Source organism: Amycolatopsis plumensis (genome assembly GCF_042652605.1).
Lineage (GTDB): Bacteria > Actinomycetota > Actinomycetes > Mycobacteriales > Pseudonocardiaceae > Amycolatopsis > Amycolatopsis plumensis.
On record NZ_JBHSJY010000001.1, the window covers coordinates 7,870,569 to 7,925,495 of the forward strand.

General features: G+C 72.0%; 56 protein-coding genes and 1 riboswitch (2 of these 57 running past the window's edge). Of the genes, 21 read left to right on the forward strand and 35 right to left on the reverse strand.

Annotated features, from left to right (window positions below; translation table 11 throughout):
- Window positions 1–467, reverse strand: the 5' portion of a protein-coding gene (locus ACFPLC_RS37945; RefSeq protein WP_378199222.1) for a ferrochelatase. 577 nt of this gene lie to the left of the window's left edge; only the first 467 of its 1,044 coding nucleotides appear in the window; its start codon is at window positions 465–467; its stop codon lies off the left edge, out of view.
- Window positions 468–554: 87 nt separating this feature from the next.
- Between ACFPLC_RS37945 and ACFPLC_RS37950 the strand changes: the two genes are divergently transcribed.
- The gene (locus ACFPLC_RS37950; RefSeq protein WP_378199224.1) at window positions 555–1,136 is read left to right on the forward strand and encodes a TetR/AcrR family transcriptional regulator; all 582 of its coding nucleotides are present in this window, start codon (window positions 555–557) and stop codon (window positions 1,134–1,136) included.
- A 68-nt stretch (window positions 1,137–1,204) separates the two neighbouring features.
- Window positions 1,205–2,365 (forward strand): Cmx/CmrA family chloramphenicol efflux MFS transporter, encoded by a 1,161-nt coding sequence (locus ACFPLC_RS37955; RefSeq protein WP_378199227.1) that lies wholly within the window; start codon window positions 1,205–1,207, stop codon window positions 2,363–2,365.
- Window positions 2,366–2,368: 3 nt separating this feature from the next.
- Here ACFPLC_RS37955 and fabI read toward each other — a convergent pair whose 3' ends face one another.
- Window positions 2,369–3,136: an enoyl-ACP reductase FabI gene (gene fabI, locus ACFPLC_RS37960; RefSeq protein WP_378199230.1), complete on the reverse strand. Its 768-nt coding sequence runs from the start codon at window positions 3,134–3,136 to the stop codon at window positions 2,369–2,371.
- A gap of 35 nt (window positions 3,137–3,171) precedes the next feature.
- Entirely contained in the window at window positions 3,172–3,876 is a 705-nt protein-coding gene (gene fabG, locus ACFPLC_RS37965) for a beta-ketoacyl-ACP reductase (RefSeq protein WP_191306235.1), read from the reverse strand.
- A 180-nt stretch (window positions 3,877–4,056) separates the two neighbouring features.
- Between fabG and ACFPLC_RS37970 the strand changes: the two genes are divergently transcribed.
- Genes ACFPLC_RS37970 through ACFPLC_RS38000 form a run of 7 tightly spaced genes read left to right on the forward strand, consistent with a single transcriptional unit; the run spans window position 4,057 to window position 9,819 of the window.
- Window positions 4,057–5,367 carry an MFS transporter gene (locus tag ACFPLC_RS37970; protein WP_378199233.1) on the forward strand — a complete coding sequence of 437 codons (1,311 nt, stop codon included), beginning with the start codon at window positions 4,057–4,059 and terminating at the stop codon, window positions 5,365–5,367.
- A gap of 7 nt (window positions 5,368–5,374) precedes the next feature.
- A complete protein-coding gene (locus ACFPLC_RS37975) occupies window positions 5,375–6,043 on the forward strand; it encodes a response regulator transcription factor (RefSeq protein ID WP_378199236.1) in 669 nt (222 codons plus the stop codon).
- Between the two features lie 4 nt (window positions 6,044–6,047).
- Window positions 6,048–7,442: a sensor histidine kinase gene (locus ACFPLC_RS37980; protein ID WP_378199239.1), complete on the forward strand. Its 1,395-nt coding sequence runs from the start codon at window positions 6,048–6,050 to the stop codon at window positions 7,440–7,442.
- Complete coding sequence (locus tag ACFPLC_RS37985) at window positions 7,439–8,383, forward strand: TAXI family TRAP transporter solute-binding subunit (protein WP_378199242.1); 945 nt, start codon at window positions 7,439–7,441, stop codon at window positions 8,381–8,383. Before ACFPLC_RS37980 ends, ACFPLC_RS37985 begins: the two co-directional genes overlap by 4 nt.
- A gap of 14 nt (window positions 8,384–8,397) precedes the next feature.
- On the forward strand, window positions 8,398–8,820 hold the full coding sequence (locus ACFPLC_RS37990; protein WP_378199245.1) for an acyl-CoA thioesterase: 423 nt from the start codon (window positions 8,398–8,400) through the stop codon (window positions 8,818–8,820).
- Window positions 8,821–8,824: 4 nt separating this feature from the next.
- A complete protein-coding gene (locus ACFPLC_RS37995; RefSeq protein WP_378199248.1) occupies window positions 8,825–9,286 on the forward strand; it encodes a tRNA (cytidine(34)-2'-O)-methyltransferase in 462 nt (153 codons plus the stop codon).
- A gap of 23 nt (window positions 9,287–9,309) precedes the next feature.
- Window positions 9,310–9,819, forward strand: a complete 510-nt coding sequence (locus ACFPLC_RS38000; RefSeq protein ID WP_378199250.1) for a hypothetical protein — start codon at window positions 9,310–9,312, stop codon at window positions 9,817–9,819.
- 40 nt (window positions 9,820–9,859) lie between these two features.
- Here the strand turns inward: ACFPLC_RS38000 and ACFPLC_RS38005 are convergent, their stop codons facing one another.
- From ACFPLC_RS38005 to ACFPLC_RS38030, 6 genes are all read right to left on the reverse strand, one after another.
- Complete coding sequence (locus tag ACFPLC_RS38005) at window positions 9,860–10,840, reverse strand: VWA domain-containing protein (protein ID WP_191306243.1); 981 nt, start codon at window positions 10,838–10,840, stop codon at window positions 9,860–9,862.
- On the reverse strand, window positions 10,837–11,781 hold the full coding sequence (locus ACFPLC_RS38010; RefSeq protein WP_191306244.1) for a DUF58 domain-containing protein: 945 nt from the start codon (window positions 11,779–11,781) through the stop codon (window positions 10,837–10,839). Before ACFPLC_RS38010 ends, ACFPLC_RS38005 begins: the two co-directional genes overlap by 4 nt.
- Before the next feature lie 7 nt (window positions 11,782–11,788).
- Entirely contained in the window at window positions 11,789–12,859 is a 1,071-nt protein-coding gene (locus tag ACFPLC_RS38015; protein WP_378199253.1) for an AAA family ATPase, read from the reverse strand.
- Window positions 12,860–13,085: 226 nt separating this feature from the next.
- Window positions 13,086–13,631 carry a molybdenum cofactor guanylyltransferase gene (gene mobA / locus ACFPLC_RS38020; RefSeq protein ID WP_191306246.1) on the reverse strand — a complete coding sequence of 182 codons (546 nt, stop codon included), beginning with the start codon at window positions 13,629–13,631 and terminating at the stop codon, window positions 13,086–13,088.
- Between the two features lie 9 nt (window positions 13,632–13,640).
- Window positions 13,641–14,351, reverse strand: coding sequence for an SAM-dependent methyltransferase (locus ACFPLC_RS38025; protein WP_378199256.1), 711 nt, complete (start codon window positions 14,349–14,351; stop codon window positions 13,641–13,643).
- 46 nt (window positions 14,352–14,397) lie between these two features.
- Window positions 14,398–15,723 carry an NlpC/P60 family protein gene (locus ACFPLC_RS38030; RefSeq protein WP_378199259.1) on the reverse strand — a complete coding sequence of 442 codons (1,326 nt, stop codon included), beginning with the start codon at window positions 15,721–15,723 and terminating at the stop codon, window positions 14,398–14,400.
- A gap of 343 nt (window positions 15,724–16,066) precedes the next feature.
- Here ACFPLC_RS38030 and ACFPLC_RS38035 point away from each other — a divergent pair, with 343 nt between their 5' ends.
- Window positions 16,067–18,880, forward strand: a complete 2,814-nt coding sequence (locus tag ACFPLC_RS38035; RefSeq protein WP_378199261.1) for an aconitate hydratase — start codon at window positions 16,067–16,069, stop codon at window positions 18,878–18,880.
- 59 nt (window positions 18,881–18,939) lie between these two features.
- Here the strand turns inward: ACFPLC_RS38035 and ACFPLC_RS38040 are convergent, their stop codons facing one another.
- The 9 genes from ACFPLC_RS38040 to ACFPLC_RS38080 form a co-directional block, all read right to left on the reverse strand.
- Window positions 18,940–19,488 (reverse strand): hypothetical protein, encoded by a 549-nt coding sequence (locus ACFPLC_RS38040; protein WP_378199264.1) that lies wholly within the window; start codon window positions 19,486–19,488, stop codon window positions 18,940–18,942.
- Between the two features lie 91 nt (window positions 19,489–19,579).
- A complete protein-coding gene (locus ACFPLC_RS38045; protein WP_378199267.1) occupies window positions 19,580–20,284 on the reverse strand; it encodes an MgtC/SapB family protein in 705 nt (234 codons plus the stop codon).
- Window positions 20,285–20,495: 211 nt separating this feature from the next.
- The gene (locus tag ACFPLC_RS38050; protein WP_378199269.1) at window positions 20,496–22,091 is read right to left on the reverse strand and encodes an alpha/beta hydrolase; all 1,596 of its coding nucleotides are present in this window, start codon (window positions 22,089–22,091) and stop codon (window positions 20,496–20,498) included.
- 141 nt (window positions 22,092–22,232) lie between these two features.
- Window positions 22,233–22,655, reverse strand: a complete 423-nt coding sequence (locus tag ACFPLC_RS38055; protein ID WP_378199520.1) for a nitroreductase family deazaflavin-dependent oxidoreductase — start codon at window positions 22,653–22,655, stop codon at window positions 22,233–22,235.
- 46 nt (window positions 22,656–22,701) lie between these two features.
- A complete protein-coding gene (egtD, locus tag ACFPLC_RS38060) occupies window positions 22,702–23,679 on the reverse strand; it encodes an L-histidine N(alpha)-methyltransferase (RefSeq protein ID WP_378199272.1) in 978 nt (325 codons plus the stop codon).
- Window positions 23,676–24,551, reverse strand: a complete 876-nt coding sequence (locus tag ACFPLC_RS38065) for a class II glutamine amidotransferase (protein ID WP_378199275.1) — start codon at window positions 24,549–24,551, stop codon at window positions 23,676–23,678. Before ACFPLC_RS38065 ends, egtD begins: the two co-directional genes overlap by 4 nt.
- A gap of 4 nt (window positions 24,552–24,555) precedes the next feature.
- Window positions 24,556–25,893: an ergothioneine biosynthesis protein EgtB gene (egtB, locus tag ACFPLC_RS38070; protein ID WP_378199278.1), complete on the reverse strand. Its 1,338-nt coding sequence runs from the start codon at window positions 25,891–25,893 to the stop codon at window positions 24,556–24,558.
- Window positions 25,890–27,152 carry a glutamate-cysteine ligase family protein gene (locus ACFPLC_RS38075; protein WP_378199281.1) on the reverse strand — a complete coding sequence of 421 codons (1,263 nt, stop codon included), beginning with the start codon at window positions 27,150–27,152 and terminating at the stop codon, window positions 25,890–25,892. The genes egtB and ACFPLC_RS38075 overlap by 4 nt, the downstream gene beginning before the upstream one ends.
- 128 nt (window positions 27,153–27,280) lie before the next feature.
- The gene (locus ACFPLC_RS38080) at window positions 27,281–28,207 is read right to left on the reverse strand and encodes a LysR family transcriptional regulator (RefSeq protein ID WP_378199283.1); all 927 of its coding nucleotides are present in this window, start codon (window positions 28,205–28,207) and stop codon (window positions 27,281–27,283) included.
- A 119-nt stretch (window positions 28,208–28,326) separates the two neighbouring features.
- Here ACFPLC_RS38080 and ACFPLC_RS38085 point away from each other — a divergent pair, with 119 nt between their 5' ends.
- Window positions 28,327–29,526 (forward strand): Glu/Leu/Phe/Val dehydrogenase dimerization domain-containing protein, encoded by a 1,200-nt coding sequence (locus tag ACFPLC_RS38085; RefSeq protein ID WP_378199286.1) that lies wholly within the window; start codon window positions 28,327–28,329, stop codon window positions 29,524–29,526.
- Here ACFPLC_RS38085 and pip read toward each other — a convergent pair.
- The 5 genes from pip to ACFPLC_RS38110 all read right to left on the reverse strand — a co-directional run bounded on the left by pip (window position 29,516) and on the right by ACFPLC_RS38110 (window position 33,702).
- Window positions 29,516–30,460, reverse strand: a complete 945-nt coding sequence (gene pip, locus ACFPLC_RS38090) for a prolyl aminopeptidase (protein ID WP_378199289.1) — start codon at window positions 30,458–30,460, stop codon at window positions 29,516–29,518. The two genes, ACFPLC_RS38085 and pip, sit on opposite strands and share 11 nt — an antisense overlap.
- A gap of 77 nt (window positions 30,461–30,537) precedes the next feature.
- Window positions 30,538–31,266 carry an ESX secretion-associated protein EspG gene (locus tag ACFPLC_RS38095; RefSeq protein ID WP_378199523.1) on the reverse strand — a complete coding sequence of 243 codons (729 nt, stop codon included), beginning with the start codon at window positions 31,264–31,266 and terminating at the stop codon, window positions 30,538–30,540.
- Window positions 31,267–31,291: 25 nt separating this feature from the next.
- Window positions 31,292–32,650, reverse strand: coding sequence for a WXG100 family type VII secretion target (locus tag ACFPLC_RS38100; RefSeq protein WP_378199292.1), 1,359 nt, complete (start codon window positions 32,648–32,650; stop codon window positions 31,292–31,294).
- A gap of 3 nt (window positions 32,651–32,653) precedes the next feature.
- Window positions 32,654–33,295, reverse strand: coding sequence for a DUF3558 domain-containing protein (locus ACFPLC_RS38105; RefSeq protein ID WP_378199295.1), 642 nt, complete (start codon window positions 33,293–33,295; stop codon window positions 32,654–32,656).
- Window positions 33,296–33,306: 11 nt separating this feature from the next.
- Window positions 33,307–33,702: a hypothetical protein gene (locus ACFPLC_RS38110; protein WP_378199298.1), complete on the reverse strand. Its 396-nt coding sequence runs from the start codon at window positions 33,700–33,702 to the stop codon at window positions 33,307–33,309.
- 184 nt (window positions 33,703–33,886) lie between these two features.
- Between ACFPLC_RS38110 and ACFPLC_RS38115 the strand changes: the two genes are divergently transcribed.
- The 5 genes from ACFPLC_RS38115 to ACFPLC_RS38135 all read left to right on the forward strand — a co-directional run bounded on the left by ACFPLC_RS38115 (window position 33,887) and on the right by ACFPLC_RS38135 (window position 39,816).
- Window positions 33,887–34,468 (forward strand): TetR/AcrR family transcriptional regulator, encoded by a 582-nt coding sequence (locus ACFPLC_RS38115; RefSeq protein WP_043784004.1) that lies wholly within the window; start codon window positions 33,887–33,889, stop codon window positions 34,466–34,468.
- A 200-nt stretch (window positions 34,469–34,668) separates the two neighbouring features.
- Window positions 34,669–36,018: a hemolysin family protein gene (locus ACFPLC_RS38120; protein ID WP_378199302.1), complete on the forward strand. Its 1,350-nt coding sequence runs from the start codon at window positions 34,669–34,671 to the stop codon at window positions 36,016–36,018.
- Entirely contained in the window at window positions 36,015–37,058 is a 1,044-nt protein-coding gene (locus tag ACFPLC_RS38125; RefSeq protein ID WP_378199305.1) for a hemolysin family protein, read from the forward strand. Before ACFPLC_RS38120 ends, ACFPLC_RS38125 begins: the two co-directional genes overlap by 4 nt.
- Window positions 37,055–37,936 (forward strand): 3-methyladenine DNA glycosylase, encoded by an 882-nt coding sequence (locus ACFPLC_RS38130; protein WP_378199308.1) that lies wholly within the window; start codon window positions 37,055–37,057, stop codon window positions 37,934–37,936. Before ACFPLC_RS38125 ends, ACFPLC_RS38130 begins: the two co-directional genes overlap by 4 nt.
- A 116-nt stretch (window positions 37,937–38,052) precedes the next feature.
- Window positions 38,053–39,816, forward strand: a complete 1,764-nt coding sequence (locus ACFPLC_RS38135) for a hypothetical protein (protein ID WP_378199311.1) — start codon at window positions 38,053–38,055, stop codon at window positions 39,814–39,816.
- Between the two features lie 57 nt (window positions 39,817–39,873).
- On the opposite strand, the gene ACFPLC_RS38140 is transcribed toward ACFPLC_RS38135, so the two are convergent.
- Window positions 39,874–40,653 (reverse strand): aldo/keto reductase, encoded by a 780-nt coding sequence (locus tag ACFPLC_RS38140; RefSeq protein WP_378199314.1) that lies wholly within the window; start codon window positions 40,651–40,653, stop codon window positions 39,874–39,876.
- Window positions 40,654–40,693: 40 nt separating this feature from the next.
- Entirely contained in the window at window positions 40,694–41,488 is a 795-nt protein-coding gene (locus ACFPLC_RS38145; RefSeq protein WP_378199526.1) for a helix-turn-helix domain-containing protein, read from the reverse strand.
- Window positions 41,489–41,657: 169 nt separating this feature from the next.
- On the opposite strand from ACFPLC_RS38145, the gene ACFPLC_RS38150 reads away from it, so the two are divergent.
- Window positions 41,658–42,017 (forward strand): nuclear transport factor 2 family protein, encoded by a 360-nt coding sequence (locus tag ACFPLC_RS38150; RefSeq protein WP_378199317.1) that lies wholly within the window; start codon window positions 41,658–41,660, stop codon window positions 42,015–42,017.
- A 70-nt stretch (window positions 42,018–42,087) separates the two neighbouring features.
- On the opposite strand, the gene ACFPLC_RS38155 is transcribed toward ACFPLC_RS38150, so the two are convergent.
- A complete protein-coding gene (locus ACFPLC_RS38155) occupies window positions 42,088–43,242 on the reverse strand; it encodes an NAD-dependent epimerase/dehydratase family protein (protein WP_378199320.1) in 1,155 nt (384 codons plus the stop codon).
- A 139-nt stretch (window positions 43,243–43,381) separates the two neighbouring features.
- On the opposite strand from ACFPLC_RS38155, the gene ACFPLC_RS38160 reads away from it, so the two are divergent.
- Window positions 43,382–43,879 carry a GtrA family protein gene (locus ACFPLC_RS38160; protein ID WP_378199323.1) on the forward strand — a complete coding sequence of 166 codons (498 nt, stop codon included), beginning with the start codon at window positions 43,382–43,384 and terminating at the stop codon, window positions 43,877–43,879.
- Here the strand turns inward: ACFPLC_RS38160 and ACFPLC_RS38165 are convergent.
- Window positions 43,803–45,983, reverse strand: coding sequence for a glycosyltransferase family 2 protein (locus ACFPLC_RS38165; RefSeq protein ID WP_378199325.1), 2,181 nt, complete (start codon window positions 45,981–45,983; stop codon window positions 43,803–43,805). The two genes, ACFPLC_RS38160 and ACFPLC_RS38165, sit on opposite strands and share 77 nt — an antisense overlap.
- The gene (locus ACFPLC_RS38170) at window positions 45,980–46,915 is read right to left on the reverse strand and encodes an NAD-dependent epimerase/dehydratase family protein (RefSeq protein WP_378199328.1); all 936 of its coding nucleotides are present in this window, start codon (window positions 46,913–46,915) and stop codon (window positions 45,980–45,982) included. The genes ACFPLC_RS38165 and ACFPLC_RS38170 overlap by 4 nt, the downstream gene beginning before the upstream one ends.
- 123 nt (window positions 46,916–47,038) lie before the next feature.
- On the opposite strand from ACFPLC_RS38170, the gene ACFPLC_RS38175 reads away from it, so the two are divergent.
- Together ACFPLC_RS38175 and ACFPLC_RS38180 are read left to right on the forward strand one after the other, a co-directional pair.
- A complete protein-coding gene (locus ACFPLC_RS38175; protein WP_378199331.1) occupies window positions 47,039–47,566 on the forward strand; it encodes a hypothetical protein in 528 nt (175 codons plus the stop codon).
- Window positions 47,567–47,634: 68 nt separating this feature from the next.
- Window positions 47,635–48,363 (forward strand): helix-turn-helix transcriptional regulator, encoded by a 729-nt coding sequence (locus ACFPLC_RS38180; RefSeq protein ID WP_378199334.1) that lies wholly within the window; start codon window positions 47,635–47,637, stop codon window positions 48,361–48,363.
- Here ACFPLC_RS38180 and gcvP read toward each other — a convergent pair.
- A complete protein-coding gene (gcvP, locus tag ACFPLC_RS38185; protein ID WP_378236071.1) occupies window positions 48,352–51,237 on the reverse strand; it encodes an aminomethyl-transferring glycine dehydrogenase in 2,886 nt (961 codons plus the stop codon). The two genes, ACFPLC_RS38180 and gcvP, sit on opposite strands and share 12 nt — an antisense overlap.
- A 169-nt stretch (window positions 51,238–51,406) precedes the next feature.
- Window positions 51,407–51,505, reverse strand: a riboswitch (glycine riboswitch).
- A gap of 42 nt (window positions 51,506–51,547) precedes the next feature.
- The gene (locus ACFPLC_RS38190) at window positions 51,548–52,126 is read right to left on the reverse strand and encodes a MerR family transcriptional regulator (protein WP_033260631.1); all 579 of its coding nucleotides are present in this window, start codon (window positions 52,124–52,126) and stop codon (window positions 51,548–51,550) included.
- A gap of 279 nt (window positions 52,127–52,405) precedes the next feature.
- Between ACFPLC_RS38190 and ACFPLC_RS38195 the strand changes: the two genes are divergently transcribed.
- Window positions 52,406–53,038 (forward strand): TetR/AcrR family transcriptional regulator, encoded by a 633-nt coding sequence (locus ACFPLC_RS38195; protein ID WP_378199340.1) that lies wholly within the window; start codon window positions 52,406–52,408, stop codon window positions 53,036–53,038.
- Here ACFPLC_RS38195 and trxA read toward each other — a convergent pair.
- The 5 genes from trxA to ftsR all read right to left on the reverse strand — a co-directional run.
- Complete coding sequence (gene trxA, locus ACFPLC_RS38200; RefSeq protein ID WP_378199343.1) at window positions 53,019–53,354, reverse strand: thioredoxin; 336 nt, start codon at window positions 53,352–53,354, stop codon at window positions 53,019–53,021. The two genes, ACFPLC_RS38195 and trxA, sit on opposite strands and share 20 nt — an antisense overlap.
- A 10-nt stretch (window positions 53,355–53,364) precedes the next feature.
- Window positions 53,365–53,760: a MerR family transcriptional regulator gene (locus ACFPLC_RS38205; protein WP_378199345.1), complete on the reverse strand. Its 396-nt coding sequence runs from the start codon at window positions 53,758–53,760 to the stop codon at window positions 53,365–53,367.
- 42 nt (window positions 53,761–53,802) lie between these two features.
- Window positions 53,803–54,201 carry a VOC family protein gene (locus ACFPLC_RS38210; RefSeq protein ID WP_378199348.1) on the reverse strand — a complete coding sequence of 133 codons (399 nt, stop codon included), beginning with the start codon at window positions 54,199–54,201 and terminating at the stop codon, window positions 53,803–53,805.
- Window positions 54,202–54,215: 14 nt separating this feature from the next.
- Entirely contained in the window at window positions 54,216–54,689 is a 474-nt protein-coding gene (locus ACFPLC_RS38215; RefSeq protein ID WP_004559569.1) for a bifunctional nuclease family protein, read from the reverse strand.
- A 216-nt stretch (window positions 54,690–54,905) separates the two neighbouring features.
- Window positions 54,906–54,927: the final stretch of a transcriptional regulator FtsR gene (gene ftsR, locus ACFPLC_RS38220; RefSeq protein WP_378199351.1), read on the reverse strand. Its footprint extends 725 nt past the window's final position; only the last 22 of its 747 coding nucleotides appear in the window; the start codon falls outside the window, past its right edge; it ends in the stop codon at window positions 54,906–54,908.

Below are 54,927 nucleotides of genomic sequence, written 5' to 3' on the forward strand. Positions count from 1 at the left end.
GCGACCGCCGAGACGAACAGCGGGTGGTCGAAGAACTGGCGGATCTTCACCAGTTCGGGGGCGCCGGCCCCGACGGACGCGCGGGCGCGCTCGATGTCCTCGTCGTACTGGCGGCACGCCGAGTAGCCGCCGTACGCGCTCGTGGGGAACACCAGCACCCGCTTCGCGCCTTCCGCCGTCAGGGAAGCGAGGGTCTCTTCGACCATCGGGTGCCAGTTGCGGTTGCCGAAGTGCACCGGCAGGTCCATGCCGGCCGCCGCGAGCTGCTTCCCGACGGCGGCCATCGCGTCGCGGTTCAGCTTGTTGATCGGCGAAACCCCGCCGAAGTGCTGGTAGTGCTCGGCGACCTCCAGCAGCCGCTCGCGCGGCACCCCGCGGCCCCTGGTCACGTTCTCGAGGAACGGCATGACGTCGTCGGGCCCTTCCGGACCGCCGAACGAGAGCCACAGCAACGCGTCGTATCCCACCCCGTCATCTTGCCGATGTGGCGGCCCGCACGCCGACTCGGGCCCATTATGAATCGATCAGTCTAAAACTCTGGTACAGTCTCCCCCATGGCCAGGCCACGGGAGTTCGACGAGACCGCCGCCGTCGAGAAGGCGATGCACGCCTTCTGGGAACGCGGCTACGAAGCGACGTCGACCCAGGACCTGTGCGACGCCACCGGACTCGGCCGCAGCAGCGTCTACAACACCTTCACCAGCAAGCGAGCGCTCTTCGGGCGCTCGCTGGCGCACTACACCAGCACCCAGCTCGACAAGCGCCAGGCGATCCTCGACGGGCCGGGCACCGCGGCCGAGCGGCTCGACGCGGTCCTGCGCGGCGCCATCGAAGACGACCTCGAAGAGCACCGCCGCGGCTGCCTGGTGGTCAACACCCTGGCCGAACTCGGGGTGCCCGACGACGAAGTGGGCGCCGCGCTGCGGGCCGACACCCACCGGAACCTGACCATGTTCGCCGAGTGCGTCCGCGAAGGCGTGCTCGACGGGAGCCTCCGGGACGGCTTGGACCCCGCCGAGGTGGCGGAGTACCTGCTCAGCACCACTTCGGGCCTGCGCGTGATGGCCCGACGCGGTTCGAGCCGCGACAGCATGCACGCGGTCGCCGATCTCGCCCTTTCGGCCCTCACGCGCTGAGCGCCGCAGGACAGGGACCGCCCGCGCCCTGATTTTGGACCGATCGATACACAACAGGAGGAGAACCCATGCCCCTGGCCGTCTTCGTCCTCGGGCTCAGCGTGTTCGCGCTGGGCACGTCCGAGTTCATGATCACCGGCCTGCTCCCCGGCATGGCCGCCGACCTGCACGTGAGCATCCCCGACGCCGGCCTGCTGATCTCGGCGTTCGCCATCGGCATGGTCGTCGGCGCGCCGCTGCTGGCGATCGGGACACTGCGGCTCCCCCGCCGCCGCACGCTGCTGGCCCTGCTCGGCGTGTTCGCCGTCGCGCACGTCGTCGGCGCCCTCGCCGAGGGGTACGCCCTCCTGTTCGCGACCCGCGTGATCGCGGCGTTCGCCTGCGCCGGGTTCTGGGCCGTCGCGCTCGCGACGACGATCGCGCTCGTCCCCGCCGAACGGCGCGGGCGCGGGATGGCGGTGCTGGTCGGCGGCCTGACCGTGGCCAACATCGCCGGGGTGCCCGCCGGCACGTTCCTCGGCCAGCACGCGGGCTGGCGGACGGCGTTCTGGGCGGTGACGGCGGTGACGCTGGTGGCGGTCGCCGGAGTGGCGCTGCTGGTGCCGGAGACGACCGGCGGCCCGCTGAGCCTGCGTGGTGAGCTGCGGCTGTACCGGCGGGGCCGGGTCTGGCTCGCCCTCGGGGTGATCGCCCTGTGCCAGGCCATGATCTTCGCCGCGTTCAGCTACCTGGCGCCGTTGCTGACCGAGACCGACGGCCTGCCCGGCGAGTGGGTGCCGGGAGTGCTCGCGCTGTTCGGCGTCGGCGCGCTGATCGGGATCAGCGCGGGCGGGCGGCTGGCCGACCGGCGGCCGTTCGCCACGCTCTACGGCTGCCTCGCGCTCGCGCTGGCCGCGTTGCTCGTGCTCGCCCTGACCACCGACGCGCTCGTGGCCGTCGCGGCCGTGCTCGTGTTCGGCGTGGCCGCGTTCGGCGCCAACCCGGCGCTGAACCTGCGCGCCTTCCAGGCCGCCGGCGACGCGCCGACGCTGGTCGGGGCCAGCACGACGTCGGCGTTCAACGTCGGCAACACCGCCGGGCCGTGGCTGGGCGGCGTCGCGATCGACGCCGGCTTCGGCTTCCCGAGCGTGGCGTGGACCGGCATCGCCCTCGGCGTGGCCACGCTGGCCGCGCTCACGGTCGCCGCCGTGGTACAGCGCGGCGACGACCGTGAGCTGGTGACCGTGTGAGGCTCAGACGCCGAGGAAGTGCACCCCGCCGTCGACCATGATCATCGAGCCGGTGGTAGCGGGGAGCCAGTCCGAAAGGACCGCGCAGACGCTCTTCGCCACCGGGTCCGGGTCCGTGCTGTCCCAGCCGAGCGGCGCGCGCTCGCCCCAGCCGTCCTCCAGGTCGACGAAGCCCGGGATGGACTTCGCGGCCATGGTCTTCATCGGGCCCGCGCTGACCAGGTTCACCCGGATGCCCTGCGGCCCCAGCTCCTTGGCCAGGTACCGGTTGACCGACTCGAGCCCGGCCTTCGCGACGCCCATCCAGTTGTAGACCGGCCACGCGACCCGCGCGTCGAAGTCCATGCCGACGTAGGACGCGCCCCGGCCGAGCAGCGGCAGGCACGCCTTCGCCAGCGACATGTACGAGTACGTCGAGATCTCGATCGCGGTCTTGACGTCTTCGGCTGGCGCGTCCATGAACGGCGCGCCGAGGCAGGTCTGCGGGGCGAAGCCGATCGAGTGCAGCACGCCGTCGAGGCCGTCGACGTGTTCGCGGACCTTGTCGGCGAGGCCGTCGAGGTGCTCGGAGTTGGTGACGTCCAGCTCGATCACCGGCGCCTCTTCGGGCAGCCGCTTCGCGATGCGCTCGACGAGCGACATCCGGCCGAAGCCGGTGAGCACGACCTTGGCGCCTTCCTGCTGCGCGATCTTGGCCGCGTGAAAGGCGAGCGAAGCGTCGGTGATGATGCCGGTGATCAGCAGGCGCTTGCCTTCGAGCAGTCCGGGCACGGGTCCTCCAAGTGTCGTTCTGGGTGAGGGAAAGATCAGTGGCCGAGGCCGAGGCCGCCGTCGACGGGCAGCACCGCGCCGTTGACGTAGCCGGCTTCCTCCGAGGCCAGGTACCGCACGGCGGCGGCGATCTCCGACGGCTCGGCGTACCGGCCGGAGGGCACCTGCGCGAGGATCTCCTTCTTGCGGTTCTCGGGCAGCTCGTCGGTCATGTCGGTGTGGACGAACCCGGGTGCGACCACGTTCGAGGTGATGTTGCGCGACCCGAGCTCGCGGGCCAGCGACCGGGCGAAGCCGACGAGGCCGGCCTTCGACGCCGCGTAGTTGGCCTGGCCGGCCGAGCCGGAGAGCCCCACGACCGAGGAGATGAAGACGAACCGGCCCCACTTGCCGCGCAGCATGCCGCGCGAGGCGCGCTTGGCGACCCGGTAGGCACCGGTGAGGTTCGCGTCGATCACGCGCTCGAACTGCTCGTCGCTCATCCGCATCAGCAGCGTGTCATCGGTCAGCCCGGCGTTGGACACGAGCACCTCGACCGGCCCCTGGTGCTCCTCGACGAGCTTGAACGCGGCGTCGACCTGCTCGGTGTCGGTGACGTCCGCCTGGACGCCGAACAGGCCGTCGGGCGCGCCCGAACCACGGTGCGTGACGGCGACCCGGTGCCCCTGCTCGGCGAGGTCCCGGGCGATCGCCAGACCGATGCCCCGGTTGCCCCCGGTGACCAGAACCGACCGTCCCACTGTGCTCTCCACTCTTCGTCTGCGCGGCTGACGCGCACGAGGTTATCGGCAGTGCCCGCGGGTCGCGCACCCGCGCCCGGGCTCGCCGCGACCGTCCTAAGCCCGTGTTAGGAACCGCCTCCCGACCTTGCTGGTTACCCGCTGGTTGGTCACCGTGAGTCGCAACACAGGAGGTCGACGATGACAACCCGGCTCACCCCCACCGCCGCGCCCGCGGTCGGCGAAAAGCGCGTGATCGGCAATGTGCTGCGCGGCTCGATCGGCAACTTGGTCGAGTGGTACGACTGGTACGCCTACGCCGCGTTCACCACCTACTTCGCCAAGTCCTTCTTCCCGACGACGGACACGACCGCCGCCTTCCTCGGGTCCGCGGCCGTGTTCGCCGTGGGGTTCCTCATGCGGCCGCTGGGCGGGTGGATGCTCGGCCGGTTCGCCGACCGGTTCGGCCGCCGCAGCGCGCTCGTGCTCTCGGTGACGCTGATGGCGGGCGGCTCGCTGCTCATCGCCGTCACGCCGAACTACCACACGATCGGGATCGCCGCGCCGATCCTGCTGCTGACCGCCCGGCTGATCCAGGGCCTTTCGGTCGGTGGCGAGTACTCCACCTCGGCGACGTACCTGTCCGAAGTGGCCACGCCCGGCAAGCGCGGCTTCTACTCGAGCTTCCAGTACGTGACGCTCTACGGCGGCCAGCTGCTCGCCCTGGGCCTCCAGCTGATCCTGCAGGCCCTGCTCACCGAGCAGCAGCTGACGTCGTGGGGCTGGCGGATCGCGTTCGGCGTCGGCACGGTCGCCGCGCTCACCGTCATGTGGCTGCGGCGCGGAATGGACGAATCGGAGAGCTTCCGGCGCCACGCCGAGGAAGGCAAGGGCGACCGCGGCACCCTGCGCGCGCTCGCGAAGTACCCCAAGGAGATCGCCCTCGTCGTCGGCCTGACCCTCGGCGGCACGGTCGGCTTCTACACCTTCGCCACCTACAGCCAGAAGTTCCTCGAGAACACCGCGCACATCCCGCGGCGGCAGGTCACCATCGTGCTGTTCTGCGCGATCCTCGTCGCCGCGTTCCTGCAGCCGGTGTTCGGGCGCCTGTCCGACCGGATCGGCCGCCGTCCGCTGCTGCTGTTCTTCGGCATCGGCGGCACGCTGCTCACCGTCCCGCTGATGACGGTGATGGGCTCGACCCGCAACCCCGTCGGCGCGTTCTTCCTCGTGCTGGCCGGGCTCGTCATCGTCGCCGGGTACACCTCGATCAACGCCATCGTGAAGGCCGAGCTGTTCCCGACGAAGATCCGCGCCATCGGCGTCGGGCTGCCCTACGCGCTGACCGTGGCGATCTTCGGGGGCACCGCCGAGCTCATCGCGCAGGCGCTGAAGAGCGCCGGGCACGAGCAGGTCTTCTTCTGGTACGTCGCCGGGACCGTCCTGGTCTCCCTGATCGTCTACGGCACAATGCGGGAAACCTCGAAGACCTCCGAGCTCGAAGAGCGCTGACAAGGGGATGGCCGTGCGTGTGCTCCTCGTCGAAGACGACGCCGGTGTCGCCGGCGCGCTCGCCGAGTCGTTGCACGCGCGCGGTCATCCCGTCACCAGCGTCGCCCGCGGGGCCGACGCCCTGCACCACCACCGCACGGCCGACCTCGTCCTGCTGGACCTGCACCTACCCGATCTGGACGGCCTCGACGTGCTGCGCAAGATCCGGGCCGTCTCGCCGGTGCCGGTGATCGTGCTGACCGCCCGCGGCGACGAACGCTCGGTGGTGCGCGGGCTGCGGCTCGGCGCCGACGACTACCTGACGAAGCCGGTCCGGCTGGCCGAGCTGCTGGCCCGGATGGACGCGGTCGTGCGCCGGGCGGTGGCCCGCGCCACCCCGGCCGGGGACGTCGTGCGGATCGAAGACGTCGAGATCGACCTCGGCGCCCGCCGGGTGCTCGTCGCCGGGCACGACGTCGGGCTCACCACCAAGGAGTTCGAGATCCTGGCCGTGCTCGCCGTGCGTCCCGGCACCGCGGTCAGCCGCCAGCAGCTGATGGACGAGGTCTGGGGCGACGCCTACCTCGCGGTGTCGCGCTCGCTCGACGTCCACCTGACCGGGCTGCGCGCCAAGCTGGACCGGCCGGGCCTGCTCACCACCATCCGCGGCTTCGGCTACCGGCTCGGCCGGGACTGACCCCGTGCGCGCCCGCCTGCTGGTGGTCCTGGTCGCTCTCGCCCTCGCGGTGGTCGCCGCGTTCGCCGTGCCGCTGCTGACCGCCACCGCCGAGCAGCGCACCCAGCAGCTGGTCATCTCCCGCACCGCCGACGTCGACCGGTTCGTCGTGCTCGCCCAGCAGGCCGTCGACACCGACGACCCCGCGGCCCTCGCGGCCGACGCGGAACGCTACGCCGAGCTGTACGGCGAAGGCGTCCTCATCGTCGACGCCCGGCGCCTCCCGCTGGTCCAGGCGGGCGGGTTGACCGCGGGCGACCCGGCGGTGCGCGCGCTGGTGGAAGCGACCATGCGCAACGAACCGGCGCCGCGGGTGGACCGGCTCGACCCGTGGTCGGCCGCACCGGCCTACTTCGCCCGCCCGGTCGGCACCGGCACCCGCGTGTCCGGGGTGGTCGTGCTGCGCGCGTCGGTGACGGCGGCGGCCGCGGACGTCGCCACCCGGTGGGGCACCATCGGCGCCGGCGCGGTGCTGGTCGCGATGGTGTTCGTGCTGCTCGCGGTGCTGCTGGCCCGGTGGATGGTGCGACCGCTGCACGAGCTCGAGACCGGGGTGCTGGCCGTGGCAGGCGGGCACCGCGCGCACGTCCCGGAGCGCACCGGGCCGCGCGAGCTGCGGTCACTGGCCGCCGAGGTCAACCGGATGTCCGAGGCCGTGCTCGAAGCCGCCGAGCAGCAGCACCGGCTGGTCGCCGACGCCTCGCACCAGCTCCGCAACCCGATGGCCGCGCTACGCCTGCGCGTCGACGCCCTGGCCGGGCGCATCGACGGCGACGACCGGACCTACCGGGCGACCGTCGCCGAGGTCGAACGCCTGGAGAAGCTCCTCGACGGCCTGCTCGCGCTCGCGCTGGCCGAGAGCACGGCGACCAGGGTCGCGGCCGGCGGGGCCGACGAGGCGTGCGACCTGGCGTCCGTGCTCGCCGAACGCGTCGACGCCTGGCGCCCGGCCGCCGAGGACGCCGGTTCGACGCTGGTCCCGCCGCCGGGGCACGACCGGCCGGTGACCGTGCGCTGCCCGGAAGGCGAGCTCGCGCAGATCCTCGACGTGCTGCTGGACAACGCCGTCCACTACGCCGGCCGCGGCGCGAAAATCACGACCGACTGGGAAAGCGGCGCGTCGACGGCCACGCTCGTGGTCGCCGACGACGGGCCGGGACTGTCCGAAGAGGACAGGACGCGGGCGACCGAACGGTTCTGGCGCGCGGGTGGCGAAGGCGCCCCGCGCGGCACCGGGCTCGGCCTGGCCATCGCGCAGCAGCAGGTGCGCACCCGCGGCGGCGTCCTGGACCTGCGGCAGGCGGACCCGCACGGCCTCGAAGTCCGCGTCACGCTGCCGCTGCGGGAGGTGCCGGAATGACGCTCACCCGCCGCACGGCCCTGCTCGGCGGCCTCGGCCTCGCGGTGGCCGGGTGCTCGACGGCGGGCTACCGCGGCCCGGAACGCCCGCTCACCATCGCGGCCGGCGAGCGCGGCGGGTTCTACCTGGCCTTCGCCAAGCTCCTCGCCGCCGAGCTGAACCGCGCGGAACCGCTGCTGCACGCCACCGCCCTGCCGACCGAGGCGAGCGTGGCCAACGTCGGCCTGGTGCAGCGGGGCCAGGCCGACCTGGGGCTGGTGCTCGCCGACATCGCCCAGACCGCGCTCGCCGGCGGCCCTCCGTTCGCCGGGAAGGTCCCGCTGTTCGCGCTCGGCCGCGTCTACGAGAACTACCTGCAGCTCGTCGTGCGGGCGGACGGGCCGGTGCGCCGGCTCGCCGACCTCGCCGGGCGGCCGGTATCCCTGGGCGCGAGCGGCTCCGGAGCGGCACAGCTGGGCGAGCGCCTGTTCGCCAAGGCGGGAGTCGCGGTGGACGCCCGGCACCTGCCGTTCGAAGACGCGGTCCAAGCGCTTGCACACCGCCGCGTCGACGCCATGCTGTGGTCCGGCGGCGTCCCCACGCCGAGGCTGGCCGAGCTCACCCTCACGACCCCGATCGCGCTGCTTCCCCTGGATTCGGTGGTGCCCGCCCTGCGCGCGGCGTACGGCCCGGTCTACGACCAGGTCCACGTCCCCGACGGCGCGTACCGCGGGGTGGGCGCGCTGAGCACGATCGGCGTGGCCAACCTGCTGGTGTGCGCGCCGTCCCTGCCCGACGACGTCGCCGCGGCGGTGGTCCGGCTGCTCGTCGAACGCGCCACGGCGCTGGTGCCCGCCGAAGCCGTCGGAACGCAGTTCCTCGACGTCCGGCCGCTGATCGGCACCCAGCCGGTGCCCCTGCAGCCGGGCGCGGCGGCCGCTTATCGGGCCCTCCACGGCTGAACTAGATTGACCGGGTGACCGCACCTCGCCGCCCGATCGCCGAGATGCCGCTGCGCGTGCGCTACCACGAGTGCGACGGCCAGGGCATCGTCTTCAACGCCCACTACCTGGCCTATGTGGACATGTGCTCCTTCGAGGCGGAGAAGGCGCTGTTCGGCTCGCACGACGCGTTCCTCGCCCACGGCGCCGACGTCGTGGTCGCCGAAGCCAACCTCAAGTTCCGCTCCCCCGCCCGCTACGACGACGACCTGGTCGTCTCGCAGTACCTGAACCACCTCGGCACGACATCGTTGATCTTCGACTTCGAAATCCACCGCGGCGAGACCCTGATCGCCGCGGCGACCATCCGGTACGTGTTCATCGACCCGGCCACGCTGCGCCCGCAAGCGCCGCCGGAAGCCGTCCGCAAGGTCTACGCGACCCTGCTCGGGGACTGAGCCCGTGTTCCGCGTTCTCTTCTACCACCCCGAAATCCCGCCCAACACCGGCAACGCGATCCGGCTGGCCGCCAACACCGGCTGCGAACTCCACCTCGTCGAACCGCTCGGGTTCACCCTGGAGGACAAGCAGCTGCGCCGGGCCGGGCTCGACTACCACGACCTGGCCCGCGTCCACGTCCACGCCGCCCTCGAGGCGGCCTGGGAAGTGCTGCTGCCCTCGAAGGTCTACGCGTTCACCGCGTCGGCGACCCGGCTGTACACCGACGTTTCCTACGCCCCGGGCGACGTGCTGATGTTCGGGCCGGAGTCCGTCGGCCTGCCCGCCGAGGTCCAGGAGGCACCCGAGGTCACCGAGCGCGTGCGCCTCCCGATGCGGCCGTCGAACCGGTCGCTCAACCTCGCCAACACCGCGGCGATCACGGTCTACGAAGCCTGGCGCCAGAACGGCTTCGCGGGAGCATGATCGGCCTCCGGTAGGTTCGCCGGATGCGACAGCAGTTCCTGGGGGCGCTCATCGGCGCCGCGTTCGGCACCGTCTTCGTCCTGGTCAACTCCGGTGACCCGCTCCCCGCCGCGCTCGGCTGGGTCCTGCGCGCCCTCGCCGTGCTCGCCCTGGCCGCCGTGGTGGTCCTCGGCGTCCGCGCGGGCGGACGGCCGACCCTGGAGGGCCGGCCGATGTTCGGCCCGAGCTACCGGTTCATCGTGCTCGGCGAGGTGGTCCTGCTGATCGCCGGCTTCTTCGTGCTGCGGCTGCTGGACGCGCCGGTCCAGGCCAACGTCGCCTGGATCGCGACCGTCGTCGGCCTGCACTTCGCCGCGCTCGCGTCGGCGTGGAAGACCCGGTCGATCCTGGTGGTCGGCGTGGTGCTGACCGCACTCGGCGTTGTCGGCCTCGCCCTGCTCGGCACCGCCGCGGAGTGGGTGCCGTTCCTCAGCGGCGTGCTGTCGGGGGTGACCCTGCTCGGCGGCAGCTTCTACGGCGTCCGCCGAGCCTGACCGCGGGCGTCACTTTCGTAGGGAAAGTGACGCATCGGCGCTACGGGAGCCTCTGCCCGAAGAACAGGCTCGCCGCGGCACCCAGCATGAGGATCAGGGTGCCCACCACGACCCACGGTTTGCTCGCGTCGGCGTCCTTGAGCTCGTAGCCGATCTGCTCGCCGAGGTCGGCGTAGACCTTCTTCAGCTCCTCGGCGCTGGCCGCCTTGTAGAAGTCCCCACCGGAGAGCCGGGCGATCTCGCGCAGGGACTCGTCGTCCACGCTGACCGGCTGCTGCTTGTCGTCGATGGTGACCGAGCCGTGGGTGGTGCCGAACGAGATCGACGAGATCGGCACGCCGGCCTGCTTCGCCGCCTGCGCCGCGGTGTACCCGCCGCGCGCCGCGTACAGGTCCTCCGGGACCGTCTGCTTCCCGTCGGACATCAGCACGATCCGCGCCGGCGGCGGCCCGTCGGCACCGCCGACGACGCTCGAGAAGCTCTCCACCGACTGCAGCGCCGCGAAGATGCCTTCGCCGGTCGCCGTCGACTGGGCCAGCTTCAGGTTCTCGATCGCCTTGATGACGCCGTTGCGGTCGGTGGTCGGGTTGACCAGCACCGTCGCCGTGCCCGCGAACGAGATCAGGCCCAGGTTGATGCCCGGCGTCATGTTCCGCGCGAAGCTCGTCGCCGCTTCCTGGGCCGCCTGCAGCCGCGTCGGGAGGACGTCGGTGGCTTCCATCGACAGCGAAACGTCGATCACCAGCATCACGGTCGCCCGGTTGCGCGGCACCTTCTGCTCGGCGGTCGGCCCCGCGAGCGCCACCGTGAGCAGCAGCAGCGACAGCACGATCAGCACGGCCGGCAGGTGCCGGATCCAGCCCTGGCTCTTCGGCGCGACCTTCTCGAGGAGGTCCAGGTTCGCGAACCGCATGGTCCGCTTCCGCCGCGCCCGCTGGGCCAGGACGTACCCGACGGCGACCGCGGCCACCGCGATCAGCAGCAGGAACCACCACGGCGACGCAAACCCGGTCAGACTCACGCCACACCTCCCGACCAGCGGCGCTTGCGGGCGACGACGAACCGCACCATGTCGGCGATCCAGTCGGCGTCCGTGCGCAGCGTCAGGTGGGCCGCGCCGGCGCGCCGCAGGCCGGCCGCCACGCGCTGGCGGTGGGCGTGGGCCGCGGCCCCGAACTCCTTGCGCAGCAAGGCCGAAGCGTGCACTTCGCGCTGTTTCCCTGTCTCCGGGTCGGCCAGCACGACGGTGCCCACCTCGGGCAGGTCGACGTCGCGCGGGTCGAGGACTTCGATCGCGATCAGTTCGTGGCGCCCGCCCAGCGCGCGCAGCGGCCGCTCCCAGGACTCGTCGCCCAGGAAGTCGGAGATCACCACGGCCAGGCCGCGGCGGCGCGGCGGACGGCGCAGCGCTTCCAGGGCCTGGGCGAAGTCGCCCCGGGTGCCCTCGGCCGCGCGCGGGGTCTCGGCGAGCTTGCGCACCAGCCCGCGGGCGTGCGCCAGGCCGCCGCGGGCCGGGATGCGCGTGGTGTCGGCGCCGGTGGAGATCAGCGCGCCGATCCGGTTGCCGCCGCCTCCGGTGAGGTGGGCGACCGCCGCGACGGCGCAGACCACCAGGTCGCGCTTCTCGCACAGCGCGGTGCCGAAGTCGAGGCTGGCCGAAAGGTCGGCGACGACCCACGTTTCCAGCTCGCGGTCGGCCACGGTCTCGCGGATGTGCGGGGTCGTGGTGCGGGCGGTGACCGCCCAGTCCATCCGGCGGACGTCGTCACCGGGCTGGTACGGGCGGGCCTCGCCGGGCTCGGACCCGGGCCCCGGCACGAGGCCGAGGTGGTTGCCCTGCAGCAGGCCGTCGAGCCGGCGGCGGACGTCGAGCTCGAGCGTGCGGAGCCCGGCTTCCATCCGGTCGCCGCGCAGGATCGGCGGCGCCCACGAAGGGCGGACGCCCTTCTCGTTCTTCGCCATCGCCGGGTTACCTGACCGGCGCGCCCGCCGGGACCGGACCGCCCTGGCCGGCCCCGCCCTGCGGCCGGGCCGAGACCTGCGGCAGCGGCACGGTCTGCAGCACGCGCGTGATGATGTGGTCGATCGGCACGCCGTCGGCCAGCGCGTCGTAGGACAGCACGAGCCGGTGGCGCAGGACGTCGGGAACGACGTCGACGACGTCCTGGGGCAGCACGTAGTCGCGGCCGCGGACCAGGGCCAGCGCCCGCGCGGCGGCGATGATGCCCAGGCTCGCGCGCGGGGAAGCGCCGTAGGAGACCCAGCCGGCGACGTCGGCGAGGCCGTGGTCGTTCGGCGTGCGGGTGGTCAGCACCAGCCGGACCACGTAGTCGACCAGCGCGTGGTGCACGAACACCTGCGACGCGACGCCCTGGAGCCGGACCAGCTCGCCCGGGCTGAGCACCTCGTGCGGGGTGGGCGGGGTGACGCCCATCCGGTAGATGATCTCGCGCTCCTCCTCGGCGGAGGGGTACTCGACGACGATCTTGAACAGGAACCGGTCGCGCTGGGCTTCCGGCAGCGGGTAGACGCCCTCGTTCTCGATCGGGTTCTGGGTGGCGAGCACGAGGAACGGGTCGGGCATCGGGAACGTCTGGCCGCCGATCGACACGTGCCGCTCGGCCATCACCTCGAGCATCGCCGACTGGACCTTGGCTGGCGCACGGTTGATCTCGTCGGCGAGCACGAAGTTCGCCACGACCGGGCCGAGCTCGACGTCGAAGCGCTCGGCGCCCTGGCGGTAGATCCGGGTGCCGAGGATGTCGGCGGGCACCAGGTCCGGGGTGAACTGCACGCGGGAGAAGGAGCCGCCGACGACCCGGGCGAACGTCTCGACGGCCAGGGTCTTCGCCACGCCGGGCACGCCTTCGAGCAGCAGGTGGCCCTTGGCCAGCAGGCCGACCAGCATCCGCTCGACCAGGCGGTCCTGGCCGACGATGATCCGCTTGACCTCGAACACGGTCCGCTCCAGCAGCTGGGCGTCCCGCGCCGGTGTCGCCTGCTGGCCGTTCCCGCCCTCGGCGTAGCCGGGCTCGGTCACACTGCCTCCTCGAAATCTCGTGCGCCGCCCCCGCGACGGTGATCACGCGGTGCGACCGTACTGCGCCCCCGGCCGTGCGTCGCATCCGGCACGCGGACGGGCTGGCCCGGGATCAGCCAACACGGTCCCCGGTATGGCACCTGTGAAGCCCGGTTCGGCAGGACAGCGCGCTCGCCGAGCTGGTCGTCACCCTCTCGCCGGTGGCCGACCTCGGCATGGGCGCGGCTCAGCGGTGGCGCTCGAGGTCCTCGGGCGTGTCGATGTCGTCCGCTTCGCCCCGTTCCGCCGGGACCTCCGCGACCACCAGCCCGCCCAGGACGCGGCGCAGGGCCGCGTTCTCCGCCTGCTCCGGCACCGCCGCCCGCAGCGCCGCGAGCCGCCAGGCGCCGAGGAGCCACTGGCGCTTCCCGGCCGCGTCGACCAGGACCGCGCCGTCTCCTTCGCCGATGGCCGCCGTGAGCCTGTCCACTGTGGACCTGCGGACGCCGGGGAGGTCCGCGGCCAGCACCACGACCGCCTCCACCTCGTCGGGCACGAAGACCAGGCCCGCCGCCAGCGCCGCCACCGGGCCGGTGCCCGGGACCGGTTCGCGCGTCCACACGACGTCGAAGCCCGGCCGCCGCGGGCCGACCGCGATCACCCGCTCCGCGCCGTCGAGGGCGTGGATCGCGCGGGCCAGCAACGGTTTCCCGCCCACCGACAGCGCCGGCTTGTCCACACCGGACAGCCGGCGGGCCGCCCCACCGGCCACCACGATCCCCGCGTAGCGCACCGGGGCACCCTAGCGGCCCAGCACGAGGTAGGTGAAGCCCAGCACGCCCCGGTACTCCCGGACGTACTCCCGCAACCGCCGGTCGAGCCACTCGCGCACCCCGGGAGCCCGCGGGTCGGCCGGGTGCGCCGTCAGCCACTCCGCCCAGCCGGCGCGCGAGGTCGACTCGAAGTCGTCCCATTCGAGCTGGTCGGCGGTGCTCAGGTGGAGCACGCGCCAGCCGGCGCCGTCCGCCGCGTCGAGCAGGTCCGGCAAGGTCAGCAGGTCCGGGCCGAAGATCTCGCGGGCCGCCGGGCCGGGCGGAGCCGCCCAGAAGCCGTCGCCGTAGAGCAGCCGTCCGGACGGCACCACGCGCGCGAGACGCTCGAGCGCCGCCTTCGTCGAGCCGAAGACGTGGGCCGAGCCGACGCAGAAGGCCCGCTCGGCGGGGACGTCCCAGCCGGCGGCGTCCGCCTGGCGGAACTCCACCGCCAGGCCCCGCGACGCGGCCGCCGCCCGGCCTCGCGCCAGCCCCGTCTCGTCCGTGTCGACGCCGGTTCCGCGCAGGCCCGGCGCCCGGGCGAGGGCCCGCAGCAGCAGCTCACCCCAGCCGCAGCCGAGGTCGACGAGGTGCCCGCCGTCCAGGGCCATCCGGTCGAGCAGCAGCTCCGCGTGCGGCTCCGACAGGGGCGTGTTCCAGCGCATCCGGGTGCGCCGCAGCGCGTTCAGCTCGTCGTCCACCCGGCCGATCCTGACGGCGCACGGGCCCGGACGTCGAGCGGGTTTTTCAGCCGACCAGCCGGGTCGCGTACGGCATGATCCCGCCGTAGCGCACCGGGGCGATCCGGACGCGCAGACCGGACTGCGGCGCCTCGACCATCTGCCCGCCGCCGAGGTACAGCGCGACGTGGTGGATGCCGCCGGGGCCGCCCCAGAACAGCAGGTCGCCGCGGCGCATCTGGGACAGCGGCACCTGACGGCCCGACGAGTACTGGTAGCCGCTGTAGTGCGGCAGCGAGCGCACCCCGGCGAAGGCGTAGATCATCAGGCCGGAGCAGTCGAAGCCGATCTTGTTGTAGTCGCCGTAGCGGTCGGCGACGCCGCCGTCGCGGATGCCGCGGGTCGGACCGCTCGCGTTGCCGCCGCCCCACGCGTACGGCATCCCCAGCTTGGACAGCGCCCGCGCGATCACCGCCTCGATCGACGACCCGGCCGGGCCCGACGGCGCCGGGCCGCCCGCGGGACGCCCACCGCCCCCGGCCGCGGCCGCCGCCGCGGCGAGCGCGGCCTGCCGCGCGCGCTCCTCGTCCTCGCGCTGCTTCTGGGCGAGCCAGTCCTGGTAGCGCTGCCGCTGCCCCTGCAGGCCGCTGACCTTGGCCTGGGCGTCGTAGAGCTGCTGCTCGACGTCGGCCTTGTTCTTCTCGAGCTGGAAGGTCTGGGCGGCTTGGCTGTCCTGGGCGCGCTCGGCGGTCGTCTGCGCGGCGTCGGCGCTGGTCTTCGCCCGGCGGGCCGCGTCCTGCTTCTGCTCGGCGATCTCGGCGGCCTTGCGGGCGGCGGCGTCCTTGTTGGACTTCTCGGTCTGCGCCTGCTGGAGCCGGTCGAGGGCGTTGAGCCGGTCGCCGCCGACGGCGTCGAGCAGCTGCGCGCGGGCCAGCATGTCCTTCGGGCTGTCCGCGCTCAGGTACGCCGAGAGCGAGCCGACCGTGCTGCCCTGCTGGAAGCTCGCGGCGGCGAACGTCTTGAGGTCCGCCCTGGCCTTCTCGATGGCCGCCGACGCCGCGTCCGCCTCGGTGCGCGCGGCCTTCGCGTCGTTCTCCGCCCGCGCCGCGTCGTCCTGCGCGGCCTGCAGGTCGACCAGGGCCTTGTTGGCCTGCTCCTGCTTGAGCTCGACGTCGTCCTGCAGCTGCGTCAGCTTCTGCTCGGCCTGGGCCAGCTGGTTGGTCAGCCTGCCGACCTCACCGGCCTTCGCGTCGGCTTGGGCCTTGCCGGCCTGGATCTCGGAATCGCTGGGGTTGGGCGGCGGCGGGGGCGCCGCGAGGCCCGTGCCGCCGGCGCCGAACAAGATCACCAGCGTGAGCGTGCTCACGCTGAGTCCCCGGCGGACGCGCGGCACCCTCGGACCCCGGCACCGTCCTAACAAGACTGCCACCTCCGTTCACCAGCGCACATACCGTCACTGCAGTCACACCACTATCACAAGCCCCAGCGGAAACTTACACAACGTAGGCACCAATTCCCCTCATTGAGGGACCTGAGGTTTCGGATGGCGCAGCCCACACCGCGTGTCGCCTTGTCCGTTAAACAGGACACGCGTACTGTTTGAGGCACCGCGAGGTGTGCCATCCCGCATCCGGTCCTACGGTGGGGGTGCGCAAGACTCGCCCCACCGAACCGACCGAACTGACCCGGGACTCCCCTGCCGCGACGGCGCGGCGTCCCCGCCACTGGAGTTAGACGTGACCTCACCCGCCAGCAAGGACAGCTTCGGCGCCAAAGACACGCTGAAGGTCGGCGACGCCTCGTACGAGGTGTTCCGCCTGAACAAGGTCGAGGGCGCCGAGCGCCTGCCGTACAGCCTGAAGATCCTGCTCGAGAACCTGCTGCGCACCGAGGACGGCGCGAACATCACCGCCGACCACATCCGCGCGCTCGGCTCCTGGGACCCCAACGCCGACCCGTCGATCGAGATCCAGTTCACGCCGGCTCGCGTGATCATGCAGGACTTCACCGGCGTGCCGTGCGTGGTCGACCTCGCCACCATGCGCGAAGCGGTCACCGACCTGGGCGGCGACCCGGACAAGGTCAACCCGCTCGCCCCGGCCGAGCTGGTCATCGACCACTCGGTGATCATCGACGTCTTCGGCCGTCCCGACGCCTTCGAGCGCAACGTCGAGATCGAGTACGAGCGCAACCGCGAGCGCTACCAGTTCCTGCGCTGGGGCCAGGGCGCCTTCGACGAGTTCAAGGTCGTCCCGCCGGGCACCGGCATCGTCCACCAGGTCAACATCGAGCACCTCGCGCGCACGGTGATGAGCCGCAACGGCCAGGCCTACCCCGACTCCTGCGTCGGCACCGACTCGCACACCACCATGGTCAACGGCCTGGGCGTGCTGGGCTGGGGCGTCGGCGGCATCGAGGCCGAGGCGGCCATGCTGGGCCAGCCGGTGTCGATGCTCATCCCGCGCGTCGTCGGCTTCAAGCTGACCGGCGAGATCCCGGCCGGCGTCACCGCCACCGACGTCGTGCTGACGATCACCGAGATGCTGCGCCGCCACGGCGTGGTCGGCAAGTTCGTCGAGTTCTACGGCGAGAGCGTGTCCGCGGTGCCGCTGGCCAACCGCGCCACCATCGGCAACATGAGCCCCGAGTTCGGCTCCACCGCCGCGATCTTCCCGATCGACGAGGAGACCGTCCGCTACCTCAAGCTGACCGGCCGCTCGGCCGAGCAGGTCGCGCTGGTCGAGGCCTACGCCAAGGAGCAGGGCCTCTGGCACGACCCGTCGCGCGAGGCCTCCTACTCCGAGTACCTCGAGCTGGACCTCTCGACGGTTGTCCCGTCGATCGCCGGCCCGAAGCGCCCGCAGGACCGCATCGAGCTGTCGGACGCGAAGTCGTCGTTCCGCAAGTCGATCCACGACTACGTGGAGGGCGAGGACGGCACGCCGCACACCAAGATGGACGAGGCTTCGGAGGAGTCCTTCCCGGCCAGCGACGCCCCGTCGCTGTCCTTCGCCGAGGACGACGCCCCGCCGGTCACCTCCTCCGCCGCGAACGGCGCGCAGGGCCGTCCGAGCAAGCCGGTCAAGGTCTCGACGCCGGACCGCGGCGAGTTCGTCCTCGACCACGGCGCCGTGGTGATCGCCTCGATCACCTCGTGCACCAACACCTCGAACCCGTCGGTCATGCTCGGCGCCGCGCTGCTCGCGCGCAACGCCGTGGACAAGGGCCTCGCGGTCAAGCCGTGGGTGAAGACGTCGATGGCGCCGGGCTCGCAGGTCGTCACCGACTACTACACCAAGGCCAACCTGTGGCCGTACCTGGAGAAGCTGGGCTACCACCTGGTCGGCTACGGCTGCACCACCTGCATCGGCAACTCGGGCCCGCTCTCGGACGAGATCTCCGCGGCCATCCAGGAGAACGACCTCACCGCGGTCTCGGTGCTTTCGGGCAACCGGAACTTCGAAGGCCGGATCAACCCCGACGTGAAGATGAACTACCTCGCGTCGCCGCCGCTGGTCATCGCCTACGCGCTGGCCGGCACGATGGACTTCGACTTCGCGACCCAGCCGCTGGGCCAGGACGCGCAGGGCAACGACGTGTTCCTCAAGGACATCTGGCCGACCGCGCAGGAGATCCAGGAGACCATCGACTCCGCGATCACCCAGGAGATGTTCAGCAAGGACTACGCCGACGTCTTCGACGGCGGCGAGCGCTGGAAGTCGCTGCCCACCCCGGAGGGCAAGACCTTCGAGTGGGACCTCGAGTCCACCTACGTGCGGAAGCCCCCGTACTTCGAGGGCATGACGCCGGAGCCGGCGCCGGTCACCGACATCACCGGCGCGCGCGTGCTGGCGAAGCTGGGCGACTCGGTCACCACCGACCACATCTCCCCCGCCGGCGCGATCAAGCCGGGCACCCCGGCCGCGCAGTACCTCACCGAGCACGGCGTGGAGAAGAAGGACTTCAACTCCTACGGCTCCCGGCGCGGCAACCACGAGGTGATGATCCGCGGCACGTTCGCGAACATCCGGCTGCGCAACCAGCTCCTCGACGACGTGCAGGGCGGCTACACCCGCGACTTCACGCAGGAGGGCGCGCCCCAGGCGTTCATCTACGACGCGGCCCAGAACTACGCGGCGGCGGGCACCCCGCTGGTCGTGCTGGGCGGCAAGGAATACGGCTCGGGTTCGTCGCGTGACTGGGCGGCCAAGGGCACGTCGCTGCTGGGCGTGCGCGCGGTGATCACCGAGTCGTTCGAGCGCATCCACCGGTCCAACCTGATCGGCATGGGCGTGATCCCGCTGCAGTTCCCGGCGGGCGAGTCGGCCTCGTCGCTCGGCCTCGACGGCACCGAGACGTTCGACATCACCGGCATCACGAAGCTGAACGAGGGTGCGACCCCGCGCACGGTGCACGTCACGGCCACCAAGGCCGACGGCACCAAGGTCGAGTTCGAGGCGGACGTCCGCATCGACACCCCGGGTGAGGCGGACTACTACCGCAACGGCGGCATCCTGCAGTACGTGCTGCGGAAGATGACGCAGGCGTAAGGGTTTCCGCGAGGGGGCCGTCCGGAGTTCGCTCCGGACGGCCCCGGTCGTTTCGCGGGTCAGGGCCAGCAGGTGAAGACGAAGTCGTCGATCCGCACCCACTCGCCGTCGAACCCGCGGCCGCTGTCGGTGAGCAGGAAGCGGACGTACACCGACTTGTACCCCGCCAGGTCGAACTCCAGCGAGATCTCCTGGTAGCCCGGGTAGGCGAGGTACCGCAGGCCGGAGTTGGTGATCCCGGTCGCCGACTCCCGCGCCTCGATCACGATCTCCTGGCTCCGGTCGTTCAGCGGGTTGACCTGGGCCTGGACCCGGCAGTGGCTGATCCCGCCGTTGCCCATGTACGCCCAGAGGCCCATCGCGGCCGCCGCGCTCGAGGTGTAGCCCGAGTGCAGCCAGCCGTTGCCGCGGCCGGTGCGCTGCGTGCCGTTGTCGTAGTCGAAGCCGCCCTGCCCGCTGCCGAGCGTCTCGATGTGCCACAACGCGCCGGGGTTCGACTCGAACCCGTCCGCGATCTGGCCGAAGCGGGCTTCGGCGATTCCCGTTCCGGCCAGCAGCAGGGTCAGCGCGCCGCCCAGTGCCGCCAGCGTCCGTCCGATTTTGGTCATGCTCTCCCCTTTCCCGGACATCCAGGACACCGCGTGGGAACGCGGCGGTCGAGGTCCGTCGGGGCGCCTCATCGGACGTGCCTGCGTGCGGCTAGGCGGGCACGGCTTCCCAGCGGACGCTCGACACCGACGGCTCCAGCGACAGCCGCGACACCGCCGCCTCCATCTGGGCGTCGTCGCGCTGGTCGCCGATCAGCTCCGCGCGGACCTCGACCGTGCGGTTCTCGCGGTCGGTGCTCAGCACCGACAGGAGCCGGAAGTCCGTGCGGGTCAGCGCCTGCACCAGCAGCGCCCGCACGTGCGCCTCGGCTTCGTCGCGGGTCACCGCCTGGAACGCGTACTTCGCCGGGGTCTCCTCACCCGCGTCCGGGCGGCGGTCGACGACGCGGCCGAGCGGCCGCAGCAGCACGTTCACCCCGACCACGACGGCGGTCCCGGCCACCGCGACCGGGTACAGGCCCGCCCCGGCGAGAGCGCCGACGGCGGCCGAGCACCACAGCGTCGCGGCGGTGTTGAGGCCGCGGACGTTGAGGCCGTCGCGCAGGATGACTCCGGCGCCGAGGAACCCGATGCCCGACACGATCTGGGCGGCCACCCGGGTCGGGTCGGCGTCGCCGCTGGAGGCCAGGCCGCCGAAACCGTGGGCGGACAGCAGCACGAACAGCGTGGCGCCGGCCGCGACGAGGGCGTTGGTGCGCAACCCGGCCATCCGGGCGCGGAACTGGCGCTCGACCCCGATGACGGCACCCAGGCCGACGCCGGCCCCGACGCGCAGCAGCATTTCGAAAGTGGTCATTTCCGGCTCTTTTCCGGCGTGCGCGCACTGCCGGACAGGGGGCGGCCGGACTCAGCCCCGCCGGAAACCTCCGGTGAGCGCGCGCCCGGCCGTCCGAGGACTGTCCGCTGGCATGTGCCGCTCACCTCGCTTCCCGTGTTCGTCGATGATCAACCCGTCCAGCGTAGCCGGTCCCGCGGCCCGGGGAAGGGCCGCGGGACCGGGTTCACACTCAGAACGGCTGGACGTTCGGCTGGAACACCTGCCCGTTCGCCGGCACCTTCAGGTCGGTCAGGTAGTCGGCCACGGCCTGGTCGACGCCGAGGGCGTCGCCGAGGATGCAGTGGCCGAACGCGTCGACCGACAGCAGCCGGGTGTTGCCGAGCTCGGCCGCCATCCGCTGGGCGAACTTGTACTGCGTGGCCGGGTCGTAGTAGTTGCCGACCACGACCACCGGGACGTCGGTCTTCGCGCGCCACGGCCCGCGGTAGGCATCCGGCTTCTTCGCCGGCCACACCGGACAGCCCGCCGTGTCGGCGAACGCCTGGTAGCGGCCGAAGGTGCGCGACTCGCGCTCCCACTTCGCGGCGATGTCCGGCACCTGCTCCTGCCGGATCCGGAACGGCTTGTCCGAGCAGTTGACGGCGAAGTAGGAGTCGTCGCTGGTGTACGGGCTGTCCGGGTTCTGGTCGGCCAGGCCCTGCCGGCCCGAGCCGACCACGGTGAGCTTCGCGGCCTGCAGCGCCTGCGCCTGCGCCCCGGCCGGGTGGATCGCGGTGTAGAGCGCCTGCAGGTCGGCCGCCAGGCCGGCGAACCTCGCGGGCGAATACAGCGCGCTGGACACCCCGCCGGTGAACCGGCTGATGTCCAGCGGGTCGGCGCCGGGGAGGGTGATCGGCTGCTTGCGCAGGTACTCCCGCAGCTCGTCGAACTTCGCCCGCGGGTTGCCGTCGCTGAACGCGCACTTCGCGCCGGCCTGGTCACAGCGCTCGAGGAACGCGTCGAGCGCGATTTCGAAGCCCTGCGCGCGTTCCCGGTCGTACTGCACGCCGTCGCTGGTGCGCAGCGCCGGGTCGACGTTGCCGTCGATCACGATCGCCCGCGACTGCTTCGGGAACATCGAGGTGTACGTCGAGCCGATCAGCGTGCCGTACGAGAAGCCGACGAAGGACAGCTTCTGGTCGCCCACGGCCGCGCGCAGGGTGTCGAGGTCGCGCACGACGTCCTTGGTGGACATGTGGTTGAGCAGCGCACCCGCGTTGTTCTTGCAGAACCGGCCGTAGTCGCGGTAACTGGCCAGGGTGCTCGAGATTTCGGCGCGCGACAGCGGCACGCCGACCTGGGCGCCGAAGACCTCGTCCGCGTCCTCCTGGGTGGTGAAGCAGCGCAGCGGGTTGCTGTCGCCGACCCCGCGCGGGTCGAAGCCGATGAGGTCGAAGCGGTCGAGGACCTGCGGCTGGAAGTAGTACTGGCCGCCGATCGGCATGGTCAGGCCCGAGCCGCCGGGGCCACCGGGGTTGAGGAACAGCGACCCGACGCGCCGGCCGGGTGTGCGGGCGGCGCGCTTGAGCAGGGCGATGTCGATCGTGCCCACGGAGGCGTTGTCGTGGTCGATCGGCACGCGGTAGCGCGCGCAGCTGTAGAGCCCGAGCTGGTCGGCGGGCACTCCGGCGAGCAGCTCGCTCGGGCAGGTGCCCCAGGCGACGGCCGGGGTCGCGCCGACGGCGGCGGGCTTGACCGCGGCGTCTTCGGCCGCGGCGGCGGTGCCGGCCGGCCCGGCCAGCCCGACGCCGGCCACGAGCGCCCCCACCAGTGCGAACGAACGCATCTGGCCCTGTGTGGATCTCGGCAAGACGTCCCTCCCTAGATCACGCGCTCCGCCGCGCGGTCACGGCGTCACGGCGCGTTACCCGGGTGAGACTGGCACAAACCGGTGATTACCGGCACCGGCCGAACGGATGGTCAGCACCTACCGGGCCACCCGGGTCAGGACGAAAACCGGCAACGGCCGGGCGGCCTCGCGCTGCTCCATCGCGTACCCCGGCCAGAAGGCCAGCAGCTCGGCCCACATCCGCTCGTACTCCTCGCCGTGCAGCTCCCTGGCGAGCACGTCCAGCGGCTTTCCGGCCAGCGCGACCTGGCACTTCGGGTTCGCCCGCAGGTTCAGCGCCCAGGCCGGGTCGTGCGGACGGCCCCAGTTGGACGCCGTGAGCACGAAGCCGTCGCCCCGCGGGTAGTAGAGCAGGTTGGTGCTGCGCGGCAGCCCGCTCTTGCGGCCGGTCGTGGTGAGGCGCAGCGACGGCAGCCCGGCGAGCGCCACGAGGCTCACCCGGCCGCCGAACGCCTTGTGCAGTTTGGTGTCCGCCCAGACGACGAACCGGGCCGTGCGCATCAGCCAGGGTTTCGTGCCGGCGGCCCGGGCGAGGGCCCGGAGAGGATTAGCCACGCACGGATTTTGCCAGGCTCACCCCGAACCGCTGCTGGGAGTCGGTCCACCAGTGCGCGAGGGCGAACCCGGCCGCGGCCAGCTCGGCCTCGACGCCGCGCGGGCGGAACTTGGCGGAGATCTCCGTCCGGATGTGCTCGCCCTCGGCGAAGCTCACCGTGAGGTCCGCGCCGGGGATCTCGACGGTCAGCTCGCGGCGGGCTCGCAGGCGCATCTCGATCCATTCGTTCTCCGCGTCCCAGTACGAGACGTGGTCGAACTCGTCGACGTCGAAGTTGGCGCCGAGCCGGGCGTTGATCACCCGCAGGACGTTCTTGTCGAACTCCGCCGTCACACCGGCCGCGTCGTCATAGGCGCGTTCGAGGATCCGGGGGTCCTTGACCAGGTCGGTGCCGAGCAGCAGCCACTCCCCCTCGTCGAGGACCTCCCGGACCGAGCGGAGGAAGACCGCGCGCTCGGCGGGCAGGAAGTTGCCGATCGTGCCGCCGAGGAAGGCCACCACCCGCGGCCGGCCTCCGGGGATCAAACCGAGGTGCTGGGTGAAGTCGCCGACGACCCCGCGGACGGCGAGGCCCGGGTAGTCCTTCGAAATCGCTTCGGCGGCCTCGGCCAGCGCGGATTCGGACACGTCCAGGGGGACGAACGCCTCGAGGGTGCCGTGGGCGGTGAGGGCGTCGAGCAGGAGCCGGGTCTTCTCGCTCGACCCCGAGCCGAGTTCGACGAGCGTGTGCGCATCGGTCAGCTTCGCGACGTCGGCGGCGTGCGCGGCCAGCACCTCGCGCTCGCTGCGGGTCGGGTAGTACTCCGGCAGCTGGGTGATCTTCTCGAACAGCTCGCTGCCGTCGGCGTCGTAGAACCACTTGGGCGGCAGCCACTTCCGCGCCGCGGTGAGCCCGGCGACGACGTCGGCGCGCAGTTCCGCGGTGACGGCGTCGCCGGAGCGGTGGTGGTCGAGGTCGACTTCGGTCATGAGAGCTCCTGGGTCAGGGGAAGCAGTTCGACGCCGGCCGCGGTGGCGCGCACGGCGTGGTGGTCGGGGACGGGCCGCCAGCGCGGGTCGCCGTCGAAGGGTTCGGACGCCAGCCACACGTTGCTTCCGGGGGTTCCGGGTGGCGGAGCCCCCGGCCCGGGGCGAAGCCCCGGCACAACACTGCTTCCGGGGGTTCCGGGTGGCGGAGCCCCCGGCCCGGGGCGAAGCTCCGGCACAACACTGCCTGGGGTCTCCAGCACGGACAGCGCGTGCGTCCAGGTGGTGCCGATCAGCGTGGCGCCGTCGGTGAGCAGGAAGTTCAGCCGCGAGCCGGGCGCGGCCGCTTCGACGGCGAGGGTCAGCCCCGCCACCGCCGTCAGCGGGTCCTCGCCCGTGGCGAGCCGGGCACGCAGCAGGGCCCAGAGCACTACCGAATCCGTCGGCGCCTCCAGGGTCAGCAGCTCGGTGACCGGCAGGGTCTTGGCCAGTTCGGCCAGCGAGTGCGGGTAGCCGCGGACGACACCGTTGTGGCTGAACAGCCAGGGCCCGGCGGTGAACGGCGCCGCGGCCGCTTCGGTCACCGGCAGGCCGGTGGTGCCGTTGCGGACCGCGGCGACGAACGCGCCCGAGGTCACCGCCGCGGCCAGCGGCGGCAGCGTCTCGTCCGTCCACAGTGGAGTCGACCGGCGGTGGCGCAGGGGCGGCGAGCCCGGGCCGGGGTACCATCCCAGCCCGAACCCGTCGGCGTTCACCGAGCCGCCGCCGCGCATGTCGGCCGGCGCGTACGACTGCACCAGCAGGGAATGCGGGGCGCGGAAGAGCGCCTCGGCGGGCGATGCCGGCTCGCCGAGGTAGCCGATGTGGCGGCACATGCGCCTACCCCACCTCGCCGGGGGCCGCGTCGCGGGCGGTGCGGAAGCCGGCGAAGATCTGCCGCCGGATCGGGTAGTCCCAGTTGCGGAACGTGCCCCGGATCGCCGCCGAGTCGGTACCGAACGAGCCGCCGCGCAGCACCTTGTACTCGGGTCCGAAGAAGACTTCCGAGTACTCCCGGTACGGGAAGGGCGCGAAACCCGGGTACCCGTGGAAATCGGTGGAGGTCCACTCCCAGACGTCGCCGATCAGCTGGTGCACGCCGGTCGGCGACGCGCCGGCCGGGTACGCCCCCGCGGGCGCCGGGCGCAGGTGCCGCTGGCCGAGGTTGGCGTGCTCGGCCGACGGTTCCTCGTCGCCCCAGGGGAACCGGCGCGACCGGCCGGTGGCCGGGTCGAACCGGGCCGCCTTCTCCCACTCCGCCTCGGTCGGCAGCCGACGCCCGGCCCAGGCCGCGTACGCCTCGGCTTCGAAGTAGGAGACGTGCACGACCGGCTCGCCGGCGGGAATCCGCTCGTACACGCCGAACCGGGTCCGCCACCAGCCGTCCTGCTCCCGCTTCCAGAACCGCGGCGCGGTGATGGAGTTTTCGGTCCGGTAGGCCCACCCGGCCGGGCTCCACCACTGCTCGTCGTCGTAGCCGCCGCCGTCGAGGAATTCGACGTAGGCGCCGCACGTCACCGGGACGGTGTCCATCCAGAACGCCTCGACGGCGATCTCGTGCGCGGGCCGCTCGTTGTCCAGGGCCCACGGCTCGGCCGACGTGCCCATCGTGAAGGCACCGCCCGGCACCAGCACCTCGGCGGGCAGCGTGCCCGAACGCGCGGGCGGCGGCTCCGGCGCGTGCAGCACCGGATCGCCCTTGCGGAGCTGGTGGGTGGCCAGCATCGTCTCGTCGTGCTGCTGCTCGTGCTGGGTGATCATGCCGAACGCGAAAGCCTGCTCGGTCAGCCGCCTGCCTTCCATCGGCGCGTGTTCCAGCACGTCGAAGGCCTTCTCGCGGACCTGCTTGACGTACGCGCGTGCCTCGGCCGGCCCGAGCAGCGGCAGCTCCGGCCGGTCCGCGCGGGCGTGCTGGAAGGCGTCGTAGATGTCGTCGATGTCCGGGCGCAGCGGTTCCCGGCCGCCGACGTCGCGGACCAGCCACAGCTCCTCCTGGACGCCGATGTGCGCCAGGTCCCAGACCAGCGGCGACATCAGCTTCGAGTGCTGGCGGACCAGGTCTTCGTCGTCCACGGCGTCGGTCAGCGCCACGCTGCGCGCCCGGGCCCGGGTCAGTGCTTCGGCCGCCCGGGCGCGCAGGTCCTGCGCGCTCAGGTCGTGCAGTGCTTCCGTGCTCATGCTTCGCTCCTCGATCGGTACGCGCGCCCCAGCACGCTCTCGCTGATCTCGGTGATCGACTCCTCCGCCAGCCCGGTCGCACCCAGCTCGGTGCAGCCGAGGTCGGCCAGTGCCGCCGCCACGGCCGCCAGTTCCGGGTCGGCCAGGCCGCGCCGCGCCGCCGTGGTCCACCGGTCCGCGACCGGTGCGCAGAGCTCGCGCACCTTCTCGACGGTGGCCGGGCGGGCGAGCAGCGCGGACACGAGCGCCACCGGCGCCAGCCACTCGCCCGGCGGTTGCGCGTCGAGGTACCGGATCTCCAGGTACCCCTGCGGCCGGACCGGCGTGAACATGGTCGTGAGGTGGTAGTCGAGATCTTCGACGGTGGGCCGCGGCAGCAGCGCCGCCGCGCCCCGGCCCTCGATCCAGTCGGCGAACGTCAGCCCGTCGGGCGCGTCCCACGGCCGGTCGCCGCGGGGCAGCACCATCAGGGGAACGTCCATCAGGCGCCCGGCCCACGCCCCGGCCGGGTCGTCGCCCGTCACGGCGAGCGTGCGCGTGCGCACCGCTTCCGTGTCGTGCACCGCCAGCCAGCGGGCGGAGGCGTGGCCGGTGTCCCGGCCGGCGTGGACCCGGGAGTTGGCGAAGAGGGCGAGCAGCGGCGGGCCCATCGCGTGCGCGGCCGCCCACCGCGCGGCGTAGTGCTCGGGCTCCCCCGCGTCGACGCAGATCTGCAGGCCGGCGGTGCTGCACATCATCGTGAGGCCGCCGGGACCGATCGGCGCGAACCGGCGCTCCATCGCCGCGTAGCGCGGGGTGTGCAGGAGCCGGCGGGGCGCGCGGTGGGCGTCGATGCCCGTTTCGCCCAGGACGAGGTGGTGCCGGGCGAGGCGTTCACGCAGGTGGTGGAGGTCGGCCGTGACGACTGCGTCGAGCTCGCGCAGGGAGGCCTGGGGAAGAGCGGAGATCTCCACCTGGCACCCGGGTTCGAGGCTCACGGGTGAGCCGGCCGGGAGCGGGGTGGCGGGGCTGCCGGGGCGGAGCGTCCGCGGGGTGTGCGGACCCAGCGCCGCCGCGAGGACGTCGGGATCGAGGGGTCTGGCCGGGTCGTCGGCATGGTGCACGGTGAACTCCAGTTCCACGCCGGTCAGGCGGGGCGGGCCGTGCTTGAAACACACCGATGCGACGTACGCTTCGCCGGCCGCGCGGTCCGCCAGGACCCGCGCGGTGCGGTTCGACGCACTACCCGACTTCTCGGGGAAATCGTGCACCGCTTGCATGTGGTGTTCCTGTTCCTGTTCCTGTTGTGGGGAACTTCTCGTCTTCGGACGCTACACGCGGGGTACGACAAATTCAGGGCGGTTCCTGCGCTGCGGGAGGTGTTCACCACCCTGTAAGAAGCCCCGGATCAGGGCAAAGCCGGCTCGGTACCCAATCCGAGCTCGGCCGCGGACGCCCGCACGGCGTCGATGACCAGGTGCAGCGCGGGGCGCCGGAACGCGGTGCGCCGGTAGGCGATCGACACCGTCCGCAGCAGCGGCGTCGTGAGCGTGACGACGTCGATCCCGGGCGGCCGCAGCAAGCGCAGGCCCAGGTCGGAGACGAGGGTGACGCCCAGCCCGGCGCCGACCATCGCCATCGCCGTCGACTGCTCTTCGACCTCGTGGTTGATCTTCGGCGCGAAGCCGTGCCGGCGGCAGGCGGTGCGCATCGCGCGGCCGAAGTGCGACTTGGCGCCGGCCAGGATCCACGGGTGCTCGGCGAGGTCGTCCAGCGACGCCGACCCCGACGGCACGGCACCGCGCGGCACCGCCGCGTGCAGCCGCTCCACGGCGACGACCGCCCGCTCCAGCCCGGAATCCCACGGCGTCGGCGCGTCGGAGTAGTCGATCACGAACGACAGGTCGAGGCTGCCGTCGCGGACCGCCTCGGCGGTGTCCTCCGGCGCCAGCTCGCGGGTGCGGACCTCGATGCCCGGGTGCTCGCCGGCCAGCGCGGTCAGCGCGGTCGGCAGCAGGCCGGAGGCCACCGACGCCCACACCCCGGCGGTCAGCCGGACCGTGCGGGCCTCCTGGGCCTCCTCCAGGGCGAGGGTGGCCCGCTCGACCGAGCCGAGGATCTCTTCGGCGTGCTCGGTGAGCAGGGTGCCGAGCTCGGTCAGCTGGACGCGCCGGCCGAGCCGTTCGAACAGCTTCGCGCCCACGTCCCGTTCGAGCTGCGCAAGCTGCTGCGACACCGCCGAAGCGGTGTAGTGCAGCGCCGCGGCCGCCGCCGTCACGGTGCCCCGGCGGTGCAGCTCGCGCAGCATCCGCAAGCGGTGCAACGAAAGCTCCATGCACAAAACTTAAACGAGATCGTGCAGCAGCGTTAAATGGACGGGCGGGCCACCCGGGGCGCACGCTCGTGATGGCGGTCACGAGGCCGCCCCGGACTTCCCTGGAGGTGAGTGGCCGAATGACCCCGCGCAACGCCGAGCCGCTGATGCGGCTCACGTGGACCGATCCCGTCACCGGTGCGCACGGCTACCTGGTCGTGCACAGCCTGGTCTCCGGCGTCGCCACCGGTGGCACCCGGATGCGGGCCGGCTGCACGATGACCGAGGTGGAGGACCTCGCCCGGGGCATGGCCAACAAGACGGCGACGTTCAACCTCCCGGTCGGCGGGGCCAAGGGCGGCATCGACTTCGACCCGAAGGACCCCCGCGCGTTCGACGTACTGAAGCGGTTCTGCGCGTTCCTGCGGCCGTGGCTGGACGCGCACTGGGTGACCGCCGAGGACCTGGGCGTGCCCCAGCTCCTGATCGACTCGGTGTTCGCCGAGCTCGGCCTGGAGCAGTCGTACCACGCGGCGATCCGCCGTTCGGTCGACCCGGCGCGCACCCTGCGCCGGGTGCAGGCGGGCCTCAACGCGCCGGTCCCCGGCGGGCTGCTGCTCGGCGACGTCGTCGGCGGCTACGGCGTGGCGCAGGCGTGCCTGGGGGTCGCGGCGGCCTGGGACTGGGACGTCCGCGAAACGACGGTGGCCATCCAGGGCATCGGCACCATGGGCGGCGGAGCGGCCTGGTACCTGCACGAGGCCGGGGTCAAGGTGGTCGCGGTGGCCGACGCGGCGGGCACGCTGTACGACCCCGCCGGCCTCGACGTCCCGGCGCTGCTCGACCTGCGCGACCGCTTCGGCGAGGTGGACCGGTCCCGGCTGCCCGCCGGGGTCCGTTCGCTGCCGCGCGAGACGATCGTCGGGATCGACGCGGACATCTTCGTGCCGGCCGCGATCTCCTACGCGCTGCGGCCGGACAACGAAAGCGCGGTGCGGGCCAAGGTCGTCGTCGAAGCGGCCAACGCGGCGACGACGCCGGAAGCGGAAGCCGCGCTGTCGGCCCGCGGGATCGCGGTGGTCCCTGACTTCGTCGCCAACGCCGGCGCGGCGGCCTGGGCGTGGTGGCTGCTGCTGGGCGAGGTCGGCGCGGACCCGGCCGATTCGTTCCTGCGGCTGCGCACCGAGATGCAGGCGAAGATCGCCCTGCTGCTGGCGGAGTGGAACCTGGACCGGCTGCCGCTGCGCGTCACCGGGCTCCGGCTGGCCGAGGCCAACCGCGCCCGCCGCGCCGAGGCCGAGCTCGCCCCGGAAGGCGAGCCGGCGCTCGTCATCCCCTGAGCGCGAACCGGTCGGTCGCGCCGATCAGGACCTCCTGCATCGACGCGGCCGACACGGTGTGCCCGACGTCGTCCAGCATCACCAGTTCGCTGCCCGGCCAGGCGTGGTGCAGCAGCCAGGGCGTGCCGACGAGGTTGCTCGTGTCCAGCACGCCCTGTGCCAGCACCGCCGGGATGCCCGCGAGCCTGCCCACCTCGCGCAGGATCTCGCCGTCCGGGAGGAACGCCCGGTTGCTGAAGTAGTGCGTGACGAGCCGGGCGAAACACAGCCGGTAGGCCGGGTCTTCGAAGTCGTCGTGGGGCGGGACGCCGGGGAGCATCGCGTCCTCCCAGGCGCACCAGTTCTTCGCGGCCTGGTGGTGGACGGCGGGGTCCGGGTCCATCAGCAGCCGGTGGTAGGCCGCCGAAAGGTCGCCGTCGCGCTCGCTTTCCGGCACGCCGTCGCGGAATTTCGCGAAGCCGTCCGGGAAGTAGGCGCCGAGGCCGCGGATGAGCAGCTCGATCTCGATGAAGCGGTCGGTCGCCAAGCCCATCAGGACGATCTCGCTCACGCGCTCGGTGTGGCGCAGCGCGTAGGCCAGGCTGAGCACCGAGCCCCAGGAACCGCCGAACAGCAACCACTTCTCGATGCCGAGGTGTTCGCGGAGGCGCTCGAAGTCGGCCACCAGGTGCTCGGTGGTGTTGGCGGACAGGTCGGCGACCGGGGCGCCGGCGTGCGGGGTGCTGCGGCCGCAGCCGCGCTGGTCGGCCAGGACGATCCGGTAGCGCGCCGGGTCGAAGAAGCGGCGGACGTTCGCCGAGCAGCCGGAACCGGGGCCGCCGTGCACCACGAGCGCGGGCTTGCCGTCGGGGTTCCCGCAGGTCTCCCAGTAGATCTGGTGCCCATCGCCGACGTCGAGCATGCCGTGGTCGTACGGTTCGATTGCGGGGTACATCGGCGCGTCCTCCCAGCCGGATACAACAGCGCTGTCACATTATCCGCTGGAGGCGCCGCCGCGCACCGCCTTTTCGTTCAGTTCAGCGTGCCGGCCAGCTCGGTGAGCGTGTCGGCCAGCTCCTGCGGGCCCGCCGGCCCGATGTGGATGACCGCGTCCTCGCCCGAGCCGGACGTGTAGCTGAGGTACCGGCCCCAGTCGGTGTCGGCGTAGTGCAGGGGCTGCTGCAGGCAGGTGTGCCGCCCGACGTCGTCACGCCGTCCGACGTAGAGCTCCCCGCTGCCCGAGACCGGCCGCTGCACCAGGCTGACGATGTCGGCGACGGCCGGGTCGAGCGGGTGGGCGGCCGGCCCGCGGCGGGCCGCCTCGGTCAGGTCCGCCACCCGCACGGTCCGCCGCCGTCCCCCGCCGGGACCGACCGGCGGCAGCTGCTCGACGAGCGACTCGGCCAGCCGGTTCCGGTCGATCTCCTGCACGCCGACGTGGGTCCCGTCGGAGACGGCGAGGACCGCCTGCAATCCCTTGGCCGCGGCGAGCACGCCGTAGGTCTGCCCGCCGGTGCCGACCCAGCCGTAGCACTCCCGCGCCGGGCTGACCAGCAGCGGGAGCCAGTCGAGGAAGTCGACGGTGGCCCGGCCCCTGGCATCGACCAGCCCGGCCTCGGCGAGCGCGGCGTCGATCCGCTTGCCGGCCTCCTCGCGCTCTTCGTCCGAGAGCCACAGCGGCTCGGGACGCAGGGTGAGGTGGAGCTGGCCGACCTGCTCGCGTTCGGCGAGCGCGGCCAGCGCCTCGACCGGAACATCCACCCGGCCTGTTGCCACGTCCACCTGCCTATTCGCCGATGACCGGCGGGCTGGTCCGCTGGTCGGTGCCGAAGATCGCGTCCGGATCCGCTTCGATCAGGTAGTCCGGCCGCTGGTGCTCATCGTCGTCTTCGCCCTCACCGCGACGGCCACCGGGCCCCATCGGCCCCATCTGCCCGGCCCGCGAGCCAGCGGCCCGCGCGGCGGCGGCTTCCGCTGCAGCGGCGTTGCCGAGGCTGCCCATGCCGGAGCCGCGGCCGCTGCCGAGCCCGCGTTCGCCGGCCCCGCTGCCGGTGCCTGATCCGGTGCCGCTGCCGGTTCCTGTTCCAGTTCCGGTTCCGGTTCCGCCGCGGCCGGTCGGGTCGAGGAGCCGTCCGCCGGCGTTGCCGCTGGTGGGGCCGCGGCCGCCGGGGGTGGCGTTGGGGTCGTTGGGGTTCAGGTAGTTCTGGCCGTAGTTCTGGCCTGTGCTGGTGGGATAGAAGTCGATCCCGCCGGTGCCGGGCGGGGTTTTGCCGGGCTGGTCGGTCGATTGGCCCGGGCGCGTCGGCAGGGTTGGGCGGCCGGTGCCGGTGGTGTGGGTGTCGTCGGTGCCGGTGCCTCCGGTGCCACCCGTTCCTCCGGTGCCGCCGGTTCCTCCCGTGCCTCCGGTTCCCCCGGTGCCTCCCGTGCCGCCGGTCCCTCCGGTTCCGCCGTTCCCGCCGGGCTTGTCGCCGCCGCCGGTCTGCCCGGGGTCGAAGCCGGTGGTGGAGGTGCGGTCGTCATCGCCATGCCCGATGTTCCGCGGCGGCGTCTCCGGCGGAATGTAGGGCGGCGGCTGGATCCGGCCAGGACCGACGGGGGTGTTCACCGAGATGGCGGCACCGTCGGCCTCGAGCACGCCGTAGTCGGTGGGCAGAGCGGCACGGGTGCTGTTGGTGGCGTTGCTGTACTGGTCCATCACGCGGACGTTGGTCTCGTTCGCGGCGTTGTACCGCGCCATGCCCTCTTGATAGTTGTCGATGTCGTCCTTGGCCATGAACGGCCCGGCGATCGGGATGGCGGCCTTGAGGCCGGTGGTCCAGGGATTGGGCTTGTCCGGCTTCGGCGGCACCTCGACGACGGTGTTGCTCGAATCCTCGAAGACGGCAGCCTGGGTCTTGACGGACGCGGAGGTCACGTCCAGCGGCGCCGAACTGTCGTGGAAGGCACGTTCCATCGGCCCCGCGCCCGAGTTCGCGGCGTCAGCGGCGTCACCGCTCCACGATTCGACCATGCGTGCCTGGAGCGCCTTGATGCTCGCGCCCCGTTCCATGTAGGCGTCGGACAGTTCCTGCACGGTCTGCGCCATCTGCTGCAGCCCGGAGGTGTCGCCCTGTCTGAAGTTGTCGTAGATCTGCTTGCCGTCCACTCGTCATGCCCCCTTGAGTGTCTTGATGACGCTCGACGCCACCTGGTTGGCCGCCCCGCAGGAGTCGTCGGCTCCCTGGTAGCCCTGCGCATACACGTCGAAGGTGAGGTCGTCGGCGATGCCCACACCGATCCCGCAGGATCCCATCGGCCGTTCGTCCAGCGGTCCCCAGTAGACGGCCGGGTAACCGTCGACGTCCGGGGCGTGCTCCAGGAAGCGAATCACGGTCTTGGCCCGGTAGGCGGCGTAAAGGCCCGCCAGCCCACCGGATCCCGCGTCCCGGCTACCGGTGCCCAGCGACACCAGCACGCCGATGCCCTGGCCGCTGATCTTCCACGCACACGTCGGGCCCGCCTTGGTGAACAGCGTGTCACCCTTCGGCTGAAACGTGCCGGCCTCGGGCATCCCCAGCGACGCCAGCACGTCCTTCGGCACCAGAGCGCACGTGTCGGTGACGTATTTGCTCGCGTCCAGGGGCGCGGAGACCTTCGGAACTTCGGGATCAGCCGACGGCGAGCCGGACACCGCCGACGACGAGGCCGTCGACGGGGACGCCGTGCCTCCGGTCGTCGTGGTGCACGCGGTCGTGAGCCCTGCGGACACGGTCACGACGACCGCCAGGACACCCAGTTTGCTTCGGAACAAGTTCGGCTCGCCTATGCCTTGAAGGTGTCGGACAGGTCCTGGTCGGTGACCACGGTCTTCGACTGCGCTGCTTTGAGCTTCTTGATGTAGTCCTGCGCGTACTTGCGCATGGAGTCGTTCTGGGTGAGCAGGGCGATGATCGAATCGGAGCTGGTCGAGGCGAAGTTCCCGCTGGCCGGGTCCTTGCCGGGCGCCACGGTGCTCAGTGCCGCCAGCTCGCGGATCTTCTGCCCGTCCTCGACGATCTTGTCGACCAGGTCTTCCCACTGGCCGATCACCGCGGAGAGCTCTTCGGGGTCCATCTTGAACTGGCCGCCCTTGCCCCCACCGCCATAGACCCGGCCCGGGGTGTCGAAGACGTCACCCCAGAGAGCCTGCGCCGCCGCTCCGGCCTCACCGATGATCACGACCGCACCTTCCCCTCAGCTCACCCACCGTGATGGGGCAAACCTTAGCCAACCGTCTCACTTCGTGTCAGCGAATCGCCGCAACGTTCGGACGGTGGGGGTCGGCCGTCGGTTCCCTGCACTCCCGGTCACAGTACGTACGTACGGATTGCGAGATCCCCGTCCGCGGTGCCAGGATTTCAGGATGCCACGCGTAAGCCAGGATCACCTCGACGCACGCCGGCGCCAGATCCTCGACGGCTCGCGCGTCTGCTTCGCGCGCTACGGCTACGAAGGTGCCACAGTCCGGCGCCTCGAGGAAGCCACCGGCCTGTCGCGCGGGGCCATCTTCCACCACTTCCGGGACAAGGAGTCGCTCTTCCTCGCCCTCGCCGAGGACGATGCCCTCCGGATGGCCGACGTCGTCGCCGAACAGGGCCTCGTCCAGGTCATGCGGGACCTGCTCGCCGGGGGTGACCACCCCGCCGACTGGCTCGGGACGCGCCTGGAAGTGTCCCGGCGCCTGCGCACCGACCCCGAGTTCCGCGGGCGGTGGGCCGAACGGTCCGAGCAGCTCACCACCGCCACCCGGCTGCGGCTGCTGCGGCAGCGCGAGGCCGGGAACCTGCGGGACGACGTCGACGTCGACGTCCTCACCGCCTTCCTGGAACTCGTCCTCGAAGGACTCGTCTCGCACCTGGCCATGGGCCTGCCCGCCGCCGGGCTGGGGCCGGTGCTCGACCTCGTCGAAGAAACCGTGCGCCGGCACCGGCCGAGCCGCGGATGAGCGCTCCGACACACCCGGTACGCGAGCGGCGAGCGCGAAAGACACGTTAAGATTGTCCGCAATAACCGCAGTACACACCGATTTATCGCTAGGAGTGACCGTTTCGTGCGCGCAGCGCAGTCACCCGGTGACAGTACCGGGCCGGGTGACCGACCCGGCTGTCCGATAGGTTCATCCCCCGCCACCGAGGCGGGTGCGGAATGATCCAGATCCTGCTCGCCGTCGCCGGCGTCCTCCTCTTCGTCCTGCTGACCATCGGCACCGGGCTCGCCGTCGCGGCCGAGTTCTCGCTGACCGCGCTGGAACGCAGCACCGTCGAGGCCAACGTCCGCCAGGTCGGCGACCGCCGGGCGGTCACCGTCCAGAAGGCGCACCGGACGCTCTCCTTCCAGCTCTCCGGCGCCCAGGTCGCGATCACGCTGACCACGCTGGTCACCGGGTACCTGGCCGAGCCGCTGATCGGCGAGCTCGTCCGGCCGCTGCTCACCGGCCTGGGGCTCCCGGCCGGGTTCTCCGGCGGCGCGTCGATCGTCATCGCGCTGGTCCTGGCCACGTCGCTGTCGATGATCCTCGGCGAAATGGTGCCGAAGAACCTCGCGATCGCCCGGCCGCTGCCGACCGCGCGCGCGGTCGCCGGCTACCACTCGCGGTTCTCCGCGCTGTTCCGCTGGCTGATCACGCTGATGAACAACAGCGCGAACTTCCTGGTGCGCAAGTTCGGCGTCGAGCCGCAGGAAGAGCTGCGGTCCGCGCGGTCGCCGCAGGAACTCGGCTCGATCGTGCGGTCCAGCGCCGAAAGCGGCACGCTCGACACGTCCACCGCCGAGTTGCTCGACCGCTCGCTGCGGTTCGGCGAGCGGACCGCGGAAGAGCTGATGACCCCGCGGGTGCAGCTCGAGTCCCTCGCCATCGACGACACCGTGGAAGACCTCATCGAGATCTCCCGCCGCACCGGGTTCTCGCGGTTCCCGGTGCACGCCGAGGACCTCGACGACGTCCGCGGCGCCGTGCACGTCAAGCAGGCCTTCGCGGTGCCGGCCGCCGACCGGGCCGCCGTGCCGATCGGGTCGGTCATGCGGCCGGTGCCGACCGTGCCGGAGTCCCTCCCCGGCGACGACCTGCTGCTGCGCCTGCGCGACTCGCGCTTCCAGCTGGCCATCGTCGTCGACGAGTACGGCGGCACGGCCGGGCTGGTCACCCTCGAGGACGTCGTCGAGGAGATCATCGGCGACGTCCGCGACGAGCACGACGAGCGCGAAGCCCCGGCGTCCCAGCAGGTCGGCACCGACAGCTGGCTGGTGTCCGGGCAGCTGCGCGCCGACGAGGTCACCGGGGTCACCGGGTTCCGGATGCCGGACGGCGACTACGAGACCATCGCCGGGTTGATCCTCGAGCGGCTCGGCAAGATCCCCGCCGAGGGCGACGCCACCGACGTCGACGGCTGGCTGCTCACCGTCACGGTGATGGACAAGCACCGGATCGCCGAGGTCGAGGTCGCCCCGGTCCGCTCGGCGCAGGAAGCGGCCTCGGAAGCGGAGGTGGCCTCGTGACCGACTGGCTGAACATCGCCCTGGTCGTGGTGCTGCTGCTGGCCAACGCGTTCTTCGTCGGCGCGGAGTTCACACTGATCTCTTCCCGGCGCGACCGGCTCGAAGCGCTGCTGGAGCAGGGCAAGACGCGCGCGAAGATCGTCATCAACGCGAGCAGGCACGTCTCGCTGATGCTCGCCGGCGCACAGCTGGGCATCACCATCTGCTCGCTGCTGCTCGGCCGGCTCGGCGAGCCCGCCATCGCGCACCGCCTCGCTGCGGGCTTCGACGCGCTGGGCCTGCCCGAGGCGCTGCTGCACCCGATCTCGTTCGCCATCGCGCTGGCGTTCATCACCGTGGCGCACGTGCTCATCGGCGAGATGGTGCCGAAGAACCTCGCCATCGCCGAGCCCGAGCGGCTCGCGCTGTGGCTGGTCCCGGCGCACGTCGCGTGGGTGAAGGTGGCCAACCCGTTCATCTGGCTGCTGAACTTCATCGCCAACTCGCTGCTGCGCGCGTTCCGCGTGGAGCCGAAGGACGAGCTGGAGACGGCCTACACCTCCGACGAGCTGGCCGAGCTGCTCAGCGAGTCGCGCCGGGAGGGCCTGCTCGACCAGTCCGAGCACCAGCGGCTCGCCCAGACGCTCTCGTCGGTGCAGAAGACCGTGGCCGACGTGCTGGTGCCCACCGCCGAGCTGACCACGCTCCCGTGCGGGCCGACCGTCGGCGAGGTGGAGAAGGCCGTGTCGTCCACCGGGTTCTCGCGGTTCCCGGTGTGCACCGACGACGGGCGGCTGACCGGCTACATCCACGTCAAGGACATCCTCGACCTGGCCGGACAGGACCCGAAGACGACCGTGCCCGCTTCGAAGACGCGCGCGCTGACCGAACTGCGTGCCGACGCCCGGCTCGACGTCGCGCTTTCGGCCATGCGCAAGGAACGCAGCCACCTCGCGCGGGCGCTGGACGCGAACGGCGACGCCGTCGGCGTCGTCGCGCTGGAAGACCTGGTCGAGGAGTACGTGGGCACGGTGCGCGACGGCACCCACGTGGGCGCATGACCGATGTCGAGGTGCTCGCGGAGCCGGACTGGCTGGCCCGCGAGGCGGCGCACGTCTCCCGGATGCGGCGCTGGACCGGCCCGCACCAGGAGCGGCGGTCGCGGGGCGAGAAGCACCCGGTGCTGGACTTCCTGTTCACCTACTACTCGTACCGGCCGTCGCACCTCGAGCGATGGCAGCCCGGGCCCGGCGTCGCGCTCGCCGGGCCCGCGGCGCGGCGCTTCCTGGACCGCAAGGGGTACGTCTCCACCGCCGACGGCGTCCTGCTCGACCCGGCGGGCTTCGGCGCGGGCAAGGTCCGGACGGCCGAGTTCGTCCTCGGCCTGCTGACCGCGACGGCGTCCCGCGCGCCCCGGCTGAGCTGCTTCGGCCTGCACGAGTGGGCGATGGTCTACCGCGAGCCCGCTGACTCGGTGCGGCACGACCAGGTCCCGCTCCGGCTCGGCTCGGCGGGGACCGACGCGGTCGTGGAGTCGCTGGACATCCGCTGCGGGCACTTCGACGCGTTCCGCTTCTTCACCGCCGACGCGCGGCCGTTGAACGGGCTGACGCCGTCGAGGGAGACGCAGGTCGCACTCGAGCAGCCGGGGTGCCTGCACGCGAACATGGATCTGTTCAAATGGGCGTACAAGCTCGACCCGTTCGTGCCGGCGGAGCTCGTGGCGGACTGTTTCGAGCTGGCGGCCGAGATCCGGACGCTGGACATGCGGGCCAGCCCGTACGACCTGGCGGCGCTGGGCTACCCGCCGGTGCGGATCGAGACCGCGGCGGGCCGGGCCGAATACGCCCGGGCCCAAGGGGAGTTCGCCCGCCGGGCGGCGCCGCTGCGTCATCGCCTGATTGCGCATTGCCATCGCCTGGTCAGCGCAGCACCCTGAACACGATCAACTGTGAGTCAGATTATTCTCTCACCGATACTCACCTGTTAGGGTGATAACGGTTTGGTTGCATAGCAGCGCGTGCTTGACATGCGCTCACCCCGAAAGGATGACGGATGGGGCGACACTACCGGGACGAGGAGCCGGTGCCGCACCCTCAGGACCGCACGCCGCGCGTTCCCGCCGAGGGACGCAGCGAGGCGTCCGGTGCCTTCCGCACCCCCGGGCGCAGCTCCATCTCCGACGCCTTCGGGATCGCCCGGGTCGCGGGCGAGTCCACCGGATCGGTGTTCTTCACGGAAGGGGCGCAGGCACCCGGCTTCCCGCCCGCACCCGACGGCCCGGCCGCGCGGCGGGGCGAGGCATCGGGGGCGTATCCGGTCGCCAAGCGCTCGCCGGGCGCCCGCCGAGGCGAGGCCTCCGGCGCGTACCCCGTCGCGGAACGTTCCCCCGGCGCCCGCCGGGGTGAGACGTCGGGTTCCTACCCGGTTGCCGAGCGCGCCACCGCCACCCGCCGGGGCGAGACCTCGGGCTCCTACCCCGTTGCCGAGCGCGCCACGGCTGCCCGCCGGGGCGAGGCTTCCGGGGCGTACCCGGTCGCCGAGCGACCCACCGCCACCCGCGAGGGTGACGCCTCGGGCTTCCACCCGGCCGCCGAGCGCACCACCATCGCGCGCCGAGACGAGACCCAGGCCGACCGCTCCCCCGCCACCCGCCGAGGCGAAACCTCGGGCTCCTACCCGGTCACGGGCGCCCGCCGCGGCGAGGCCTCCGGCTCGTACCCGGCCGCGGGCCGGGGCGAATCCACCGTGACCCGCGCTCCGCGCCGCGGTGAAGCCTCCGGCGACCCGGTGGCGAGCACGGAAGCCACGACCATCCTCTCCCCGCAGCCCGGCGAGGCCGCCGACAGCACCACCCGGTCGCGCCGCCGGCGCGGCGACAGTCCGGCCGCCGACCGCGTCGAAGCGCCTTCCTCCGGCCGCCCGACCCGCGCGTCCCGACGGGCCGAAGCCGACCCCGCCGCCGCTTCGCGCTCGCGTCGCAAGGGCGGCCCGGCCGAAGCCGCCGCCGAGCGGACCGAGGTCATCACCCGGCCGGACGAAGACGTCAGTGCTTCCCGGACCCTCGACCGCGACGACACCGCCACCCGTCCCGCGGACCGCGGCGACACCACCGGCCCGCAGCGCGCCGGGCGCGGGGACAGCACCGGCCCGCACCGGGCGGCCCGCAGCGAAGGCACCGGCTCGCACCGGATCGTCGGCAAGAGCGACGCCACCGGTTCGCACCGCATCGTCGGGAAGAAGGCGCCGCGCCGCCGGATCGCCGGCTGGCCGATCGCCTGCGCCGTCCTCGCGGTGCTCATCGGACTCGGCGTCGTCGGCTGGAACTGGGCCGACAACGAGCTCAACAGCCGCGCCGAGGCGCAGGCCAACAGCTGCGACGGCGGCACCGCGAACATGCGGATCGTCGTCACCCCGAGCGTGCAGAAGCCGCTCACCGCCGCGGCCCAGCGGTGGAACCAGGCCGCCACCGTCGTCCACGGGCAGTGCGTGCACGTCGTGATCGAAGCCAAGCCGTCGGCGCAGGTGCTCGACGCGCTGGTCGGCCGGGCGAAGATGGACTCCATCGGCGGGCTGCCCGCCGGGTGGCTGCCGGAGTCGTCGTACTGGGTCAGCGAGCTCACCACCAAGAAGCCGGAGATGATCGGCTCGCCCGCGCAGTCGGTGGCGAACGCGCGCTCGGCGGACTACCCGTTCATCGGGCTGGCCGGCCCGGGCATCGACGACACCGCGCTGCGCGCCGCCCAGACCTTCCGCGAGTACCTGGAGCAGCCGGCCCAGCAGGCCGACTTCGCCGCCGCCGGGATCAAGTCGACCTAGCCCGCGCCTTAAGGCGGCCTTGGGTGCGCGAGACGCACCGAAGGTCGCATTGGGGCGCTAGACGCGCGTGCCGTTGTCGAGTTCGGCCACCACGGCGAGGTCGTCGTCGGCCAGCTCGAAGTCGAAGATCCCGAAGTTCTCGCGGATCCGGGTCGTGGTGGCCGACGCCGCCACCGCGACCGTGCCGCACTGCAGGTGCCAGCGGAGCACGATCTGGGCCGGGGTCTTGCCGTACTTGGCGGCGAGCGCGGTGACCGTCTCGTCGGACAGCAGCGCCGCGTTCGCGGCCGGGCTGGCGGCGGCCGTCACGATGCCGCGCTCGGCGTGGAACTCGCGCAGCGGGAGCTGCTGCAGCCACGGGTGCAGCTCGATCTGGTTGACCGACGGCACCGAGCCGGTCGCGTCGATGAGCCGGCGCAGCTCGGAGCCGCCGAACCCGGCCACGCCGATCGCGCGGGCCCGCCCGTCGGCGCGCAGCCGGCCCAGCGCGCGCCAGGTGTCGGTGAACGCGCCCTTCGTGCCGTCCAGCAGGCACAGGTCGGCCCGCTCGAGCCCGAGCGCCGCCAGTGCCTGGTCGGCGGCGCGGCGGGCGGTGTCGTAGCCCTGGGCGGGCACGTGGACGCTGACGAAGAGGTCTTCGCGGGGCACCTCGGCCGCGGCGAGCACCGCGCCCACCGCCGTCTCGGTGCCCGGCGCCGCGTCGATGCCGCGGTAACCGGTGTCGAGGGCGATGCGGACGGCCCGGCCGGTTTCGGCCGGGGACAGGCCGGCGACGCCGAACAGCAGCTGGGGGATGCGGACTCCGACGGACAGGGCGAGCGAAGGCGGGACGGCCATCAACCGGTGATCCTCACTTCGGATGCTGCGCGGACCCCCATCATCCCACCCGGGCGGCCCGCTCGCGCAGGAACGCCGCGGTCGCCGGGTCGGCCGGGAAGAACGACTCGATCACCAGTTCCGCGACGGTGACGTCCAGCGGCGTGCCGAACGTCGCCACCGTGCTGAAGAACGTCAGGTCGGTGCCCTCGTGGCGGAACCTGAGCGGCACGAAGATGTCACCCGGCCCGGGCACCTCGACCTCGGGCACGGGCTGGTCGCACGGATACCTGCGCAGCTCGTCCAGGAGCGCGGCGAGGCCCGCGTCCGCGGTCTGGGTCACCTGGCGCCGCAGCCGGCCGAGCAGGTGGGCACGCCACTCGCCGAGGTTCCGGATGTGCGGGGCCATGCCGTCGGGGTGCAGGGTGGCGCGCAGGACGTTGGTGGTCAGCTCGGCCGGGATTCCGGCGACGAACAGGCCGATGGCGGTGTTGGCCTCGACGAGGTCCCAGTTCCGGTCGACGACGGCGGCCGGGTACGGCTCGTGGCCGGCCAGGAGCTGCCGGACGGCCTGCCGGACGGCGTCCATCCCCGGGTCCCCCAGCGCGCTCTCGGTGTAGGCGGGCGCGTACCCGGCGGCGAGCAGCAGCCGGTTGCGTTCCCGCAGCGGGACGTCGAGGTGCTCGCCGAGGCGCAGCACCATGTCCCGGCTCGGCTTGGAGCGCCCGGTTTCCACGAAGCTGAGGTGGCGGGTGGAGATGTCCGCCGAGATCGCGAGGTCGAGCTGGCTGATCCGGCGCCGGTCGCGCCATTCCCGCAGCAGCTCGCCGACGGGCCGCTGCCGTGCCTGCACCATGGTCGTCACGCGAGCGACGCTACGGGGACCGCGCAGCCGCGGCCATTACTTCCGGGGTAATGCCCGGGCATTACCTCCCGCGTAATCGACGCGCCGCGGCCGGGCCGCCAGAGTGGGTTCCAGCGCAGGGACGACCGAAACCGTTGTCCCCCAACGAAAGGAAACACTCATGACCGACGTCCGCACCCTCGTCGAGCAGTACATCGCCGTCTGGAACGAGACCGACGGCGACAAGCGCCGCGCGCTCATCGCCGACGTCTTCACCGAGACCGCCGGCTACACCGACCCGCTCGGCGCCGTCACCGGGCACGACGGGATCGACCAGTTCGTCGCCGGGGCGCAGGCGCAGTTCGGCGGGCTCACCTTCAGCCTGCCCGCCGACCCGGATGCCCACCACGACCTCGCCCGGTTCCAGTGGTACCTCGGCACGCCCGGTGCCGAGCCGGTCGCCATCGGGTTCGACGTCGTCGAGCTCGAAGACGGCAAGATCGCCAAGGTGCACGGCTTCCTCGACAAGCTGCCCGGCTGACCGCCTCGTGAGTGGTAAGGCGGGTTCTAACCCGCCTTACCACTCACGAGCGGCCGTGGCAGAGGGGTGCCTAGCTCTTCAGCGCGCCCCGCCAGCGGACGGCCGGGCGGAGCTTCTCCGGGTTCACGCGGTGCTTGTTGGCGCCCACGATGTCGAACATCGACTCGATCAGCGTGTCCGAGAGCAGGTGCGGCTGCAGCCCCAGCTCGACCAGCCCGGTGTGCTTCACGTTGTAGTAGTGCTCCGGCGCCTCGGTGCGCGGGTTCTCCAGGTGCTCGATCTGCACCGGGCCGGGGAACCGGTCGGCGACGAGGTCGGCGATGCCCGCCACCGACATGCTCTCGGTCATCTGGTTGAACACACGGAACTCCCCCGGCTCGGCCGGGTGCTCGACGGCCAGGCGGATGCACTCCACGGTGTCGCGGATGTCGATCAGGCCGCGGGTCTGCGTGCCCTTGCCGTACACGGTCAGCGGCTGGCCCAGCACGGCCTGGATGACGAACCGGTTGAGCACCGTGCCGAACACCGCGTCGTAGTCGAAGCGGGTGGCCAGCCGCGGATCCAGCGCCGTCTGCGGGGTCTGCTGGCCGTACACCACGCCCTGGTTGAGGTCCGTCGCGCGCAAACCCCACGCGCGGCAGGTGAATTCGATGTTGTGCGAATCGTGGACCTTGGTCAGGTGGTAGAAGGAACCCGGCCGTTTCGGGAACAGCACCCGGTCGGAGCGGCCGTTGTGCTCCAGGTCCAGCCAGCCTTCTTCGATGTCGACGTTCGGCGTGCCGTATTCGCCCATCGTGCCCAGTTTGACCAGATGGATCGCCGGATCGATCTCCGCGATCGCGTACAGCAGGTTCAGGTTGCCGATCACATTGTTGTGCTGGGTGTACACCGCGTGTTCGCGGTCGATCATGGAATACGGTGCCGACCGCTGCTCGGCGTAGTGGACGACGGCGTCGGGCGCGAAGTCACGCACCGCTTCGAACAGGAACTCCGCGTCGAGGAGATCGCCTTCGTAGCTGGTGATGGTCCGGCCGGAAAGCTCCTGCCAGGTCGCGATGCGGTCGGCGAGCGAGGCGATCGGGACCAGGCTCTCGACGCCGAGTTCGGCGTCGTACCCGCGCCGCGCGAAATTGTCGAGAACGGCCACGTCGTGGCCTTTGTCCGATAAGTGCAACGCGGTCGGCCAGCCCAGATATCCGTCACCGCCGAGAACCAGCACACGCATTGTGCCGCCTTTCCTGCTCGTTTACGCCACACGAACGCTATAGATCACGTGCTGATGAAGACCTGGCAATGACCTGTGAATCTCCTATGCATGAGGGGCCCGGACGGCGGCGCGACCGGCCCACGGGGAGGATGGGGGCATGACGACCGTAACCAACGCCGTGCGGCCCCGCACGGCGGAGAAGACCCGCCACCGCGGCTGGGCGCGGCTGGCGCGCGCCGCGACGACGTCGGTCGCCGCCACGGTCCTCAGCCAAGTCGTCCTGCTGGCCGTCCTCGCGACCGGCGGCGCCGCGGCCCTCGCGAGCACGCTGGCCTGGGCGGCCGGGGCGATGCTGAACTTCCTGGTCACCCGGCGCTGGGTGTGGGGCCGCACCGGGCGGCCGCGCGTCCGCCGCGAGCTGCTGCCCTACCTCGCGGTGGTCGGGCTCGGCGGCCTGGCGTCGATCGGCCTGACGACCCTCGCGGGTTCGCTGCTGACCCCGCTGGAGCTGCCGCACTTCTGGTGGGTCGTGCTCGTCGACGGCGCGTACGTCGCCAGTTACGCGCTGGTGTTCCTGGTCAAGTTCGCGCTGCTCGACCGGGTCGTGTTCGGCCGCGGCGCAGCACGTACCCGCGCCACCACGTCCCGGTCATGACCCGGGCGTAGTTGGCGCCGTAGACCAGGCTGCCGCCCTTCTTGCTCTTGCCCGCCTTGCGCAGCCGCATGCTCATCGGCAGTTCGGCCACCCGGGCGCCGCGGGCGGTGACGCCGAGCAGCAGCTCCGAGGACTGGTACTGCGGCTCGCGCAGCGGGACCGCGCACGCCAGGTCCGCCCGCATCGCGCGGAAGCCGAACGAAGTGTCGGTGATCCGCCGCGCGGTCAGCACCGACGCGAGCGCCGCGAACACCCGGACGCCGAGCCACCGGACGCGGCTGTCGGCCTCCTCGTGCCCGAGCCGCCGGGACCCGGTGACGAAGTCCGCGGTGCCGTCGACGACCGGGCGGACGAGCGTTTCCAGCTCGCTGTTGTCGTACTGGCCGTCGGCGTCGGTCGTCACGACGTACTCGGCGCCGGCCTCGGCCGCGAGGTGGTAGCCCAGCCGCAGTGCGGCTCCTTGTCCGCGGTTGCGGGGCGCGACGCACACGTACGCGCCGTGCGCCTCGGCGATCGCGGCCGTGTCGTCGGTCCCGCCGTCGACGACGACGAGGACGTCCACCGGCATGCCGAGGCACTGGTCCGGCATCTTCTCCAGGACTTCGCCGATGCCGCCGGCCTCGTTGTAGGCGGCGATGACGACGGTCAGCGGCGCCAGCGCCAGTCCCGGGTGGCGGCCGCGGAAGTCGTCGAGGGCTCCGGAGTCGACGTCGTCGGGGAAGGCGGCGAGCCGCTTCCGGCTCGCCGAGGTCAGCGTGGTGAAGCCGAGCGCCCCGGCGACCGGCAGCAGGACGAGCGCCGGGATCTGGTAGCGCCAGGAGAACTCGAACGCAGCTGAGGCGAACAGCAGGACGAGCCCGCTCGACGCCGCGAACAGCGCCCCGGCCTGGGCGCGGTCCAGGGGTTTCTTGCGCCGGAACACCGTCAGCAGGCCGAGGAGCGCACCGAGGCCGAGCACGCCGCCCGCGACGTACCCGCCACCGAGCTGGTAGTCGCGGAGGAACTGCGCCGGCGGCCGGTCGACGCTCGCGACGACGCCGTCGTTCTGCAGCGTGACCAGGTCGATCAGGGACTGGTCGGCCCACTGCGGGTACGTCAGCTGGAACTGCCACCGGTCCAGCGGGACGTCGGTGGGGTCCTGCTCGCGCGTCCAGGCGAAGCTCTTCGCGAAGTCGTCCAGGATCGCTTCGGCGACGTCGCCGGGCTGTGCCTTCAGCACTTCGACGGCGAACTGGTGGGCCAGGGCGGCCTTGTCGACGCCGGGCGGCAGCGGGCCCGGCCAGTTCGGGTCGAGGTCGGCGTGGGTGTAGTTGTCGACGAGCCGCTTCTCGCGCGGTTCGGCCGGGCAGAACACCTGCAGCTCCGGCGCGAGGTGGAGGTTCGCGCAGTCGGCGACGGCGGCGGTGCGGCCGTAGAGCATGTTCCCGGAGGGGCCGGTCAGTCCCCACTTCCCGGTCTCCGCGTGCACACGGGCGGAGTACGGCAGGAGCACGGCGAGCAGGCCCAGCAGGCCGACGCCGGCCCGGCGCCAGCCGGCCCACCGCCGCCACGCTTCCCCGGCAACCACGAGGAACACCAGCAGCGGGAGGGCGAGTGAGATCCCGATCAGCCGCGTGAGCACGCCGAAGCCGAGCAGCAGGCCCGCGGCGCCGGCGCGCTTCCAGCCCGGGGTGCCCCAGCCGAGCAGGACCCAGAGGAGCCCGAGAAGCACGGCCTCGAACGTCACCTCGGACATGATGTTCTGCTCGATCTGCAGCTGGTAGGCGTCGAGCAGGACCGGGGTCGCCGCGAGCGCGCCCACCCACGGACGGCCGCCGAGGCGCAGGACCAGGCCGTAGACGCCGATCGCGATGAGGATGCCGCCGGCGTGCTGGACCGCCGCGACCCAGGCGAGCCCCCCGACCGCCAGCAGCGGCCGCAGGACGAGGTCGTAGCCGATCGGGTTGAGCTGGTCGGCGCGCAGGGCGTGCAGGTTGTCGAGGTAGCGGAAGGAGTCGATGTACAGCAGCGCCGGGCGGTAGGCCAGCCAAGTCAGCACCCGGAGCGTGACCGCCGGGACGAGGAGCAGGAGCAGCAGCCAGTGCCGCTTGAGGAAAGCCCTCACCGGTTCGCGAGACCGGAGAAGTACTTCCACGCCGTGGCCAAGCCGTCGGTCAGGGAGACCTCCGGCCGGTAGCCGATGGTCTCCGCACTCGCCGCGACGTCGACGACGACCGCGGGCATCTCCCCGGCCGGGGCGTCGACGTGCTCGACCGGCAGCTCGGCGCCGGTCACCTCGCGGACGGCCTCGACCATCTCCAGCACCGACACCGAGCGCCCGGCGCCGACGATCGCGTGGCCCGAATAGCCGCTGTCGAGGGCCAGCAGGACCGCGCGGACGACGTCGTCGACGTGCACGAGATCGCGGCGCTGGCGGCCGTCGCCGTAGACCCTGACCCCGGTGCCGGTCAGCGCGGCCCGCATCATCCGCGGCACGAAACTGTCCTTGTGGGACATGCCCGGACCGTAGACGTTGGTGAACCGCAACGCGCACGTCGTCATGCCGTACGCCCCGGCGTAGCCCGACAGCAGCATTTCGCACGCCGCCTTGGTGGCGCCGTACGGCGTCAGCGGGCGCAGCGGCAGGTCCGGGGTGATCGTCGCGGTGCCGACGTTGCCGATCACCGCGTTGGTCGAGGCGAGCAGGAACTTCGGCACCTCGTGGCGCCGCGCGAGCTCCAGCAGCTCCTGGGTGACCAGGACGTTGTCGGCGAAGGTGTCCTCGGGCAGCTCGACCGACTTGAGCACCGACGTCAGCGCGGCGAGGTGCACGATGCCTGCGGTTCCGCGATCCACGGCCGCTTCGCGGACGGCCGCGTCGCGGAGGTCGCCGGTGACGACGCGGACGCCGTCGGTGTCTTCGGGGAAGGGGACCCGGTCCACGACGGTGACCGGGACGCCCCGGTCGCGGAGGGCGCGCACGACGGCCCGGCCGATGAAGCCGCTGCCGCCGGTCACGACCACGGACGTCCGATCAGGACCGTGCCCATTCGCCATGGGCGTCAACCTACCTGCCGTTCCTGTGCGCCCGCAGTGGGCATACGCAGAAGTGCGTATGGCCGCCCGAGGCCCCGGGTTGGTGTCCTTGACCGGTCACAGCAATGGGGAGGAAGGCACACCATGAAACGACTCTTCACCGTTCCGGCGCTCCTGCTCGCTTCGGTCGCCGGGCTGCTCGGCGCCCCGGCCGCGGCCCAGGCGGCCACGACCGACGTCGGAGTCATCCCGGCGAGCCGCTCGTGCCCGGCCGGCACCGAGGCCGTGGTGATCCGGATGGACGACGAGGACTCCGGCAACACGAACTCGCGCGGCGGGTTCATCGGCGCGGTCAGCAGCACGAGCACCACGGAGTTCTTCTTCTGCCGGGTGAACGGCACCGCGTTCCGCGGCGTCGTGCAGTCCGGCTCGTTCCGGCCCTACGCGGTCCTGAAGCTCGGGGCGAACTGCCCGAACGGCTCCCAGGAGTTCTCGCGGCGGTTCGACAACGAGGACGACAGCAACCGCAACTCGTTCTCGGGCAACATCTTCCCGAACTCCAGCGACAGCAACAACAACCAGTACTCCGCACCCGCGGGGATCAGCAGCATCGCGCAGTCGATGGTCAGCGCCGGGTCGAACACGACGATGAACGTCCGGATCGCCCGGTAGCGTCCGGTTCGTATCTCCTTCGGCTTTCCCGGGTCTTTTCCGACCGGGAGAGCCGAGGGGGATGCGGGATGAGCAGTGAACTGACCGCGCGGTGCCTGCACCGCGCACTCGACGTCGTCCACGAACTGAAGGCGGGACCGGCGGCGGGCCTGGCCGCGCTGGGCCGGCTCGTCGGCTGCGACGTCGTCGCGTGCACGAGCACCGAGCACACGACCCGGCGGCTGACCGGCACGGTGATCGACCGTCCGGAGCAGAACCTGCTGCGCCACCCGCGGTTCCGCGCGCAGGCCCACCAGCACCCGGCGTTCGCGGCCCACCGCGGCGGCCGGCTTCCGCTGGGGACGTCGGCCGCCCTGACCGACCTGGCGGATCAGCGCACGCTGCGGGCGCTGCCGCTGTACACGGACTTCTACCGGCCGCAGGGCACGGCCGACCAGCTGCTCTGCGTCGTCCAGGCCGACGACCGGCACGGGCGGATCCTGACGCTCAACCGGTCCCGGCCGGGCTTTTCCGCCCGGGACCGCGAGCTGGTGGACCTGCTCGCCCCGCACGTGGCCCAGGCGTTCGCCCGCGAGGAGCCGCCACCGGTCCGGCCGGTCACCGCGGTGCCGCTCGACGTGCTGACCACGCGGGAGCGCGAGGTGGCCGAGGCGGTGGCGCGGGCGGCGACCGACCGGGAGGTCGCCCGGCTGCTGGGAATCAGCCCGCGGACGGTGCAGAAGCACCTTCAGCAGATCTACCGGAAGCTGGACCTGACCAGCCGTGCCGAGCTCATGATTCACCTCTCACGGAGCTGAGGCGAACGCCTCCGGGGGCGGGCAGGAGCAGACCAGGTTCCGGTCCCCGGCCGCGCCGTCGATCCGCCGGACCGGCGGCCAGCTCTTCGCCGCCGTCGGCCCCGCCGGAAACACCGCGGTTTCGCGGCTGTACGGGCGGCTCCACTCGCCGGTGACGCACCGGGCCGTGTGCGGGGCCTGCCGCAGCGGCGAGTCCTCGAGGGGCCACTCCCCCGCCGCGACGCGGTCGATCTCGCCGCGGATGGCGATCATCGCCGCGCAGAAGCGGTCGAGCTCGGCGAGGTCTTCGCTCTCCGTCGGCTCCACCATCAGGGTGCCCGCGACCGGGAACGACATGGTGGGGGCGTGGAGACCGTAGTCCGCGAGCCGTTTCGCGACGTCGTCGACCGTGACGCCGGTGGCCTTCGTGAGCGGCCGCAGGTCGAGGATGCACTCGTGCGCGACCAGGCCGTCACGGCCGGCGTACAGGACCGGGTAGTGGCCGGCGAGGCGGCGGGCGACGTAGTTGGCGTTGGCCACCGCCACGAGCGTCGCCCGGCGCAGGCCCTCGGCGCCCATCATCCGGATGTACGCCCACGAAATCGGCAGGATCGACGCGCTGCCCCACGGCGCCGCGGTGACCGGGCCGACGCCGGTGGCCGGGCCGGCCGCCGGCTGGAGCGGGTGGTTCGGCAGGAACGGCGCCAGGTGCGCGCGGACGCCGATCGGGCCGACGCCGGGACCACCACCGCCGTGCGGGATGCAGAACGTCTTGTGCAGGTTGAGGTGCGAGACGTCGGCGCCGAAGCGGCCGTACTGGGCGACGCCGATGAGCGCGTTGAGGTTGGCGCCGTCGACGTACACCTGGCCGCCCGCGTCGTGCACCGCCGCGCAGACCGCGCCGACGGTGTCTTCGTAGACGCCGTGCGTCGACGGGTAGGTGAGCATGATCGCTGCGAGATCGGCCCGGTGCTCGTCCACTGTGGACTTGAGGTGGGCGAGGTCGATGTTGCCTTCGTGGTCGCAGCGGACGACGACCACGCGCATGCCCGCCATCACGGCGCTGGCCGCGTTCGTGCCGTGTGCGCTCGCCGGGATCAGGCAGACGTCCCGCGCGTGCTCGCCGCGGGCGCGGTGGAAGGCACGGATGGCGAGCAGCCCCGCGAACTCCCCCTGGCTGCCGGCGTTGGGTTGCAGGGAAACCGCGTCGTAGCCGGTGATCCGCGCGAGCCAGGCGCTCAGGTCGGCGACGACGTCCAGGAGCCCGGCGGCGTCCTCGGCCGGCGCGAACGGGTGCAGGCCGGCGAACTCCGGCCAGGTGACCGGCTCCATTTCGGCGGTGGCGTTGAGCTTCATGGTGCACGAGCCCAGCGGGATCATGCTGCGGTCGAGGGCGACGTCCTTGTCGGCCAGTTGCCGCAGGTAGCGCAGCATCGCGGTTTCCGAGCGGTGCGCGTGGAAAACCGGGTGCGCCAGGTACTCGCTCGTCCGCCGCAGCGGGGCCGGGAGCGCGTCCGCGGTGTCCGCGTCGAGGCCGTCCACATCGGACACCGAGACGCCGAACGCCTTCCAGACGCAGGAAAGCCGCTCGCGGGTGGTGGTCTCGTCGCAGGCGATGCCGATGTGGTCGCCGTCGATCCGGCGCAGAGAGATGCCGAGGTCGCGGGCCGCGGCGACGACCGCGTCCGCCCGGCCGGGCACGGCCGCGACGACGGTGTCGAAGAACTCGCCGTGCACGACCTCGACACCGCCCTCGGCGAGGCCGGCGGCCAGCACGGTGGCCATCCGGTGGGTGCGCAGCGCGATCGACCGCAGGCCCTCGGGGCCGTGGTACACCGCGTACATCGACGCCATCACGGCGAGGAGGACCTGGGCGGTGCAGATGTTCGACGTCGCCTTCTCGCGGCGGATGTGCTGCTCGCGCGTCTGCAGGGCGAGCCGGTACGCGGGCGCGCCGTCGGCGTCCTTCGAGACGCCGACGAGCCGGCCGGGCAGCTGCCGTTCGAGGCCCTGCCGCACCGCCAGGTAGGCGGCGTGCGGACCGCCGAAGCCGAGCGGGACGCCGAAGCGCTGCGTCGAGCCGATGGCGACGTCGGCGCCGAGCTCGCCCGGCGGCCGCAGCAGGGTGAGGGCGAGCGGGTCGGCGGCGACGATCACGGCCGCGCCGTGCTTCTTGGCCTCGGTGATGGTGAGGTCGAGCTCGCGGACCGCGCCGGACGCGCCCGGGTAGGACAGGAGCACGCCGAAGAAGTCGCCGCCGAGCCCGAGCCCGGTCAGTCCCTGGGAGAGGTCCTCGACGACGAGGTCGATGCCGAGGGGCTCGGCCCGGGTCCGGAGGACGGCGAGGGTCTGCGGGAGGGTGTCTTCGTCGACGACGAACCGGTTCGACGTCGCCCGCCCGGCCCGGCGCACGAGGGTCATCGCCTCGGCCGCCGCGGTGGCCTCGTCGAGCAGGGAGGCGTTGGCGACGGGCAGCCCGGTCAGGTCGGCGACCACGGTCTGGAAGTTGAGCAGCGCTTCGAGCCGCCCTTGGGAGATTTCCGGCTGGTAGGGCGTGTAGGCGGTGTACCAGGCGGGGTTTTCGAGGACGTTCCGCCGGATGACGGGCGGGGTGACCGTGTCGTGGTAGCCGAGCCCGATCATGGCGGCGGTCGGCCGGTTGCGGGCGGCCAGCGCGCGGAGTTCGGCGAGGGCTTGCGCCTCGGAGGCGGCGGGTGGCAGTTCGAGCGGCTGGGCGGAGTCCCGCAGCGACCGCGGGACGGCCCGCTCGGCGAGTTCGTCGAGGGAGGCGACGCCGATGAGGTCGAGAATGTGCTCCAGGTCGGCGGAATCGGGCCCGATGTGCCGGTCGGCGAAGGGAATGCCCTGTTCCAGGGAGGCGAGTGACGGATCCACGATGGCCTCCTGGAGACAGCGGGGGTGGACCGGGACGGCGGTGTCCTGGTCCTCCCCGCTCTGTCTGACCCCGAGGGGCGCCTGAGAGTTTCGCCCGCAGGTTGAGCCGGGCTTGCACCGTCGGCGGGGCCATCAGGCTGTGTCCTGACGACCCGCTTTCCAGAGGCGTCTCGTCCGCGCGGTCCAGGGTGCCTGAGAGGTTCCGGGGAGGACTTGCTCCTTCGGCGCCGAGCTCAAGGTGTGGCTCGGACTCTCCCGCGCGGATTCGTCGACCGCACGGTGAACCTTACTCTGCCCGCCGCGGTGGTGATCACCCGGTCTTGCGGGCGTTGCGGCGCTGGGTGAGTTCGTCCGGTTCGTGCGTCTCGACGATGCCGCCGTCGGCGCGTTCGGCCGGGAATTCGTGGATCGTGCCGCTGATTTCCTGCATCGCGCCGCTGACGGCGATGCCGAAGACGCCCTGGCCGCCCTGGAGCAGGTCGACGATTTCCTCCGGCGACGTGCACTCGTAGACCGTGGTGCCGTCGGAGAACAGCGTCACCCGGGCCAGGTCGCGGACGCCGCGGACGCGCAGGTGGTCGACGGCGACCCGGATGTTCTGGAGTGAGACGCCGGTGTCCAGTAGCCGCTTGACGACCTTGAGGACCAGGATGTCCTTGAAGGAGTACAGCCGCTGCGAGCCGGAGCCGTGCGCGGTGCGGATGCTGGGCGCGACCAGCTTGGTCCGGGCCCAGTAGTCGAGCTGCCGGTAGGTGATGCCGGCGATCTGGCACGCCGCCGGACCCCGGTAGCCCACCAGCTCGTCGGGCAGCGAGTTGTCGGGGAACAGTTCCCCTTGCTCACCAGTCGCGACCTCGACAGGCTGCTTCTCGGAACCAGCCTCGACCACGCAAGCCTCCCCTCGCCCGACCTGGCGGCCGGCGAATGACAGCCGGAGGAGTCCCAGGAGCGGGACCCGCCGGAGATCAACCGCCACGATCCGGCCCCAGACCGTGAATCACACCGTGGCGATTTCCCTTCTTCGACGGTAAGCGCCCGGACAGTGCCGGTCAACGCGACGCGCGGCAAGCCCAGGCGGTCGGCTGACCCTTTGAGCCGTTTGCTGTACCCCCTGCGGCGTGGTTCAAACCCCTTGACCCGTTTTACTCAGCCAAGTAACTTGTTACTCATGCAAGTAAACACCGACCTCATGGCCGAGATGGGCCTCAGCCCCGCCGAGGCCGCGCGCCGGGCGCAGATCATCGGCGCCACCATCGGCGTGCTGTCCGACCTGGGCTACCGGCGGACCACGTTCGCCAAGATCAAGGAGCGGGCCGGGCTGAGCAGCACCCGGCTGATCTCGTACCACTTCACGAACAAGGCCGGCCTGATGCAGGCCGTGCTCAGCACGGTCGTCGAGACGAAGGCCGGCTTCCTCACCGAACGCACCGGCGGTGGCCTCGACCCGGCCGATCGGCGCGGTTACCTGCGGGCGCACATCGAGACGTCGGTGGCGTTCCTGCGTGCCTACCCCGAGTGCGTCCGAACACTGTCGGAGCTCGCGGCCAACGCCGACGACGCCGACGGCTGGGTGATGACGAAGGTGCTGGTCGACGACCTGCGCGTGCACGGGCTGGCCCGCCAGCTCAAGCAGGGCCAGGCCGAGGGCGTCTTCGGCGAGTTCACGCCCGAGGTGATGGCGATGTCGATCGCCCAGGCCATCGACGGCGTCGCCGCGGCCTACGCCGCCGACCCGGAGCTGGACCTGGAGCAGTACGGGCGCGAGCTGGCGGACACGTTCGTCAAAGCGACGGCGCCGTGAGGGCCCGGTCGAGCCGCTCTTCGATGCGGGCCTTCGGGAACGCGCCGACGATCGTCTCGATCGGTTCCCCGCCGCGGAAGAGGATCATCGTGGGCAGGGACATGACCTGGTAGGAGCGGGTGGTCTCGGGGTTCTCGTCGGCGTTGATCTTGCGGACGGCGAGCTCGCCGTCCCGCTCGGCGGCCAGCTGCGCGAGCACCGGGCCGACCATCCGGCACGGGCCGCACCAGGTGGCCCAGAACTCGACGAGCACGGGGACGTCGTGAGCGAGGACCTCGGCGAAGGTCGCATCGGTGACGTCGGTGACTGCGGACATGGGGGCTCCTTCAGGGGCGCGGGGACGCGGGCACGACACACGGATCGGGCGCCTGCCGCTCGAGGGCGGCGGCGAGTTTCGCGGCCAGTTCGCCGCGGATGCCGCCGAGGCGCGCGAGGAGGGCGTCGGCTTCTTCGAGCTTGCGCCGGTAGACCTCGATCGAGTTCGCGCAGGAGTCGCCGGTCTCGTGGCCGCTGCGCAGGCACTCGACGAACGGGCGGGTCTCTTCCAGCGTCAGGCCGACGGTCTGGAGGGTCTGGATCTCCTTGACCAGCTGGAGGTCGTCCTCGTCGTACTCGCGGTAGCCGTTCGCCGCACGACGGGTCCTCAGGAGGCCCTGGTCCTCGTAAAACCGCAGCGCACGGGTGGTGACCCCGGTGCGCTGCGCCAGTTCTCCGATCCGCATGCCCTCGACGCTAGACGTTGACGTCCACGTCAAGGCAAGTTCTCACGTGTCGGCTTCGATGGCGAAGGTGTTGCCGTCCGGGTCCTGGAACCAGGCGATCCGCCCGCCACCGGCCCGGACGGTGATCCCCCTGGCGTCGTGTTCGAGCTGGTCGTAGCGGGTGAACTCGACGCCGGCCGCGGTGAGTTCGTCAACGATCTCGTCGAGGTCGTCGACGTACCAGGTCGCCAGGGTGGCCGGGCTCTTCCCGGCGGTGACGGACTGGTACACGTTCAGGGCCGGTCCGCCACCGGATCCGTAGGTCCGGCTGCCGCCGTCGATGTGCGCGCTGGGGCCGGACCGCAACGCCCGCAGGCCGAGCTTGCCTTCGTAGAACGCGACCGCCCGCTCGATGTCGGACACGGCGATCGAAGCTCGGACCGGGTACGCGCTCAGGGGCATGAACTCCGCACCCCTCAGGTGTCGGCACCCCGGAAGTCTTCGGGCGACACGGAGTCGAGGAACTCGCGGAACTTCTCGACCTCGTCCTCCTGCTCGTCCGGGATGATCAGGCCCGCTTCCTCCAGCACCGAGTCCACGGCGTGGATGGGGACGCCGATCCGCAGGGCCAGCGCGACCGAGTCGCTCGGCCGGGCGGACACCCGGATGTCGCCGTCGAACACGAGCTCGGCGAAGAACGTGCCTTCCTTCAGGTCGGTGATGACGACCTGCTCGAGCTCCCGGCCGAGCGCTCCGATGACCTCTTTCAGCAGGTCATGCGTGAGCGGGCGGGCGGGGCGGACCCCCTGCTGCTCCAAAGCGATGGCGGTGGCTTCGACCGAGCCGATCCAGATCGGCAGGTACCGTTCGCCTTCGGTTTCCCGCAGCAACAAGATCGGCTGATTCGCGGGCAGCTCGACCCGCACACCGACGACGCGCATTTCGCTCATCGGGCTTCGCCTCCCTCTCGTGCACACGGGCTGCAGCGCTGAACCGGCTTCACGCCCATACTCCCGACGCTACCCGTCATCCGTGCGCTGTGCTCGCTGTCCGGACTCTCTCGGTTCGCCTGCCGCAAACCCGTGCCTTCACGGTACGGCATGCGGTGCCGAACATTCAGTCATTGACATGGGACCGCAAAGAGGATCTCACTGCCCCGTTATCGATCAACACCCGGCGACGCCGCGG

What these genes read in the sequence shown, in the direction of transcription:
- ACFPLC_RS38115 (WP_043784004.1), top strand. Translation starts at nt 33,887, where the DNA reads ATGCCACGCGTAAGCCAGGATCACCTCGACGCACGCCGGCGCCAGATC.
- ACFPLC_RS38040 (WP_378199264.1), bottom strand. Translation starts at nt 19,488, where the DNA reads ATGACCAAAATCGGACGGACGCTGGCGGCACTGGGCGGCGCGCTGACC.
- ACFPLC_RS37955 (WP_378199227.1), top strand. Translation starts at nt 1,205, where the DNA reads ATGCCCCTGGCCGTCTTCGTCCTCGGGCTCAGCGTGTTCGCGCTGGGC.
- ACFPLC_RS38150 (WP_378199317.1), top strand. Translation starts at nt 41,658, where the DNA reads ATGACCGACGTCCGCACCCTCGTCGAGCAGTACATCGCCGTCTGGAAC.
- ACFPLC_RS37970 (WP_378199233.1), top strand. Translation starts at nt 4,057, where the DNA reads ATGACAACCCGGCTCACCCCCACCGCCGCGCCCGCGGTCGGCGAAAAG.
- ACFPLC_RS38170 (WP_378199328.1), bottom strand. Translation starts at nt 46,915, where the DNA reads ATGGCGAATGGGCACGGTCCTGATCGGACGTCCGTGGTCGTGACCGGC.
- ACFPLC_RS38140 (WP_378199314.1), bottom strand. Translation starts at nt 40,653, where the DNA reads ATGGCCGTCCCGCCTTCGCTCGCCCTGTCCGTCGGAGTCCGCATCCCC.
- pip (WP_378199289.1), bottom strand. Translation starts at nt 30,460, where the DNA reads ATGTACCCCGCAATCGAACCGTACGACCACGGCATGCTCGACGTCGGC.
- ACFPLC_RS37950 (WP_378199224.1), top strand. Translation starts at nt 555, where the DNA reads ATGGCCAGGCCACGGGAGTTCGACGAGACCGCCGCCGTCGAGAAGGCG.
- ACFPLC_RS38055 (WP_378199520.1), bottom strand. Translation starts at nt 22,655, where the DNA reads ATGCGCACGGCCCGGTTCGTCGTCTGGGCGGACACCAAACTGCACAAG.
- ACFPLC_RS38085 (WP_378199286.1), top strand. Translation starts at nt 28,327, where the DNA reads ATGACCCCGCGCAACGCCGAGCCGCTGATGCGGCTCACGTGGACCGAT.
- ACFPLC_RS38050 (WP_378199269.1), bottom strand. Translation starts at nt 22,091, where the DNA reads ATGCGTTCGTTCGCACTGGTGGGGGCGCTCGTGGCCGGCGTCGGGCTG.
- egtD (WP_378199272.1), bottom strand. Translation starts at nt 23,679, where the DNA reads ATGACCGAAGTCGACCTCGACCACCACCGCTCCGGCGACGCCGTCACC.
- ACFPLC_RS38195 (WP_378199340.1), top strand. Translation starts at nt 52,406, where the DNA reads ATGCAAGTAAACACCGACCTCATGGCCGAGATGGGCCTCAGCCCCGCC.
- ACFPLC_RS38210 (WP_378199348.1), bottom strand. Translation starts at nt 54,201, where the DNA reads ATGCCCCTGAGCGCGTACCCGGTCCGAGCTTCGATCGCCGTGTCCGAC.
- ACFPLC_RS38135 (WP_378199311.1), top strand. Translation starts at nt 38,053, where the DNA reads ATGGGGCGACACTACCGGGACGAGGAGCCGGTGCCGCACCCTCAGGAC.
- trxA (WP_378199343.1), bottom strand. Translation starts at nt 53,354, where the DNA reads ATGTCCGCAGTCACCGACGTCACCGATGCGACCTTCGCCGAGGTCCTC.
- ACFPLC_RS38065 (WP_378199275.1), bottom strand. Translation starts at nt 24,551, where the DNA reads ATGTGCCGCCACATCGGCTACCTCGGCGAGCCGGCATCGCCCGCCGAG.
- ACFPLC_RS38130 (WP_378199308.1), top strand. Translation starts at nt 37,055, where the DNA reads ATGACCGATGTCGAGGTGCTCGCGGAGCCGGACTGGCTGGCCCGCGAG.
- ACFPLC_RS38155 (WP_378199320.1), bottom strand. Translation starts at nt 43,242, where the DNA reads ATGCGTGTGCTGGTTCTCGGCGGTGACGGATATCTGGGCTGGCCGACC.
- ACFPLC_RS38120 (WP_378199302.1), top strand. Translation starts at nt 34,669, where the DNA reads ATGATCCAGATCCTGCTCGCCGTCGCCGGCGTCCTCCTCTTCGTCCTG.
- ACFPLC_RS38000 (WP_378199250.1), top strand. Translation starts at nt 9,310, where the DNA reads ATGCGACAGCAGTTCCTGGGGGCGCTCATCGGCGCCGCGTTCGGCACC.
- ACFPLC_RS38045 (WP_378199267.1), bottom strand. Translation starts at nt 20,284, where the DNA reads ATGACCACTTTCGAAATGCTGCTGCGCGTCGGGGCCGGCGTCGGCCTG.
- ACFPLC_RS38175 (WP_378199331.1), top strand. Translation starts at nt 47,039, where the DNA reads ATGAAACGACTCTTCACCGTTCCGGCGCTCCTGCTCGCTTCGGTCGCC.
- ACFPLC_RS38215 (WP_004559569.1), bottom strand. Translation starts at nt 54,689, where the DNA reads ATGAGCGAAATGCGCGTCGTCGGTGTGCGGGTCGAGCTGCCCGCGAAT.
- egtB (WP_378199278.1), bottom strand. Translation starts at nt 25,893, where the DNA reads ATGAGCACGGAAGCACTGCACGACCTGAGCGCGCAGGACCTGCGCGCC.
- ACFPLC_RS38010 (WP_191306244.1), bottom strand. Translation starts at nt 11,781, where the DNA reads ATGGCGAAGAACGAGAAGGGCGTCCGCCCTTCGTGGGCGCCGCCGATC.
- ACFPLC_RS37985 (WP_378199242.1), top strand. Translation starts at nt 7,439, where the DNA reads ATGACGCTCACCCGCCGCACGGCCCTGCTCGGCGGCCTCGGCCTCGCG.
- ACFPLC_RS38080 (WP_378199283.1), bottom strand. Translation starts at nt 28,207, where the DNA reads ATGGAGCTTTCGTTGCACCGCTTGCGGATGCTGCGCGAGCTGCACCGC.
- ACFPLC_RS38145 (WP_378199526.1), bottom strand. Translation starts at nt 41,488, where the DNA reads ATGGTGCAGGCACGGCAGCGGCCCGTCGGCGAGCTGCTGCGGGAATGG.
- ACFPLC_RS38075 (WP_378199281.1), bottom strand. Translation starts at nt 27,152, where the DNA reads ATGCAAGCGGTGCACGATTTCCCCGAGAAGTCGGGTAGTGCGTCGAAC.
- ACFPLC_RS37975 (WP_378199236.1), top strand. Translation starts at nt 5,375, where the DNA reads ATGGCCGTGCGTGTGCTCCTCGTCGAAGACGACGCCGGTGTCGCCGGC.
- ACFPLC_RS38205 (WP_378199345.1), bottom strand. Translation starts at nt 53,760, where the DNA reads ATGCGGATCGGAGAACTGGCGCAGCGCACCGGGGTCACCACCCGTGCG.
- ACFPLC_RS38160 (WP_378199323.1), top strand. Translation starts at nt 43,382, where the DNA reads ATGACGACCGTAACCAACGCCGTGCGGCCCCGCACGGCGGAGAAGACC.
- ACFPLC_RS38180 (WP_378199334.1), top strand. Translation starts at nt 47,635, where the DNA reads ATGAGCAGTGAACTGACCGCGCGGTGCCTGCACCGCGCACTCGACGTC.